The organism is Pseudonocardia sp. GCM10023141, assembly GCF_042653605.1.
Genome location: NZ_JBHSIR010000055.1, coordinates 425,631 through 480,626 on the forward strand (window position 1 = coordinate 425,631; position 54,996 = coordinate 480,626).

At 72.0% G+C, this 54,996-nt stretch carries 56 protein-coding genes and 2 pseudogenes (1 of these 58 cut by a window edge); 35 read left to right on the forward strand and 23 right to left on the reverse strand.

What is annotated here, in order from left to right; all coding sequences use genetic code 11:
* Both ACFPFQ_RS31015 and ACFPFQ_RS31020 read left to right on the forward strand, forming a co-directional pair.
* Positions 1-205, forward strand: partial view of a hypothetical protein gene (locus ACFPFQ_RS31015; RefSeq protein ID WP_379625176.1) — the final stretch only. It extends 233 nt beyond the left edge of the window; the window shows 205 of its 438 coding nt (coding positions 234-438); its start codon lies beyond the left edge, outside the window; the stop codon is at positions 203-205.
* A gap of 95 nt (positions 206-300) precedes the next feature.
* Positions 301-663, forward strand: a pseudogene (locus tag ACFPFQ_RS31020) (NAD(P)/FAD-dependent oxidoreductase); the annotation flags it as partial.
* Positions 664-672: 9 nt separating this feature from the next.
* Here the strand turns inward: ACFPFQ_RS31020 and ACFPFQ_RS31025 are convergent.
* The 3 genes from ACFPFQ_RS31025 to ACFPFQ_RS31035 are packed head-to-tail and all read right to left on the reverse strand — an operon-like array spanning position 673 to position 3,111.
* Positions 673-840 (reverse strand): hypothetical protein, encoded by a 168-nt coding sequence (locus ACFPFQ_RS31025; protein ID WP_379625178.1) that lies wholly within the window; start codon positions 838-840, stop codon positions 673-675.
* A gap of 38 nt (positions 841-878) precedes the next feature.
* Positions 879-1,919 carry a lactonase family protein gene (locus tag ACFPFQ_RS31030; protein WP_379625180.1) on the reverse strand — a complete coding sequence of 347 codons (1,041 nt, stop codon included), beginning with the start codon at positions 1,917-1,919 and terminating at the stop codon, positions 879-881.
* Between the two features lie 40 nt (positions 1,920-1,959).
* Complete coding sequence (locus ACFPFQ_RS31035; protein WP_379625496.1) at positions 1,960-3,111, reverse strand: acyl-CoA dehydrogenase family protein; 1,152 nt, start codon at positions 3,109-3,111, stop codon at positions 1,960-1,962.
* A 172-nt stretch (positions 3,112-3,283) separates the two neighbouring features.
* Here ACFPFQ_RS31035 and ACFPFQ_RS31040 point away from each other — a divergent pair, with 172 nt between their 5' ends.
* From ACFPFQ_RS31040 to ACFPFQ_RS31055, 4 genes are all read left to right on the forward strand, one after another.
* Entirely contained in the window at positions 3,284-3,997 is a 714-nt protein-coding gene (locus ACFPFQ_RS31040; protein WP_379625182.1) for a GntR family transcriptional regulator, read from the forward strand.
* Positions 3,998-4,117: 120 nt separating this feature from the next.
* The gene (locus ACFPFQ_RS31045) at positions 4,118-4,936 is read left to right on the forward strand and encodes an N-acyl homoserine lactonase family protein (protein WP_379625184.1); all 819 of its coding nucleotides are present in this window, start codon (positions 4,118-4,120) and stop codon (positions 4,934-4,936) included.
* A gap of 113 nt (positions 4,937-5,049) precedes the next feature.
* Positions 5,050-5,496, forward strand: a complete 447-nt coding sequence (locus ACFPFQ_RS31050) for an FmdB family zinc ribbon protein (RefSeq protein WP_379625186.1) — start codon at positions 5,050-5,052, stop codon at positions 5,494-5,496.
* The gene (locus ACFPFQ_RS31055) at positions 5,493-6,602 is read left to right on the forward strand and encodes a Zn-dependent alcohol dehydrogenase (protein ID WP_379625188.1); all 1,110 of its coding nucleotides are present in this window, start codon (positions 5,493-5,495) and stop codon (positions 6,600-6,602) included. The genes ACFPFQ_RS31050 and ACFPFQ_RS31055 overlap by 4 nt, the downstream gene beginning before the upstream one ends.
* 7 nt (positions 6,603-6,609) lie before the next feature.
* Here the strand turns inward: ACFPFQ_RS31055 and ACFPFQ_RS31060 are convergent, their stop codons facing one another.
* Complete coding sequence (locus ACFPFQ_RS31060; protein WP_379625190.1) at positions 6,610-7,086, reverse strand: MarR family winged helix-turn-helix transcriptional regulator; 477 nt, start codon at positions 7,084-7,086, stop codon at positions 6,610-6,612.
* A gap of 49 nt (positions 7,087-7,135) precedes the next feature.
* On the opposite strand from ACFPFQ_RS31060, the gene ACFPFQ_RS31065 reads away from it, so the two are divergent.
* Positions 7,136-7,519: a DUF5313 family protein gene (locus ACFPFQ_RS31065; protein ID WP_379625192.1), complete on the forward strand. Its 384-nt coding sequence runs from the start codon at positions 7,136-7,138 to the stop codon at positions 7,517-7,519.
* 51 nt (positions 7,520-7,570) lie between these two features.
* Here the strand turns inward: ACFPFQ_RS31065 and ACFPFQ_RS31070 are convergent, their stop codons facing one another.
* A complete protein-coding gene (locus ACFPFQ_RS31070) occupies positions 7,571-9,211 on the reverse strand; it encodes an AMP-binding protein (RefSeq protein ID WP_379625194.1) in 1,641 nt (546 codons plus the stop codon).
* A 120-nt stretch (positions 9,212-9,331) separates the two neighbouring features.
* Positions 9,332-9,688, reverse strand: a complete 357-nt coding sequence (locus tag ACFPFQ_RS31075) for a 14-3-3 family protein (RefSeq protein ID WP_379625196.1) — start codon at positions 9,686-9,688, stop codon at positions 9,332-9,334.
* 122 nt (positions 9,689-9,810) lie between these two features.
* Between ACFPFQ_RS31075 and ACFPFQ_RS31080 the strand changes: the two genes are divergently transcribed.
* Both ACFPFQ_RS31080 and ACFPFQ_RS31085 read left to right on the forward strand, forming a co-directional pair.
* A complete protein-coding gene (locus ACFPFQ_RS31080) occupies positions 9,811-10,092 on the forward strand; it encodes a hypothetical protein (protein ID WP_379625198.1) in 282 nt (93 codons plus the stop codon).
* A gap of 74 nt (positions 10,093-10,166) precedes the next feature.
* Positions 10,167-11,351, forward strand: coding sequence for an NYN domain-containing protein (locus ACFPFQ_RS31085; RefSeq protein ID WP_379625199.1), 1,185 nt, complete (start codon positions 10,167-10,169; stop codon positions 11,349-11,351).
* Positions 11,352-11,363: 12 nt separating this feature from the next.
* Here the strand turns inward: ACFPFQ_RS31085 and ACFPFQ_RS31090 are convergent, their stop codons facing one another.
* Both ACFPFQ_RS31090 and ACFPFQ_RS31095 read right to left on the reverse strand, forming a co-directional pair.
* A complete protein-coding gene (locus ACFPFQ_RS31090; RefSeq protein ID WP_379625201.1) occupies positions 11,364-12,824 on the reverse strand; it encodes a DHA2 family efflux MFS transporter permease subunit in 1,461 nt (486 codons plus the stop codon).
* 159 nt (positions 12,825-12,983) lie between these two features.
* Complete coding sequence (locus ACFPFQ_RS31095; protein ID WP_379625203.1) at positions 12,984-13,754, reverse strand: helix-turn-helix domain-containing protein; 771 nt, start codon at positions 13,752-13,754, stop codon at positions 12,984-12,986.
* Between the two features lie 122 nt (positions 13,755-13,876).
* Here ACFPFQ_RS31095 and ACFPFQ_RS31100 point away from each other — a divergent pair, with 122 nt between their 5' ends.
* The gene (locus ACFPFQ_RS31100) at positions 13,877-14,743 is read left to right on the forward strand and encodes a phytanoyl-CoA dioxygenase family protein (protein WP_379625205.1); all 867 of its coding nucleotides are present in this window, start codon (positions 13,877-13,879) and stop codon (positions 14,741-14,743) included.
* Complete coding sequence (locus tag ACFPFQ_RS31105; protein ID WP_379625207.1) at positions 14,740-15,066, forward strand: hypothetical protein; 327 nt, start codon at positions 14,740-14,742, stop codon at positions 15,064-15,066. The genes ACFPFQ_RS31100 and ACFPFQ_RS31105 overlap by 4 nt, the downstream gene beginning before the upstream one ends.
* A 73-nt stretch (positions 15,067-15,139) precedes the next feature.
* Here ACFPFQ_RS31105 and ACFPFQ_RS31110 read toward each other — a convergent pair whose 3' ends face one another.
* The 4 genes from ACFPFQ_RS31110 to ACFPFQ_RS31125 form a co-directional block, all read right to left on the reverse strand.
* Entirely contained in the window at positions 15,140-15,295 is a 156-nt protein-coding gene (locus tag ACFPFQ_RS31110; RefSeq protein ID WP_379625209.1) for a DUF6131 family protein, read from the reverse strand.
* Between the two features lie 62 nt (positions 15,296-15,357).
* Positions 15,358-15,537 carry a CsbD family protein gene (locus tag ACFPFQ_RS31115; protein ID WP_379625498.1) on the reverse strand — a complete coding sequence of 60 codons (180 nt, stop codon included), beginning with the start codon at positions 15,535-15,537 and terminating at the stop codon, positions 15,358-15,360.
* A gap of 217 nt (positions 15,538-15,754) precedes the next feature.
* Positions 15,755-16,957, reverse strand: coding sequence for a cytochrome P450 family protein (locus ACFPFQ_RS31120; RefSeq protein WP_379625211.1), 1,203 nt, complete (start codon positions 16,955-16,957; stop codon positions 15,755-15,757).
* 92 nt (positions 16,958-17,049) lie between these two features.
* Complete coding sequence (locus ACFPFQ_RS31125; RefSeq protein WP_379625213.1) at positions 17,050-17,838, reverse strand: MerR family transcriptional regulator; 789 nt, start codon at positions 17,836-17,838, stop codon at positions 17,050-17,052.
* Positions 17,839-17,901: 63 nt separating this feature from the next.
* Between ACFPFQ_RS31125 and ACFPFQ_RS31130 the strand changes: the two genes are divergently transcribed.
* From ACFPFQ_RS31130 to ACFPFQ_RS31140, 3 genes are read left to right on the forward strand one after another with little or no spacing between them, the layout of a single operon-like run.
* Positions 17,902-18,957, forward strand: coding sequence for a ferredoxin reductase (locus ACFPFQ_RS31130; RefSeq protein ID WP_379625215.1), 1,056 nt, complete (start codon positions 17,902-17,904; stop codon positions 18,955-18,957).
* A gap of 9 nt (positions 18,958-18,966) precedes the next feature.
* Positions 18,967-20,109, forward strand: a complete 1,143-nt coding sequence (locus ACFPFQ_RS31135; protein WP_379625216.1) for a fatty acid desaturase family protein — start codon at positions 18,967-18,969, stop codon at positions 20,107-20,109.
* Between the two features lie 53 nt (positions 20,110-20,162).
* The gene (locus tag ACFPFQ_RS31140; RefSeq protein ID WP_379625218.1) at positions 20,163-21,035 is read left to right on the forward strand and encodes a DMT family transporter; all 873 of its coding nucleotides are present in this window, start codon (positions 20,163-20,165) and stop codon (positions 21,033-21,035) included.
* A gap of 8 nt (positions 21,036-21,043) precedes the next feature.
* Here ACFPFQ_RS31140 and ACFPFQ_RS31145 read toward each other — a convergent pair whose 3' ends face one another.
* From ACFPFQ_RS31145 to ribA, 4 genes are all read right to left on the reverse strand, one after another.
* The gene (locus ACFPFQ_RS31145; protein WP_379625220.1) at positions 21,044-21,712 is read right to left on the reverse strand and encodes a VOC family protein; all 669 of its coding nucleotides are present in this window, start codon (positions 21,710-21,712) and stop codon (positions 21,044-21,046) included.
* A gap of 98 nt (positions 21,713-21,810) precedes the next feature.
* On the reverse strand, positions 21,811-22,560 hold the full coding sequence (locus ACFPFQ_RS31150) for a hypothetical protein (RefSeq protein WP_379625222.1): 750 nt from the start codon (positions 22,558-22,560) through the stop codon (positions 21,811-21,813).
* Between the two features lie 41 nt (positions 22,561-22,601).
* On the reverse strand, positions 22,602-23,174 hold the full coding sequence (locus tag ACFPFQ_RS31155) for a PadR family transcriptional regulator (protein WP_379625500.1): 573 nt from the start codon (positions 23,172-23,174) through the stop codon (positions 22,602-22,604).
* A 77-nt stretch (positions 23,175-23,251) separates the two neighbouring features.
* On the reverse strand, positions 23,252-23,962 hold the full coding sequence (gene ribA / locus ACFPFQ_RS31160) for a GTP cyclohydrolase II (RefSeq protein WP_379625224.1): 711 nt from the start codon (positions 23,960-23,962) through the stop codon (positions 23,252-23,254).
* A gap of 91 nt (positions 23,963-24,053) precedes the next feature.
* On the opposite strand from ribA, the gene ACFPFQ_RS31165 reads away from it, so the two are divergent.
* Positions 24,054-24,737, forward strand: coding sequence for a creatininase family protein (locus ACFPFQ_RS31165; protein WP_379625502.1), 684 nt, complete (start codon positions 24,054-24,056; stop codon positions 24,735-24,737).
* A 100-nt stretch (positions 24,738-24,837) separates the two neighbouring features.
* On the opposite strand, the pseudogene ACFPFQ_RS31170 reads toward ACFPFQ_RS31165, so the two are convergent.
* The 5 genes and pseudogenes from ACFPFQ_RS31170 to ACFPFQ_RS31190 form a co-directional block, all read right to left on the reverse strand.
* A pseudogene (locus tag ACFPFQ_RS31170) lies at positions 24,838-25,716 on the reverse strand (lysylphosphatidylglycerol synthase transmembrane domain-containing protein); the annotation flags it as partial.
* Positions 25,698-26,573, reverse strand: coding sequence for an SAM-dependent methyltransferase (locus ACFPFQ_RS31175; RefSeq protein ID WP_379625226.1), 876 nt, complete (start codon positions 26,571-26,573; stop codon positions 25,698-25,700). The pseudogene ACFPFQ_RS31170 and the gene ACFPFQ_RS31175, both read right to left, overlap by 19 nt.
* Positions 26,567-27,634, reverse strand: a complete 1,068-nt coding sequence (locus ACFPFQ_RS31180; protein WP_379625228.1) for a glycosyltransferase family 4 protein — start codon at positions 27,632-27,634, stop codon at positions 26,567-26,569. Before ACFPFQ_RS31180 ends, ACFPFQ_RS31175 begins: the two co-directional genes overlap by 7 nt.
* Positions 27,631-28,029 carry a 6-pyruvoyl trahydropterin synthase family protein gene (locus ACFPFQ_RS31185; RefSeq protein ID WP_379625230.1) on the reverse strand — a complete coding sequence of 133 codons (399 nt, stop codon included), beginning with the start codon at positions 28,027-28,029 and terminating at the stop codon, positions 27,631-27,633. Before ACFPFQ_RS31185 ends, ACFPFQ_RS31180 begins: the two co-directional genes overlap by 4 nt.
* A gap of 37 nt (positions 28,030-28,066) precedes the next feature.
* The gene (locus ACFPFQ_RS31190; protein ID WP_379625232.1) at positions 28,067-29,050 is read right to left on the reverse strand and encodes a zinc-dependent alcohol dehydrogenase; all 984 of its coding nucleotides are present in this window, start codon (positions 29,048-29,050) and stop codon (positions 28,067-28,069) included.
* An 80-nt stretch (positions 29,051-29,130) separates the two neighbouring features.
* On the opposite strand from ACFPFQ_RS31190, the gene ACFPFQ_RS31195 reads away from it, so the two are divergent.
* From ACFPFQ_RS31195 to ACFPFQ_RS31220, 6 genes are all read left to right on the forward strand, one after another.
* Positions 29,131-29,868 carry a CDP-alcohol phosphatidyltransferase family protein gene (locus ACFPFQ_RS31195; protein ID WP_379625234.1) on the forward strand — a complete coding sequence of 246 codons (738 nt, stop codon included), beginning with the start codon at positions 29,131-29,133 and terminating at the stop codon, positions 29,866-29,868.
* A 37-nt stretch (positions 29,869-29,905) separates the two neighbouring features.
* Positions 29,906-30,895: a LacI family DNA-binding transcriptional regulator gene (locus ACFPFQ_RS31200; RefSeq protein ID WP_379625236.1), complete on the forward strand. Its 990-nt coding sequence runs from the start codon at positions 29,906-29,908 to the stop codon at positions 30,893-30,895.
* A gap of 472 nt (positions 30,896-31,367) precedes the next feature.
* Entirely contained in the window at positions 31,368-32,045 is a 678-nt protein-coding gene (locus ACFPFQ_RS31205) for an extracellular solute-binding protein (protein WP_379625238.1), read from the forward strand.
* Positions 32,046-32,201: 156 nt separating this feature from the next.
* Entirely contained in the window at positions 32,202-32,639 is a 438-nt protein-coding gene (locus tag ACFPFQ_RS31210) for a carbohydrate ABC transporter permease (RefSeq protein ID WP_379625504.1), read from the forward strand.
* A 13-nt stretch (positions 32,640-32,652) separates the two neighbouring features.
* Positions 32,653-35,442 carry a glycoside hydrolase family 2 TIM barrel-domain containing protein gene (locus ACFPFQ_RS31215; RefSeq protein ID WP_379625240.1) on the forward strand — a complete coding sequence of 930 codons (2,790 nt, stop codon included), beginning with the start codon at positions 32,653-32,655 and terminating at the stop codon, positions 35,440-35,442.
* Between the two features lie 268 nt (positions 35,443-35,710).
* Positions 35,711-36,994, forward strand: a complete 1,284-nt coding sequence (locus ACFPFQ_RS31220) for an acyltransferase family protein (RefSeq protein WP_379625241.1) — start codon at positions 35,711-35,713, stop codon at positions 36,992-36,994.
* On the opposite strand, the gene ACFPFQ_RS31225 is transcribed toward ACFPFQ_RS31220, so the two are convergent.
* On the reverse strand, positions 36,961-38,334 hold the full coding sequence (locus tag ACFPFQ_RS31225) for an MFS transporter (RefSeq protein ID WP_379625243.1): 1,374 nt from the start codon (positions 38,332-38,334) through the stop codon (positions 36,961-36,963). The genes ACFPFQ_RS31220 and ACFPFQ_RS31225 overlap by 34 nt on opposite strands.
* Positions 38,335-38,432: 98 nt before the next feature.
* Between ACFPFQ_RS31225 and ACFPFQ_RS31230 the strand changes: the two genes are divergently transcribed.
* The 4 genes from ACFPFQ_RS31230 to ACFPFQ_RS31245 all read left to right on the forward strand — a co-directional run bounded on the left by ACFPFQ_RS31230 (position 38,433) and on the right by ACFPFQ_RS31245 (position 42,072).
* Complete coding sequence (locus ACFPFQ_RS31230; protein ID WP_379625245.1) at positions 38,433-39,305, forward strand: LysR family transcriptional regulator; 873 nt, start codon at positions 38,433-38,435, stop codon at positions 39,303-39,305.
* A 19-nt stretch (positions 39,306-39,324) separates the two neighbouring features.
* On the forward strand, positions 39,325-39,960 hold the full coding sequence (locus ACFPFQ_RS31235; RefSeq protein ID WP_379625246.1) for a GNAT family N-acetyltransferase: 636 nt from the start codon (positions 39,325-39,327) through the stop codon (positions 39,958-39,960).
* On the forward strand, positions 39,932-40,798 hold the full coding sequence (locus tag ACFPFQ_RS31240; protein ID WP_379625247.1) for an alpha/beta fold hydrolase: 867 nt from the start codon (positions 39,932-39,934) through the stop codon (positions 40,796-40,798). The genes ACFPFQ_RS31235 and ACFPFQ_RS31240 overlap by 29 nt, the downstream gene beginning before the upstream one ends.
* Positions 40,799-40,956: 158 nt before the next feature.
* Positions 40,957-42,072, forward strand: a complete 1,116-nt coding sequence (locus tag ACFPFQ_RS31245) for a M20/M25/M40 family metallo-hydrolase (protein ID WP_379625249.1) — start codon at positions 40,957-40,959, stop codon at positions 42,070-42,072.
* Here the strand turns inward: ACFPFQ_RS31245 and ACFPFQ_RS31250 are convergent.
* Complete coding sequence (locus ACFPFQ_RS31250; RefSeq protein ID WP_379625251.1) at positions 42,025-42,792, reverse strand: TetR/AcrR family transcriptional regulator; 768 nt, start codon at positions 42,790-42,792, stop codon at positions 42,025-42,027. The genes ACFPFQ_RS31245 and ACFPFQ_RS31250 overlap by 48 nt on opposite strands.
* A 209-nt stretch (positions 42,793-43,001) precedes the next feature.
* Between ACFPFQ_RS31250 and ACFPFQ_RS31255 the strand changes: the two genes are divergently transcribed.
* From ACFPFQ_RS31255 to ACFPFQ_RS31300, 10 genes are all read left to right on the forward strand, one after another.
* Positions 43,002-44,690, forward strand: coding sequence for a peptide ABC transporter substrate-binding protein (locus ACFPFQ_RS31255; RefSeq protein WP_379625253.1), 1,689 nt, complete (start codon positions 43,002-43,004; stop codon positions 44,688-44,690).
* Between the two features lie 22 nt (positions 44,691-44,712).
* A complete protein-coding gene (locus ACFPFQ_RS31260; RefSeq protein WP_379625255.1) occupies positions 44,713-45,663 on the forward strand; it encodes an ABC transporter permease in 951 nt (316 codons plus the stop codon).
* Positions 45,663-46,559 carry an ABC transporter permease gene (locus ACFPFQ_RS31265; RefSeq protein WP_379625257.1) on the forward strand — a complete coding sequence of 299 codons (897 nt, stop codon included), beginning with the start codon at positions 45,663-45,665 and terminating at the stop codon, positions 46,557-46,559. The genes ACFPFQ_RS31260 and ACFPFQ_RS31265 overlap by 1 nt, the downstream gene beginning before the upstream one ends.
* On the forward strand, positions 46,556-47,542 hold the full coding sequence (locus ACFPFQ_RS31270; RefSeq protein WP_379625259.1) for an ABC transporter ATP-binding protein: 987 nt from the start codon (positions 46,556-46,558) through the stop codon (positions 47,540-47,542). The genes ACFPFQ_RS31265 and ACFPFQ_RS31270 overlap by 4 nt, the downstream gene beginning before the upstream one ends.
* Positions 47,539-48,534 carry an ABC transporter ATP-binding protein gene (locus ACFPFQ_RS31275; RefSeq protein WP_379625261.1) on the forward strand — a complete coding sequence of 332 codons (996 nt, stop codon included), beginning with the start codon at positions 47,539-47,541 and terminating at the stop codon, positions 48,532-48,534. The genes ACFPFQ_RS31270 and ACFPFQ_RS31275 overlap by 4 nt, the downstream gene beginning before the upstream one ends.
* On the forward strand, positions 48,524-50,356 hold the full coding sequence (locus ACFPFQ_RS31280; protein ID WP_379625263.1) for a prolyl oligopeptidase family serine peptidase: 1,833 nt from the start codon (positions 48,524-48,526) through the stop codon (positions 50,354-50,356). Before ACFPFQ_RS31275 ends, ACFPFQ_RS31280 begins: the two co-directional genes overlap by 11 nt.
* A gap of 13 nt (positions 50,357-50,369) precedes the next feature.
* Entirely contained in the window at positions 50,370-51,251 is an 882-nt protein-coding gene (locus ACFPFQ_RS31285) for a LysR family transcriptional regulator (protein WP_379625265.1), read from the forward strand.
* A gap of 132 nt (positions 51,252-51,383) precedes the next feature.
* Positions 51,384-52,442: a tartrate dehydrogenase gene (locus ACFPFQ_RS31290; protein WP_379625267.1), complete on the forward strand. Its 1,059-nt coding sequence runs from the start codon at positions 51,384-51,386 to the stop codon at positions 52,440-52,442.
* Positions 52,439-53,338 carry an alpha/beta fold hydrolase gene (locus ACFPFQ_RS31295; RefSeq protein ID WP_379625269.1) on the forward strand — a complete coding sequence of 300 codons (900 nt, stop codon included), beginning with the start codon at positions 52,439-52,441 and terminating at the stop codon, positions 53,336-53,338. The genes ACFPFQ_RS31290 and ACFPFQ_RS31295 overlap by 4 nt, the downstream gene beginning before the upstream one ends.
* Positions 53,339-53,365: 27 nt before the next feature.
* A complete protein-coding gene (locus ACFPFQ_RS31300) occupies positions 53,366-54,958 on the forward strand; it encodes an FMN-binding glutamate synthase family protein (protein WP_379625271.1) in 1,593 nt (530 codons plus the stop codon).
* Positions 54,959-54,996: the final 38 nt, after the last annotated feature.

Consider the following 54,996-nt stretch of genomic DNA (forward strand, 5'->3'; position numbering starts at 1 on the left):
CTTCGTCATGCGGCTCGGTGTCGTGCTCCTGGTCCTAGGCGCCGCCTACGGGATATCGATGCTGGTGCTGATCCGGGTCCGCGAGCGGCGCCGCAGCGACGAGATCGCCGAAGCCGTGCAGGAGCGCCGCGCGGGCATCAACGCGCCGCCGCCCGACGGCAGCCCTCGGGTCACGACCCGACCGGCATCGCCCCCGCAGCCCTGAGGGTGCCCGCGTCATGATGAAGCTGCCCCACGGATATGAACACGAACACCGCTGACAACGGAGGCAGCCCTGCGGAACCGACCTGCAGCTCCGGCCTCGACCTGGACGCGCAGCAGGGCCTGGTGGTGGACGAGTACCCGCAGGTGCCCGGCCACCCGGAGGTGTTCGCCTGCGGTGACGCGGCGGCCGTCCCGGATCTGACCCGCCCCGGCGAGGTCACCGGCATGACGGCCCAGCACGCGCAGCGTCAGGGCGAGCGCGCGGGCGAGAACGTCACCGCCTCGCTCGGCATCGGCACCCGCAGCTACGACCTGATGGCCATGCCGGGGAACCGGGCACGCACCGCGGTGGACTGGGCTGCCGACGCCGTGCTCCCCCGCCAGAACGCCCAGCTGGGGTTGGTGCGCGCCGCGGCCGTCCCGCTGGACACGGCGGCACCGGAGAAGCCGGCGCGCTGACGGTCGTTCCTACCGCGGCCGGGGCTCCGACGGCGCCGCGTCGTCGTCGGAGCCCTCGCCTGCCTCGTCGCGCCGCTCCCGGACACGGTCTGGATCCTCGGTCTCCATGTCGTCGTGGGTCTCCCCGGCCGGCCGGGTCGACGGGCCGTCAGCGCGCTGGTCCTCTGGATCTCCCATGCCTCGGAGTACCCCGCATCAGCGGTGGCCCAACGCCCTTACGGAACGAGGGCCGGCAATACGCAGGCGGGTGCGGGGTGGGGATGGCGCCCGACCAGCTCGCCCTGACCGGAGTCCCGATCCATGCGCAGCACCGCGAGATCCGACGAGTACTGGTCGGCCACGACCACGAGATCACCGATGACGGCGAAGTGGCGCGGCCACCGCCCGCCGGTGGCGGTGTCGGCCAGGTGCGTGAGCACCGGCCCGTCGGGCGCCTGCTCGACGGCGAACGTCGCGAGCACGTCGGCACCGCGCACCGCGACGTGCAGGCGCGTGCCGGTGGCGTCGAGCGCGATGTGGGACGGGTAGTTCCGGCCGCCGCCGCGAGCAGGCGTCACCGATGCGTCGTGGCGCGCGAGCAACCGCACCGGCTCCCCCGCCGTGCCCGGCACGAGCACGGACACGCCGGAGTCCAGCTCGGTGGCCACGAGCACGGCGTCATCGAGGGTCACGAAGTGGCGCGGCCCCGATCCGGCGGGCAGGACGGCCCCGACCCCGGTCGCCACCACCCCCGAGCCGTCGGCCCGGTAGCGGCGCAGCTCGTCGGTGCCGAGGTCGGCCACCCACACCTCGTCGCCGACGGCGCCGGAGAAGTGCGCGTGCGACCCGTCCTGACGCTCGGCGTCGGGCCCGGTTCCGCGCCACGCGTGCGCCACCGGATCGCCGGTCACCGCACCGTCGGCGCCCAACGCGATCGTGGTGAACGTGCCGCTGGTGTAGTTCGCGACACGCAGCGCGTCGCGGGTCGCGACCACATGGCAGGGATGCGCGCCCAGCGTCGAACGGGTGCCACGCGGCGCCAACTCGTCGACCGCGAACGCGCTCACCGTGCCGTCGGGCACCTCCGCTACGGCGTAGATCGTGTGGCCGTCGGGGTGCAGGGCGAGGAACGTCGGCGCCGGCGTCGCGACGGCGAACACGGGCTCCGACAGCGTGCCGGTCACGGTGTCGAGGGTGCTGCGCCAGATGCCCTCACCGGTGCCGGCCGCCTCCCCCTCCGGGTAGCCGCCGATCCACAACCGCACGTCATCGCCCATGCCGGGGACCCTACGCCCCGCCGATCTTGCCCCGTTCCGGTCACGTGTTGCCGAGCCCACCCCGCTTGACGAGCTGCGCGGCGATCACGTTGCGCTGGATCTCGTTGGTGCCCTCGCCCACGATCATCAGTGGGGCGTCGCGGAAGTAGCGCTCCACGTCGAACTCGGTGGAGTAGCCGTAGCCGCCGTGGATCCGGACCGCGTCGAGCGCGATCTCCATCGCCGCCTCCGAGGCGAACAGCTTCGCCATCCCGGCCTCCATGTCGCAGCGCTGCCCGGACTCGTAGCGCTCGGCGGCGTGCAGGATCAGCTGGCGGGCCGCGGTGAGCTTGGTGGCCATGTTCGCGAGGTAGTTGCCGATCGACTGGTGCTGCCAGATCGGCTTGCCGAACGACTCGCGCTCCTGCGCGTAGCGCAGCGCGTCGTCGAAGGCGGCCCGACCGACCCCCAGCGCGCGCGACGCCACCTGGATCCGGCCGGTCTCCAGGCCCTTCATCATCTGCCCGAAGCCCTTGCCCTCCTCGCCGCCGAGCAGGTTGGACACGGACGTGCGGTGGTCGTCGAAGGTGAGCTCGCAGCTCTCGACGCCCTTGTAGCCGAGCTTGGGCAGATCGCGCGACACCGTCAGGCCGGGCCCGTGCTCCACCAGCAGGATCGAGATGCCGCGATGGCGCGGCTCGGCCTTCTGGTCGGTCTTGCACAGCAGGGCGATCAGCCCGGAGCGGCGCGAGTTGGTGATCCACGTCTTCGCCCCGTTGACGACGTACTCGTCGCCGTCGCGCCGCGCGACGGTGGTCATGGCCTGCAGGTCGGAGCCGCCGCCGGGCTCGGTGAGCGCCATCGTGGCCCGGATCTCGCCGGTGGCCATCCGCGGCAGGTAGCGGTCCTGCTGCTCTCGCGTACCGAACGCCACCAGCAGCTTCGCCACCACCGTGTGCCCACCCATCGCACCGGCGAGGCTCATCCAGCCGCGTGCCAGCTCGGCGGTGACCAGCGCGTAGCAGGGCATCGACACCGGGGCCTCACCCCACGGCTCCGGCACCGCGAGACCGAAGATCCCCAGCTCCTTCATCTGCTCGATGAGGGCCTCCGGGTAGGTGTTCGCGTGTTCCAGCTCCCGCACGACCGGGCGGATCTCCCGGTCCACGAACGCCGCGACCGTCTCGACGACGGCCCGTTCCTCGACACTCAGCTCGGCCACCGGGACAGCCTCCCACATTCTATATTATCCGCGAAAGTTGTACGCTGCGTATTCGGCATCACACGGAGGGCCCTGCCGGTCGAGCGGGCACTGCCGGGCCGCACGATATTCTGCACACCAGGTCCGGGCTCCTGATCCGGCTTCGCGAGAACGGACGAACCCGATGACCGATCCCCCGCGGTCGGCACCGATCCTGCGCGAGTTCGACAAGAAGCAACTCTCGGAGACCGTCGCCGCCTACGTCCGAGAGGCGATCATGGTCGGCGAGCTGCGGCCGTCGGCCTACATCCGCACCGAGCACCTCGCGACGCAGCTGGGCGTCAGCGCCACCCCGGTACGGGAAGCACTGATGATCCTGCAGAGCGAGGGCACCGTGCGCTGGGAGCCCCGGCGTGGGTTCCGCGTGGTGCCGATGAGCCGCGGCGATGTCGTCGACCTGTTCGAGGTGCAGGCGTTCATCGCAGGTGAGCTGGCCGCGCGCAGTGCCACGCTGCTGCCCGCCGCCGAGATCACCCGGCTGCGCACCGTGCAGGCCGACCTGGAGGCCGCCGCCCGGGCGGGTGACACCGTCCGCGTCGACACGCTCAACCACGAGATCCACCGCACCATCAACCGCGCCCCCGAGGCGGGCCGGTTGACCTCGATGCTGCTGATGACCGTGCACTACGTGCCGCACAGCTACTTCGGGCGCGTCCGCGGCTGGGCCGAGGCGTCGGCGCACGACCACGACGCGATCTTCGTCGCACTGGAGAACCGCGATGCCGACGGTGCGCGCCTCGCCATGCAGGGCCACATCCGCCACATCGGGCAGCTGCTCGCCGACCACCTGGCCGCCGGTGGGGCGTTCACGCAGCGGCACACCGGGTCGGCGTCGTAGGCATCGCCGGGAGATCACCCTCTCCACTCGGGCAGGAGTTCACCCGACTACCTGTTGCAAGATTCTATAGAACGCGACACGGTCGGCTCAGTGGTTCCTCACTCGACGACGAGGAGAACGATGTCTGACGCCGACAAGATCAAGGTGACGATCCTCCCCACCGGGGCGATGCACGCCGACCTCACCTGGCTGCTGATCAGCCCGATGAACATGGCCACGCGGGATCAGCCGGTCAAGCAGAAGGACTGGGTCGAGGTCCCGACCCACGCCGTCCTCATCGAGCATCCGTCGGGCAAGAAGCTGCTCTGGGACTCGGGCGTGCCGCGGGACTGGGAGACCCGCTGGGCGGAGTCCGGGCTGGGCCAGTTCTTCCCCGTCGATGCGGCCACCGAGGAGATGTGGCTCGACTCGCGGCTCAAGCAGCTCAAGCTCGAGCCCAGCGACATCGACTACCTGCTGCTCTCGCACCTGCACCTCGACCACGCCGCCAACGCCAAGATGTTCATGGACAGCGGCACGAAGATCATCGTTGACGAGAAGGAGAAGGAGGGCGCGTTCTCCTTCGACGGGCACAACCTGGGTGCCCACATCAAGTCCGACTACGACGGGCTGACGCTCGACACGATCAACGAGGACACCGAGATCCTTCCCGGCGTGACGCTGCTGCGCACACCGGGCCACACCTGGGGCACGCTGAGCCTGCAGGTGGACCTCAAGGACACCGGCACGATGATCTTCACGTCCGACTCGCTGTACCTCAAGGAGTCCTATGGACCACCGCCGATCGCGGCGGGCATCGTCTACGACACCGTGGCGTGGTTCAAGTCGGTGGAGAAGATCCGGGCCATCGAGGAGAAGACGAACGCCACCGTGGTGTTCGGCCACTCCGCCGACCAGATCCACGAGCTGCGGACGGGCCCCGGCAACTCCTACACCTGACGTCCCGATCCTCCAGCGGGGTGACATCGCTGACGTCCGGCGGCAGCGATGTCACCCCGCTGGAACCCGACATCTGGTTCGCTCAGTAGAGGTCACCAGCGTGGAGGTCACCGATGCCCGTCTATGACTACGCCTGCGCCTGCGGTGCGCGCTTCGAGCTGCTGGTGCCGTCCTGGCGCAGCCCCGCGCCCGACTGCCCGACGTGCGGTGCCGAGACCGTGCGCCGCCCGCCGTCGCCCGCGATGCACGGATCGGCCGCGCCGCCGCCGGCGATGTCGTCGGCACCGCAGTCCTGGGAGGGGGTGCAGCGCGGCGACCGGGAGTACGTCACGAAGTGGCGCCGAGCGCTCGACGCCCGACAGGAGTTCGAGTCGCGCAACCCCGAGCACGCCGAGAAGCGCGATGCCGTGGCGGCGCACGAGGGTGCGTTCGAGCGCAAGCCGCTCACGTACAAGGAGCTCGCCGCCCGCGCCGCCACCACGAACAACGCCACGCAGGCCGCCGCCGAGGCCAGCCGCGAGCGCAGCACGCCCACTCCCCCCGCCGCAGGAGCCACGTGAAGTCCACCGCCGCCGTCCTGCACGAGGCCGGCAAGCCGCTCGAGATCGAGGAGATCGAGCTCGACGGGCCCGGCCCGGGTGAGGTGCTCGTCCGGTTCACCCACGCCGGGCTCTGCCACTCCGACCTGCACGTCATGCACGGGCAGATCGAGGGCTGGCTCCCGATGGTGCTGGGCCACGAGGGCGCCGGCATCGTCGAGGACGTCGGGCCCGGTGTCACCCGGGTGGCCCCCGGTGACCACATCGTCTGCTCGTTCATCCCCAGCTGCGGGCACTGCCACTGGTGCGCCACCGGCCAGCAGGCCATCTGCGACACCGGCGCCAACATCATGCGCGGGTTCCTGCCGGGCGAGCACTGGCCGATCAGCGGGTCGCGCGGGCGCTACGGCGCGATGTGCATGCTCGGCACGTTCAGCCGCTACGGCGTCATCCACCAGACCTCGGCGGTGCGGATCGACGCCGACCTGCCACTGGACAAGGCCGCGCTCGTCGGCTGCGGCGTGCCCACCGGTTGGGGCTCGGCCGTCAACGCCGCCGACGTGCGCCCCGGCGACACCGTGATCGTCTACGGCATCGGCGGGATCGGGATGAACGCGGTGCAGGGCGCTCGCTACGCCGGCGCCCAGAACGTCATCGCCGTGGATCCGCACGGCCACAAGCTCGAGGTCGCCATGCAGGTGGGGGCCACCCACGCCGCCACCACCTCCGCCGACGCCCACCGGCTGGCCCAGGAGCTGACCCGCGGGGTGGGCGCCGACAAGGCGATCCTGACCGTCGACATCATGACGGCCGAGGTCGTCGGCGAGGCGTTCGACGCGATCGGCAAGGCCGGCACCGTGGTGTTGACGGCGATGGCGGGCTTCACCGACCGCACGATCTCGCTGCCCGGGACCGTCGCCACGCTCTTCAAGAAGACGATCAGGGGCAGCCTTTTCGGCGACTGCAACCCCACCACCGACATCCCGCGGCTGCTGGGGCTCTACCGCAGCGGCGACCTCAAGCTCGACGAGCTGATCACCCGCACCTACACCCTCGAGCAGGTCAACGAGGGCTACGACGACCTGCTGGCGGGGAAGAACGTGCGCGGGGTGATCGTGCACGAGTAGCGCGCTGCTACGCGCTCTCCAAGGCCGTCCGGGAGGCGGCGATGACCGTGGTGAGCGAGGCGTGCATCTCCTCCAGCTCGGAGAGCTCCATCCCCAGCCGCGCGATGATCGTGGGCGGCACGTTCAGCGCCTGTTCCCGCAGCTCGCGACCGGCGTCGGTGAGCGTGACGGCCAGCAGCCGCTCGTCGGCGCGATCGCGCCCCCTGGTGACGAGCCCGGCCGCCTCCAGCCGCTTGAGCAGCGGGGACAGGGTGCCCGGGTCGAGCGCGAGCGCCGCGCTGAGGTCCTTGACCGACCGCGGTGAGCGTTCCCAGAGCGCCAGCATGACCAGGTACTGCGGGTGGGTCAGGCCCATCGGTTCGAGGACAGGCCGGTAGAGGGCGACGACGTTGCGGGCGGCCACGGCGAGCGCGAAGCACACCTGGCGGTCGAGCCTGAGCAGGTCGCCGACGTCCGTTGCGTCACCTGTGGTTTCCAGCTTCACGGATCCAGTGTAGCTTGGTGTCATGATGATTGGTGCACCAAGCGTTGGCGTGCAGCGTCCGAACCCGCTCCAGTGGGTGCTCTACGCGTTCGGCGCCGGACTCCCCGCATCGAAGCGCGACTGGGTGCTGCGCGACGTCACCGCGCGCACCTGGGTGCTGCGCCACTTCGCCCGCACGACCGTCCAGCTCGCGCCGATCGCGGTGGTGCTGTTCGTGCTCATCCCCGGGCCGGTCTGGGTGCGGGCGTGCGCCGTGCTCGCCGGGCTGTGCATCGGGTTCTTCTACTCGTTCGCCTACATGTACGAGACCACCGAGCACCGGGCCATGAAGGCGGGCTTCCCCCGCGGCACCGTGGCGGAGGTCCGGGGCGAGTCCACGGCCGTCGAACGGGCCGAAGCCGAGGAGCGCTACAACGAGCGCTGGCGCAGCTAGCGTCGGCGCCCCGTTGCGGCCGCGCCGAAGGTGGACTACCGGCGGGACCTCTCAGGCCGTCGGCCCCACCCCGCTGAGGCCGAACTCCTCGATCGAGGCCTCCCGCATCGCGATCTTGCGGATCTTGCCCGTGATCGTCATCGGGAACTCGTCGGCCAGATGTACGTAGCGCGGGATCTTGTAGTGCGCCAGCTTGCCCGTGCAGTACGCGCGCAGCGACTCCGCGGTGATCGCCGGGCGCCCCTCCCGCATCCGGATCCAGGCGCACAGCTCCTCGCCGTACCGGGCGTCGGGAACGCCGACGACCTGCACGTCGGCGATGTCGGGGTGGGAGTAGAGGAACTCCTCGATCTCCCGCGGGTACACGTTCTCGCCGCCCCGGATCACCATGTCCTTGAGGCGCCCGACGATGTTGAGGTAGTCCTCGTCGTCCATCGTCGCGAGATCGCCGGTGTGCATCCAGCCGGCCTCGTCGATCACCTCGGCCGTGCGCTCCGGCTGCTCCCAGTACCCGCGCATCACCAGGTACCCGCGGGCGCACAGCTCGCCGGTCTCGCCACGCGGCACCGTCAGACCCGTCTCGGGGTCCACCACCTTGATCTCGACGTGGGGCTGCGGCGTGCCCACCGTCGAGGTCCGCCGCTCCAGCGAGGCGTCGACGCGCGTGTGCGTGGACACCGGTGACGTCTCGGTCATGCCGTAGCTGATCGTGATCTCGTCCATGTGCATCTCGGCGACGACGCGCTTCATGTACTCCACAGGACACGGAGAGCCGGACATGATCCCCGTGCGCAGGCTCGACAGGTCGGCCGCGGCGAAGTCGGGGTGCTCGAGGATGCCGATGAACATCGTCGGCACGCCGTAGAGCGCCGTGCACCGCTCCTGCTGCAGCGCCCGCAGCGTGGCGCCGGCCTCGAACGACGGCGCCGGGATCACCACGCACGAGCCGTGGGCCATCGACCCGAGGTTGCCCATCACCATGCCGAAGCAGTGGTAGAAGGGCACCTGGACGCAGAGCCGCTCGGACTCGGTGAAGCGCTGCACCTCCGTGACCAGGAACCCGTTGTTGAGGATGTTGTGGTGCGAGAGCGTGGCGCCCTTGGGGAACCCGGTGGTGCCCGAGGTGTACTGGATGTTGATCGGGTCGTCGCGGTCCAGCGTGGCCATCCGCTGGGCCACGGCGGCGGCGTCGGCCGGGGTGGCGGCCAGCGCGTCCCACTCCGGCGAGCCCAGCAGCACGACGGTGCGCAGCGCGGGTGCGTCCGCGCGAACCTCGTCGATCATCGCGGCGTAGTCGGACGACTTGAACTCCCGTGCCGACACCAGCACCGAGACGCCCGCCTGGTTGAGCACGTAGCCCAGCTCGTGGCTGCGGTAGGCCGGGTTGATGTTGACGAGGATCGCGCCGATCTTCGCCGTGGCGTACTGCACCAGCACCCATTCGGGCACGTTCGGCGCCCAGATCCCGACCCGGTCGCCCTTGGCGATCCCGAGGCCGAGCAGCCCGGTGGCCAGCGCGTCGACGGCATCGTTGAGCGCGGTGTAGGTCCATCGGCGACCGCTGGGCACGTCGACGAGCGCGTCGCGATCGCCGAAGGCCGCGGTGGTGCGCTCCAGTTGCCCGCCGATCGTCGACCCGATCAACGGTGTCTCCGACGGACCGCTGGCATAGCTCAACGCCGTGGTTCTCATCCCCCGCGCCTCCCCGTCGGCCTTCCCCGTCAGCACTGACAGAATCCTCAATCTACAAACTGCGACGAGGGGCCTGCCATTGCTGCCCGCACCGAACCCAACCGGATGGTGAGGGCGCTCTCAGGAGCTCATCCGGAAGGCCCAGAACGTCATCTGGTCGCGCAGGTCCGACAGGAGCCGAACGGCCTCGCCGTACTGCTCCTGGGGTGCGTCGTCGATCGCGAAGACCGCGGCGTCGTAGGCGGCCTGCCCGATCTCCCAGGCCCGCTCCGCATCGTTCCAGTGCTCGAACCACGCGTCGGCGTGGGCACCGGCGACGGCGAGCCGCACCGGATCAGCGGGGGGAAGCACCTCGCACGCGAGCCGCGTCGCTTCGGCGAAGGTGGCCTTGGCCGCGTCGACGCGCCCGGCCGCCAGCGCGCTCGCCGCCGCTGCCTGGAGTTCGTACACGTGCTCCTGATCCGTTGTCCGGCCCATCGCGCACCTCCTCAGCACCTCCCAGTGTCGAGGACATCGGCCCCTGGTGGAAGTACCCGAACCCTCCCGGGCGAGCCGTGGAGCACTCCCGGAACCCGCCGTCGAACCGCTACCGTGCGCGCATGCGCAGCGACGACGTCGATGTCCTCGAGATCCTGGAGAAGGTCCAGCAGCTCGGTGAAGCCCAGATCTGGGAGATCGCCAAGCGCTGCCGGATCTACCGCGCACGTCCCGACGGCGCCGACCAGACCGTCGAGCTCGAGATGAGCGTCGACACCGCCGGCCGATGGCTGGTCATCGCCCGGGACGAGGAGCGCGGGCTGCTCGCCCAGGGCGTCCCGATGCCGGGCCTGAACGGGGCGGTCCACATGGTGCCCTGGTACATGCTCGACGGGGACGCCTAGCGGTCCGCGTCCGACACCCCCACTAGGCTCCCGGCCAATCGGCCAGGGGAGCGCACGACCATGATCGACGAAGCATGATCAACGACGACGAACGCATCGCCCTGTTCCTCGACTACGAGAACCTCGCGATCGGGGCCCGTGACGGGTTGGGGGTCTCACCGTTCGACTTCGGCCCGGTCGCCGACGCGCTCGCCGAGCGGGGCCGGGTCGTCGCCCGGCGCGCCTACGCCGACTGGTCGTACTTCGACGAGGACCGCAGGCTGCTCGCGCGGGCGCAGGTCGAGCTGATCGAGATCCCGCAACGGATCGGTGGGTCCCGCAAGAACGCCGCCGACATCAAGATGGCCGTGGACGCCATCGAGATGGCCTACGAGCGCGGGTTCATCACCACGTTCGCGATCGGCACGGGCGACTCCGACTTCACGCCACTCGTGCACAAGCTGCGCGAGCTGGACAAGCGCGTGATCGGCATCGGTGTGCAGTCCTCCACCTCGGCGCTGCTGCCACCGGCGTGTGACGAGTTCCTCTTCTACGACCGGCTGCCCGGCGTCGAGGCCTCCCCCACCGCACGCCATGCGCGGGGTCGGGGTCGTCCGGCCGCGGCGTCCACCCCGAAGCCCACCACGGCGCCGGTCGTCACCACGCCGCCGGCTCCGGCCGCTGAGACGCGGGCGGCTGAGGGTCGCGCCCCGACGCCGGCACCGGTGCAGATCGCGCCCGAGGAACCGGCACTCGAGGAGACGGCACCGGAGGAGACGGCCACCTCGGGCGCCGACAGCGACGTCGGCCCGCTCGTGGTGCGCACGCTGGCGGGGCTGCAGCGCCACGCCGACGGCCCGGTGCTCGCCTCGCGCCTCAAGCGCGCGATCCTGCGCAAGGACCCCACGTTCGACGAGGCCGACCACGGCTTCCGCGGCTTCCGGGAACTGTTGCGCCACCTCGAGTCCGAGCACGTCATCGATCTGCGCGCCGGGGCGGCGCAGGGTGATCCAGAGGTCACGTTCGCGCAGGGCGAGTCGGCCGAGGACGCCGCGTTCCGGCTGCTCGTCGACGTGGTCGGGCAGTTGCAGTCGCCCGGGGTGCGACCGCAGCTCAGCGGGCTCAAGGACAAGATCCGCAAGCGCGAGCCGGGGTTCAGCGAGAAGCGCTACGGGTTCAACACGTTCCTGTCGTTCGCCAAGGCGGCCAGGGCCCGCACCCTGATCACCATGGACTGGGACGAGGACACCGGCGACTACCTGCTCGGGCTGCCCGCCTGAACCCCAGACCGCTCAGTCGCCCGCGACGACCTGCGCGGTCGGCTTCGCGACCGCGCCGCGCCCGACCAGCAGCGACAGCGCCACCACCACGAGCGAGATGATCGCGGCGATGAGGAACGCCAGGTGCGTGCCGGCGGCGTCGATCGCCCCGCCCGGAGCGGCCGACCCGAGCGTCATCACGGTGATGAACACGGCCGTACCGGCGGCCCCGGCCACCTGCTGCAGCGTGGTGACGATCGCGCTGCCGTGGGAGTACAGGTTGGCAGGCAGCGAGCCGAGCGCGTCGGTCATCAGCGGGGTGAACATCAGGGCGAGCCCGACGCTCAGCACCACGTGCACCGTGACCACCAGCCACAGCGGCGTCTCCGCGCCCAGCAGCGTGAACATCCACAGGGCGACGCTGAGCACCACCGCACCGGGCAGCACGAGAGGGCGAGCACCCAGCTTGTCGAACAGGCGCCCGACGACGGGGCCGAGCAGGCCCATGACCAGGCCGCCGGGCAGCAGCAGCAAGCCGGTGACGAGCGTGCTCACGTGCAGCACGCCCTGCAGGTAGAGCGGCAGCAGGATCAGGGCGCCGAACAGCGCCATCATGCTCAGGCACACCAGTATCACCGCGACGGCGTAGGGCCGGTGCGAGAACGGGCGCAGGTCCAGCAGCGCGCGGTCGGAGCGCTGCAGGCGCAGCTGCCGCAGCACGAACACCACCAGCGCCGCGGCGCCGATCAGCACCGGGATCCACGGCGAGAGCGTGGCCGTGCCGTGGATCGCGTCGCCCATGCTGCTCAGGCCGTAGATCAAACCGCTGAAGGCCACCGCCGACACGATCGCCGAGATCACGTCGAGGGGAACCTTGCGGGTCTCGGCCGGGATCCGCAGCAGGACAGCGCCCAGCACGAGCGCGAGCACGGCGATCGGCAGCACGATCCAGAACATCCAGCGCCAGCCGAGCGCGCCCAGGATCAGCCCCGACAGGGTGGGACCGACGGCCGGTGCCACGGCGATCACGATGCTGATGGTGCCCATCGTGGAACCGCGGCGGTCGGCGGGGATCAGGGTGAGCACCGACGTCATCAGCAGCGGCACCATCACGGCGGTGCCCGAGGCCTGCACCACCCGCGCGAGCAGCAGCACCGGGAAGCCGGGGGCGATGGCGGCGATCAGGATGCCGGCGCTGAACAGCGTCATCGCCGCGAGGAAGATCGTGCGCGGGCGGAAGCGCTGCAGCAAGAAACCGGTGGTGGGGATGACCACGGCCATCGTGAGCATGTAGCCGCTGGTGAGCCACTGCGCCGTGCTCGCACCGATCGCGAGGTCGCCCATCAGGGCCGGCAGGGCGACGCTCATGATCGTCTCGTTGAGGATCATGACGAAGGCCGAGCCCACGAGCAGCGCGATCACCACCCCGGCACTCGATGCGCGTGGCCCGGGGCCCACCGCCTCATCCAGGTGGTCGGTCGTGGGGCCCGCCATCACACGCTCCTGTCGTTCTGCGGTGTCCTGATCATGCCGTTTCGACATGCCGGTTCCGATAGGTCCGGGCAGCACAGGTGATCGTGCCCGACCGCCGGCCGTCAAGCCGTTTCGCCCCTGGGCGCACCGTTGACCTGGCGGCCGTCGCCCCAGCCGGCCTCAGCCGGACCGGGCCCGCACCGCTCGCGGCGATCCACCCAGCTCGCGGCGGCACAGCTTGTTGAAGGCCTGCAGGTCCGTGATGCCCACCGTCGCGGCAACGGCCGGGATCGACAGCGTCGAGGACGTGAGCAGGTGGCGCGCCCTGGCCATCCGGCGCGAGCGCACGTACGCCACCACCGTCAGCCCCGTCTCGGCGCGGAAGAGCCGGATGAGGTGGTTGTGCGACACCCCCGCGACACGGGCCAGGTCCGGGACCGCCAGCGGCAGGGCGAGGTTGGCCTCGACATGGGCGGCGGCGATCGCCACGGCACCCGGTCCCCGACCGTCGGCGGCGTCCGGGTGCTCGGCGAGCTGCGCGACCCGCCACAGGACGGCCCAGACCTCGGCGGTGACCAGCGCCGAGCCGCCGGGGAACGCCGCGACGGCGTGGCGCATCAGATCACCGAGCAGCCCCGCCGCCGCCCCCGCGTCCTGCAGGACCGGGACGCGGGCGGGGCGCCCGACCGGCACGGTGCGGAAGTGGGCGAACAGGTGCTCGGACCGGCCGCGGTAGTCGAACCGCACCTGCACGCCCGGCGGCACGAAGCTGACGGCCCCGGGCCGGATCCGGTGCGTCTCGCCGAGCAGCGTCAGCTCGCCGTGGTAGCCGTACACGTGGAACTGCCACAGGTCGGGCAGCCGGAAGACGTCGTGCGGCCCGCGCACGCCGTGCACCCCCACCCCGACGTTCACGATCTCGGGTGGCTGCGCGAGATGCAGGTCGAGCACGCGCCGAACCCTATCCCCGTAGTGAGAATCGACCAGCACTGGTGATCTCAGCCCACGCCCTGGGCCGCCGGGCGTGCCTAGCGTGGTGGAGTACGGACCACTCCTGCCCCGCAGAGGGAGACATGAGCTCACACCCGCACCGCAAGCACCTGATGACCTCGGTGCAGATGGCGCACTTCGTGGCGAACGGATCGCTGCGGATCGACGCCGTCGTGCCCGCCGAGATGAACGCCGAGGCCATCGCCGTGCTCGACGCCGGCATCCCGGCCGTGCCCTACGGCACTCCGCTCACCGAGACGTTCGACGACGGCTCGTTCGCGCAGCGGCTCGTGCAGCTCCCGGCCATCGCCGGCGCCGTGCACAGCCTCGTCGGCCCGGACCCGACCGTGGACCACCACGCCGTCCACATCCGCAGGGCCCGCGAGGGTGAGGCGCAGAACCTGCACGCCGACGCGATCATCGACGTGCGGCCGGACGCGTTCGACGTCCAGCTCATGTACTACCCGCAGGACGTGACGCTGGAGATGGGCGGCACGCTGAGCGTGCCCGGCAGCCACCTGCGCCGCACCAACGAGTCCGACACCGGCCGTTACCAGAACCTGCGCGGCCAGACCCGGCTCACCTGCCCGGCGGGCACGGTGGTGTTCCTCCACCACGGGATCTGGCACGGCGGCAGGCGCAACGACAGCGACATCGACCGCTACATGTTCAAGATCCGGTTCAACCCCACCGTCCGGCAGGTCCGGCTCTGGAACACCGACGACCTCCACGACGAGCGCGTCGCGGCGGAGCTGAACACCCGGTTCGACTGGTACGAGAACGCCACCGGACGGCTGGAGATCTACAACCGCGTGAAGCTCTGGCAGGCGCTGACCGGCGACGACACGGCCGATCCGGACTACTGGGTCACGCGCGTGTCCAACCGGCCCCGCCGGGTCGTCGCGCAGCGCAGCCTCAACCCGCACGCCGCGAAGAAGGAGCCGGCATGATCCCCGCCGCCACCCCCACCCCCACACCCGCCCCCGGCACGCAGCCGCGGGTGGATGTGCGCCAGCAGGTGCTGGTGCTCTACCTCGCCTCCTCCGCGCTGGACTCCCGCGTGGTCGGCTGGTCGGTCTACGACGGCACCGGCGCGACGTCGCCCACCACCGGCGACAGCGACGTGCCGCCCTACGAGAGCGGGCTCGACGCGCTCCTGGACGGCTGGCGGCTGTTCCAGGCGGCGCAGTTGCTGCCGCCGCAGCCGGGTCACGAGTACGACGTGTCGTTCCTCAAGCACGAGTTCTTCTTCGAGAAGCTGGTCACGATGTAGGAGCACGCAGACAGACCGGTGGCCCCGGCCGACGTCCGTCGGTCGGGGCCACCGGTGTCCGTGGCGCCGGGGGTCAGTAGAAGTGCCGCCTACCGCCGATCGCGCGGCCGGTGCTGCCCAGAATCAGGAAGACGACACCGACGACCAGGAGCAATCCACCCAGGAAGTACAGGATCTGCAGACCCAGGAAATAGCCGAGTACGAGCAGGATGAGCCCGAGGATGATCACGATGCCTCCGAATGCAGATGAACGGGGATGGGACTACCACGCGCCTTTCGAGATCGTGCGGACTACTTCTTGAAGACGTTCTTCACCGCGTCCTTGGCCTTCTCGCCGGCCTGCTTCAGGTTGCCCGAAGCCTGGTCGGCCCTGCCCTCGGCCTCGAGCTCGTGGTCGTCGGTGGCCTTGCCGGCGCCTTCCTTGACCTGACCCTTGAGCTCTTCGGCCTTGTTCTCGATCTTGTCGTCCAAACCCATGATGATGGCTCCTTCTTCCGGCGAGGCAGTGGCTGCGCGGGTGCCGGTAAGGGGTTCCGTCGCAGCGTCGTGACGCAGGAATGCCCGCCTTCATCGAGGTTCAACCATCGATCATTCGGCGGTTCGGGTGAAGCCTTCCGGAAGGGACCGCCGAATCGTCGGGAACGCTGGGCCGAGCGGCGTAAGGGACCCGAGCAGCCGGCGCTACGACTCAGCCGAGGACCACCGGCAGCGTCACGAGCCGCCAGGTGCCCGGGTCGGGCGCCCGCTCGGGAGCAGCGGCCGCCGCGAGGCGCGGATAGCGCCGCAACAGTGCGGTGAACGCCACCTCGCACTCCACCTTCGCCAGCGCGGCGCCCAGGCAGTAGTGCGGGCCGTGGCCGAATCCCAGCTGCGCCCCGGCGGGCCGGGTGACGTCGAGCCGCTCCGGGTCGGGGAACACCGCCTCGTCGCGGTTGGCGCCCGCGATCGACGCCGTGACCGGCTGCCCCGCCGCCACCACGACCCCCTCGATCTCGACGTCGGTGGCCGCGAAGCGCGGCACGGCCATCAGCTGGGGGCCGCACCAGCGCAGCAGCTCCTCGACCGCGCCCGGCATCAGTGCCGGGTCGGCCCGCAGCGCGGCGAGCTGGTCGGGGTGCGCCAGCAGCGCCGCCACCCCGTTGGCGAGCGCGTTGGTCGGGGTCTGGCCCGCGATCACGAGGTGCCAGACGAGCGTGACCAGCTCGACCTCGCCCAGTCCGTCGGTGCCCGATCGGTCGCCGTCGTCGGCCTGCAGCCGCACCAGCTCGGCCAGCACGTCGTCCCCGTCGGGATCCTCGCGCCGGCTCGCGACCGCGGCCTGCGCGCCGTCCATGATCCCGGGGAGGGCGGCGAGGAACGCCGGCCCGTACCCGGTCATCACCGCCGCGCCGTACTCCCGCCATCGCGCCCGGTCGGCGTCGGGGATGCCCACCAGCTCGCAGATCACGTCCATGGGCAACGGGCGGGCGAAGTGCGGCACGAGGTCCACGACACCGCCCTCGACGTGGCGGTCCAGGTCGTCGAGCAGGGATTCGACGATCCGCTCGATCCGAGGTCGGAACGCGGCCGCGCTGCGCGGGGTGAACGCGGGTGACACCAGCCGGCGCAGGCGCTGGTGTTCCGGCCCGTCCATCTCCGACATCGTGCGCAGGTAGGCCCGGCAGTGCTCCGGGATGCCGGGCAGCTGCTGGAAGCTGCCCGAGTTGATCACGAACCGCGGGTCGCTCAGCAGCCGCTTCGCCCCGTCGTGGCGCGTCGTGGCCCAGAACGGCCCGAAGCCCGGCGACGAGATCTGAGCGAGCGGTGCCTGCTCGCGGGCGCGCCCGTGGGCACCGAACGGATCCGCGATCACCGTGGGGTCGGTCAGGTCGATCTCCGGGATCCCGGGCATGTCACCCTCCAGATACGTACGTCTAACATTCCGATGTTGACGGTATCTGGATTGCAGTGACACGGCAATGCGCCCCCTTCAGGCGCCCGAGTTCAGGGCCCCGCCGGGTCCCCCTCGGGTTCGACAGGCGGCTTGCTGCTCGTGCGGACGTTGCGCGCGATGTCGCGCCCGAACGTGACGTCGAGCCGCTCGGACACGGCCAGCTCCAGCACGGCGAGCATGGCGTCGCCGGAGATCCGCCGCAGCTGCTCGATCGTCTCGTAGACCCGCGGCCACTGCTCCGACGGGCGACCCTCGGCGTCGAAGGGCTGCCAGACCTCGCCGAGGAACAGGTCGACGTAGATCCTCGCGATCCCGTCGGCATGGCGGCGCAGTTGCTCCACCACGTCGAGCGAGCGGCCGATCGGGATGCCCAGCCCCACGAGGTCGTGCGCCACGTCCATCAGGCGCGGGCTGACCTCCTCGTACTGGCCCTCGTCGACCTCGACGAGCAGGCCCATCTTCTGCGCACGCCGCAGCACCGCGAGGTCGGTGTCGGCGAAGCGCTCGATCAGCTCGGAGACGTGCACGATCTGGCGTTGCTCGGCGGCGAAGAGCTGGCGGATGGTGCGGATGAAGTGCACCACCTGCTCGGTGGATCCACCGGTGGTGTCGAGCAGCTTCTTGATCGTGTCCAGCTTGACGCCCTCCCCCTGCAGCTCCTTGATCAGCTCCAGGCGGGCCTCGTGTCCCGGCCCGTAGAAGCCCGTACGGGCCCTGACCTGCGGCGGCGGGAGCAGGCCGCGGGCCTGGTAGGCGCGGATGTTGCGCACCGTGACACCGCTGACCCCGGCGAGGTCATCGATGGTCCGCCATTGGACATCGCCATCTTCCATCGACATGTGACATAGGTTATCAGGACAACTCGATTGCTATGTGACATCGCCCTGTGGTTTCCTGATGTCATGTTCCGAGTCGCACCCCGCAGGCTGCTCGCCGCGGCCACCGCGCTCACCACGCCCCTGCTTCCCGAGGACTACCTCGGACTGCTCGACCCCCTCTGGTCCACCACCGTGCTGCGCGGTCGCGTCGTCGCCGTCCGGCGCGAGACCGCACGCGCCACCACGCTGACGATCCGCCCCGGCCGCATGTGGGAGGGCCACCGCGCCGGCCAGTACGTGCGGATCGGCGTCGACATCGACGGCGTGCGGCACTGGCGCACGTACTCCCTGACCAGCGCCGAGTCCGCCGATCACCTGACGATCACCGTGCACGCGCTCGCCGAGGGGCTGGTCTCGCGCCACCTCGCGCACGCCACGCCGGTCGGCACGATCCTGCAGCTGGAGGCCGCGACGGGGGTCTTCGTGCTCCCCACCCCGACCCCCGCCGCACTGCTGCTGGTCACCGCCGGCAGCGGTGTCACGCCCGTCATGGGGATCCTGCGCACGCTCGCCGCGCAGGGGGAACTGCGCGACGTCGTGCTGGTGCACAGCGCACCGACCGCGGCCGAGGTGATCTTCGGTGCCGAGCTGCGCCACCTCGCCGACACCCATCCCGGGCTGCGCCTCGTCGTGCGCCACACGGCCACCGAGGGGCGCCTCGATCTCGCCGACCTCGACGCGCTCGTACCCGACCGGCGCGACCGCGAGACCTACGTCTGCGGGCCCGACGCCCTGCTCACCGCGGCCGAGGAGCTGTGGGCCGACCACGGCGACCGCCTGCACCTCGAACGCTTCACCCCGCCCGTGCGCAGCGCAGGCGGCACCGGCGGCACCGTCCGCTACGGCGACACGACCGTCGACGTCGACGCCTCCGCGAGCCTGCTCGAGGCCGGGGAGGACGCCGGCGTGCTCATGCCCAGCGGCTGCCGCATGGGGATCTGCTTCGGCTGCGTGCTGCCGCTGCGCGACGGCCAGGTGCGCGACCTGCGCACGGGTCGGGTCCACGGCGAGCCCGGCGACCTCGTGCAGACCTGCATCTCCGGCGCCAGCGGCACCGCCCACCTCGCCACCACCAGCTGAGGAGCCCCGATGACCACCACCCTGCCCGGTCCCGCACCCATCTTGCCCACGACCCTGCCGGCCGTCCGCACCGTGCCCTCCACCCCCGCACCCGAGGCCGCCGGGCTGACCCCGGCCCAGGTCGAGGAGCTGGGACGGCGCCTCGACGCGATCCGCGACCGTGTGCTCGCCGAGCGCGGCGCGTCCGACGCCGCCTACATCCGCAAGGTCATCACCAGCCAACGTGCGCTGGAGATCGGTGGCCGCGCGCTGCTGTTCGCCGGCGTCCTGCCGCCCGCGTGGCTCGCGGGCACCGCCATGCTCTCGGCGTCGAAGATCCTCGAGAACATGGAGATCGGCCACAACGTCATGCACGGCCAGTGGGACTGGATGCGCGACCCGAAGATCCACTCCTCGACCTGGGAGTGGGACAACCACTCCACCGCCGAGGGCTGGAAGTTCAGCCACAACTACATGCACCACACGTACACCAACGTCGTCGGCAAGGACCGCGACGTTGGGTACGGCATCCTGCGCATCTCCGATGAGCAGCCGTGGCGGCCCTACTACCTGGGCAACCCGCTCTACAACCTGCTGCTGTCGATCTTCTTCCAATGGGGCGTCGCCCTGCACGACGTGGAGGCCGAGAAGCTCGCGTCGGGTGAGAAGTCCTGGAAGCAGGCCTGGCCGCAGATCAAGGCGATCGGCCGCAAGGTGCGCAAGCAGTTCGCCAAGGACTACGTCGTGTTCCCCGCGCTCGCCGGACCGTTGTTCGCCCCGGTGCTGCTGGGCAACCTCACGGCCAACTTCGTGCGCAACGTGTGGTCGCACGCGGTGATCTTCTGCGGGCACTTCCCCGACGGCGCGGTGCAGTTCGAGGAGGAGCAGCTCGAGGGCGAGACCCGCGGCCAGTGGTACCTGCGCCAGATGCTCGGTTCCGCGAACCTCGACGGCGGCGCGTTCTTCCACCTCATGACGGGCAACCTGAGCTTCCAGATCGAGCACCACCTGTTCCCCGACCTGCCCAGCAACCGCTACGCGGAGATCGCCCCGCAGGTGCGCGCGCTGTGCGCCGAGTACGGCCTCGAGTACACCTCCGGACCGCTGCGGAAGCAGTACCTGCAGGTGCTGCGCCGGATCAACCGGTTGGCACTGCCGCCGCGCGCTGCCTGAGCCCGCGGTACCCGTCCGTTCTCCCGGCACGCAGGTGACCCTAGGCTCGTGGGGTGGCGATACTCGTCGCTCTTCTGAGCACCAGCTGTTATGCGCTGGCCGCCGTCCTGCAACAGCAGGAGGCGGCCCGCCAGGACGTGGTGGGCCTGACGCTGCTGCACCGGCTGATCCGCAGGCCCCGGTGGTGGCTCGCGGTCACCGCCACGATCACCGGCGCGCTGCTGCACGTGTTCGCGCTGCGGTTCGGCCCCTTGACGCTCATCCAGCCGCTCGGGGTGTCGGCGCTGGTGCTCGCGCTGCCGCTCGGCGCGGCGATGGCCAAGCGCTCGGTGCTCCGGTCGGAGTGGGGCGCGGCCGTCGCGGTCGTCGTCGGGCTGATCCTCGTGCTCTCGGTGGTGCCGCACCACGTCCGCCCGCCCGAGGTGACGGCGGTTCAGCTGCTCATGGCCGTTGGCGGCGCCGCGCTGCTGGTGCTGCTGCTCGTCGGCCTGAGCGCGGCGCTCGCCGCCCGCAACCCGGACCATCGCGGCGCTCCCGTCGTCCGCGCGGCCAGTGCCGCCATCTGCTTCGGGTTCGCCTCGGCGATGGCCCGGCTGCTGGTGGCGGGCTCCGGTCCGCTGCTGCTGGCAGCAGCGCTGTGCGGAACGGCGGCGGTGGTCGGGTTCGCGCTCGTGCAGACCGCCTACCGCAACGGCGGGCTCGGCGCGCCGCTGGCCACCTGCACGCTGATCGACCCGATCTCGGCGGTGACCGTGGGCGTCGTGCTGCTGGGCGAGACGATCCCGCTCGCACCATGGGACGTGACGGTGGGGCTGGCCGGGCTGGCCGCGACCGCTCTCGGCATCACCGTGCTGGCCCGCACGGCCCACCCGGCCCCGGCGCCCGAGCCCGCCGTCCCGGTGGCCGTTGAGGACACGCTGCCGTAGTTGCGCGCTCAGCGCGCGAACGCGCAGAACTCGTTGCCGTCGGGGTCGGTCAACACCGTCCAGCCGATGGTGTCGTCGGGCTCGCGCTGCACGACGGCCCCGGCGGCCACCAGCTCGGCCGCGTCGGCCACCACGTCCCAGTGCCACCGGTTCTTGACCACGCGCTCGTCGTCGACGCCCACGAACTTCCAGATCAGGTCGCCGAGCCCGGCACCGCCGGTGAGGTAGCGCGGGGCACCGTCCGGGCCGGATGCCGCGGTGGCACCGAGCAGCGGCGCCCACCAGGCGGCCGCCGCGACCGGGTCGGCGCTGTCGGTGCACAGCGCGTAGAGCTGAGCCGGCGCCGCGAGCGGCCCCGGTGCCGGGAAGGCGCAGAACTCGTTGCCCTCCGGGTCGGTGAGCACCCGGAAGGCGTCGTGGTCGTGCTGCAGCGCGGCGCCGAGCTCGAGCAGCGGGGCGATCGAGGAGACCCACAGGTCCGGGTGCACCCGGTTCTTCACGGACTTCCCCTCGGGCACGCCGTTGACCCACATCACCGCGACACCGCCGGGCCCGCGCAGCACCGCGTCGCCGTTCTCCTGCTCCTCCATCGCGAGCCCGAGCGCCGCCGCCCAGAACCGCGCCACCCGGACGGGCTCCGCGGCGTCGATGCAGAGGTCCTTGAACCGGGCGATCATGGGGTCAGACCAACGAGTACTCCGGCTGTCGCTCGTGATGTCCCTGCCTGGGGCCGCCGGCATGCCTAGCGAGGGCCCAGCAGCCCGAACGGGAAGGCTCACGGGCTGTCGAGGAGGACGGCCTCCAGGTCGTCCAGGCCGGCCAGGGCCTCGACGAGCCGCTCGCGCTCGGCTGCGGAGAGGGTGAGCGCACGGGCCCGGGCGAGGACGTCACGGGCGGCGGTGGTGTCCTCGGCACGCAGTGCGAGCTCGCCGCGATAGGCGAGCGCTTCCATCAGGTCGGTGACCGGCGCCGACCCGCCGTGCCTGGTCAGCGCGCTGTCCAGGATCCGGGCGGCCTGGCGGGTGTCGCCCTTGGAGTCGCCCAGCACGACCGCGTTCCGCATGGCCTTCGCCAGGTGGCCGGCCGGCTCGTCGGTGTTGTCGCCTGCGGCGGCCGTGTCGTTGCCCGCCGCGGCGGTGTTGTGGAAGATCCGGATCCAGTTGCCGCCGGGGTCGACGATCGAGAAGCCGGCGACGTCACCGACGTTCTTCCGCTTGCGTGGCCTGGTCATCCGCGGGATGCCGGAGACCAGTACCTTGCCGTGGGCCTTGCGCATGCCGGCCGCGAACGCGTCGAACAGCGCCCCGGTGTCGGACACGAGCACCACGCAACTGCCGTAGGAGTCCTCGGGACGGAAGTCCGGCATGCCGAAGAACTGCAGCTGGAGGTCCTCTCGCTGCAGGCCCACGCACGGGTACGGGCGGAGCTGGTAGTAGGTCCGGTCGAAGCCCAGCATGGTGTAGAACTCGACGATCTCGTCGATCGACCGGCACGGGAGCAGTGGCACGGTGATCTCGTTGGCCATCGTCGTCTCCTTCGACACGGCGGGTTGAGTCGTGCGGCGGGTCACTGTTCGATCGGTGCGGGGAACTCGCCTGCCATCGTGAACGCGCCTTCTTCGAGGCGGCGGATCAGCCGATGGGTCCATGTGGCGCCGTAGTCGGCGGTGGTCAACCACAGCGTCAGGACCTCACCGACCGGACCCCAGGTGTCCAGGTCGGTGCCCGCGGGCACGTGCATGGTGACGCTCGCGCGCCACTCGTCCATCGCTCTCGCACGCTCGCGCAACATCTGCAGAGCCTGATCGCGGGGCAGATCCTCGATCAGGCCGACGGCGGCGCCCAGCACGTCCAAGCTCGGTTGGCGGTCCGACAGCGCCTGGCGCAGCAGGGCGAAGTACTCCTCGTCACCCTTCCCGGACAGCCGGTACTCGATTCGCGGCGGGCCCCCGGCCTCCGAAGGGCCCGTCTCGTGCGCCACCAGCAAGCCCTGCCCGGCCATGCTCTTGAGCGCGTGGTACACCGAGCCCGAGGTGGCGGTGGACCACTCGTGCGCACCCCACGCTTCCAGGTCGGCGCGAACCTGGTAGCCGTGTGCGCGTCCGCGGCGGCGCAATGCGCCGAGCACGAGCAGCCGCACGGGCTTCAACGGATTCCCCTTCGCTGCTGCCGGCCGAGGTCGGCCAGGTTCCTGGGACCGTACGTCAGGCCTCCGCACTAGTCAAATTTGGCTAGTTCGCCCGCGATCGTGGTCCCCTCGTCGAGCTGGGTCAGGGTGTGGCCGAGACGGTCGCGCTTCGCGGTGAGGTAGCGGACGTTGTGCTCGTTGACCTGCGCCAGCAGCGGCACCCGGGAGCTGACGGTGATGCCGTGGCTCTCGAGCGCCCGGATCTTGTCGCCGTTGTTGGACAGCAGCCGGACCGACGCGACCCCGAGGTAGCGCAGCACCCGGGCGGCCGCCCCGAAGTCGCGGACGTCGACCGGGAGGCCCAGCGCGGTGGCGGAGTCGACGGTGTCGAGTCCCTGCTCGTCCTGCAGCACCTGGGTCCGGGTCTTCGCGACGAGGCCGATGCCGCGGCCCTCGTGGCCGCGCAGGTAGACGAGCACGCCGGTGCCCTCGCGCACGATCATGTCCAGCGAGGTGTTGAGCTGGTCGCCGCATTCGCAGCGCATCGCGCCGAAGATGTCGCCGGTCATGCACTCGGAGTGCACGCGGACCAGCACGTCGCGGTGCAGCGCCGGGTCGCCGCGCACCACCGCGAGGTGTTCCTGGTGGTCCTGGGGATCGCGGAACGCCACGGCCCGGAAGGTGCCGCGCCGCGTCACCAGGGTGGACTCCGCGATCTCGACCAGCCCTGTGCCCTGGTCGGATCCCGTTCGCCGGTCGGATCCCGTCCGTTGTTCGATACCGAACACCCGCTCACGCATCTCGTGCCCTTTCGTCGCCCACGCGAACTGTGGGAATGTCCCGTTCATGACCGGCGCCGCCGACAACGACCTGATCAGCTGCCTGCTCCCGATGAGCAGCGCGGCCGAGCAGATCGCCGGGGGCGCCACCGTGGCCGTGCTGCCCATCGGCAGCTTCGAGCAGCACGGCCCCTACCTGCCGCTGGCCACCGACACCGTCATCGCCGCCACGCTGGCCAGGGAGATCGCCGCGGCCTACGCCGTGCAGCGGCTCCCGCCGATCACGATCTCGTGCTCGCACGAGCACGCGGCCTGGCCGGCGACCGTGAGCATCTCGGCCACCACGCTCTACGCGATGGTCCGCGACGTCAGCGACTCGTTGCACCACTCCGGCATCTCCACGCTGGTGCTCGTCAACGGCCACGGCGGCAACTACGTGCTCGGCAACGCGGTGCAGGAGGCCGGGCTCCGCGGGCGCCGGCTCGCGCTGTTCCCCGGTGAGGCCGACTGGGCGGCGGCCCGTGCGGCGGCCGGGCTGGAGTCTGCGGCCGTCACCGACATGCACGCCGGTGAGCTGGAGACCTCGATCCTTCTGCATGCGCATCCCGACCTCGTCAGGCCGGGGTACGCAGCGGGTGACGAGCGGGCCGACGACCGGCGCCACCTGCTGACCCGGGGGCTGGCCGGGTACACCACGTCAGGAGTGGTCGGCCAACCGTCGCTGGCGTCGGCGCGGAAGGGTCGCGACGTGCTGGCGAGCCTGGTCGCGTCGTTCGCGGAGTACGCGCACCTCTGACGGCCCGCGAGCGCAGCAGGAGCACCGCGGCGCCGGGCAGGCAGGCGATCAGGCTCAGCACGCCGTAGACCACGGCCACGGTGAGCCCCTGCGCCGCACCGAGCCCCGCGGCGCCGAACGCGACGGCGGTGATGGCCTCGCGGGGCCCCCAGCCGCCGATGTTGATCGGCAGCGCCATCGCGAGCAGTGCCAGCATGAGCATCGGCAGCAGCACCGGTACGGGGGCCTGGGACCCGGCGACCCGCGCGGACACCACGAACAGCGCCAGGTAGCCGGCCAGCGGGCCCGCCGACAGCAGCACCACCCCGGCCCAGGTGCCGCGGGCGAACAGGCCGACACGCGCATCGGCGATGCCGGCCCGCAGCGCCCGCAGCACCTTGGACGCGCGCCGCTCGCGCGCCAGCCAGATCGCGAGCCCGACCAGAGCGACCACGAGGCACGGCATCGCCACGACGGTGACGGCGATGCCCGGCACCAGCTCGGCGACCACGGCCGGGACCAGCGCGGGCCGGGTGAGCAGCACGCCGACCCCGAGCACGACGATCACCAGCTGGCTCGCCCCGCGCTCCAGCACGACCGCCCGCACGCCCCGTCCGACGTCGCCGGTCTCGCGGCCGTGGCTGACCGCGCGGTGCACGTCGCCGAGCACGCCCGCGGGCAGGACCGAGTTGAGGAACAGGGCCCGGTAGCAGTCGGCGACCGCGGACGGCAACGACAACGTGAGCCCGAGCCGCCGCGCCACGAGGCACCAGCGCCCGGCGTTGAGCACGGTGGTGACCGCGCCGATGGCGAGGGCGAGCAGCGCGGTCGGCAGGTCGATCGCCCGCAGGCCTGCGAGGAACGCGTCGGAGCCCAGCCGGCAGCCGAGCACGGCGAGCACCACGACACCGACCAGCACCTTCGCCCACGCCAGCCCGGTGGCCCGGGACCGGAGCCCAGCCCTACGCATGACAGGGCGGCTCATGACGGCGCTGCACATGACGGCTTCCCACCCGGCAGGGCCAGCACATCGACGTGACCGACCACCACCTGCAGGTCCCCGGCCCGGCAGGCCGCGATGCGCCGCTGCAGGTACGCCACGACGACCTCGTCCAGCTCGGGACGCTGCGCGCAGGCAGCGGACACCCAGCCGCACAGCCACTCCTCGGCCAGCTCGGCCTGCTGCGGTCCGAGCCGCCACGGCGTCGGTCGCACGTGCACGGCGTAGCCGCGGCGGGTGAACGCGGCCGCTGCGGCGGCCGCCGCGGCCGGTCCGAGCAGGCCGTCGCGGCGCTGGTGGGCGTCGAACGCGGCGGCCAGCTCGGCGTCGAGCGGCTCCGCGGGCGCCAGCGTGACCTCGCCGACCACCGACAACGCCAGCAGGACCGGGCAGCAGGCTGTGACGCAGCCGTCGACCAGACGTTCCAGCTCGGCCGCGGTGAGCATGTCCAACAGTGCGGACGCCGCAACGAGCGACGTCCCGGCGAGAGCGGACCCGTCGAGGTCACCGAGCTCGCCGCAGGCTGTCGCCACCGTGACCGCGCTGCCGTCCGCGGCCACGGCCGGCAGCCCGATGGCGGCGCGGCGCAGCAGGGCGGGGTCGCGGTCGTGCAGGACCCAGTGCTGCGGCCCGGGCAGGCGCGGCGCCAGCCAGCGTCCCATGGACCCGGTGCCGCAGCCGAGATCGCGCACCACGATCGGGCCGGCTTCCCCGAGGTGATCGTGGCGGCGAAGACCGAGCCCGATCCGGGCACCCGCGAGCGCGGCCAGCTCGGCGGAGCGGGCCGCGGCGTCGGCGGGTTCCCGCAGCGTCAGCCACTCCGGCGGGCAGACCGGTGACCCGGTCTCGGTCAGCACGACACGGGCCGCCGCTGCTGCAGCACCTGGGCGAGCACGCCGGCCGTCACCTCCCACCCCGGGAAGCTGCCGCGGCGCGACCGGGCGCCGCGGCGCAGGTCGTCGCGCAGCGCGGCGTCGAGGAGCCAGCGCCGCAACGCGGCGGCCAGCGCGGGGACGTCGGCGGGGGGCACGAGCAGCGCAGCGTCCTGGGACCCGCAGGCGTGGGACCCCACGGTCTCGGGCACCCCACCCACCGCGGCGGCCAGCACCGGGATCCCGCGGGCGAGCGCCTCGGTCACGACCATGCCGAACGACTCGACCCGCGAGGGCAGCACCAGCAGGTCGGCACCGGCGAACGTGTCGGCGATGCGCTCCCGGCTCTGCGGTCCGGTGATCCACAGCCGGTGCGCCAGCCCGTGCTGCGCGATCCGGCGCCGCAGGCCCGCCACGAATACAGGGGCGCGGCGCAGCGGACCGACGAGGTCGCACGTCCACTCCAGGTCGGCGACGGCCGCCAGCGCCTCGACCAGCACGTCCTGGCCCTTGGTGGCCGACAGTGAGCCGATGCAGACCAGGTGCCGGCCGCGCGCGCTGCCGGTGGCGAGCGGGGCCGGGTCGGTGCCGGGCGTCGCCACCTGCACCCGGTCGGCAGCCAGGCCGTGGCGGTGCACGAGCCGCCGCGCCGTCCACGGGCTGGTGGCGACCACCGTGTCCACCGCGAGGAGGGTCGCGCGCTCGGCGGCGGCCAGCTCCGGGTCCTCCTCACCGAGCGGCAGGTGCACGAGCACGACGACCCGCAGCCGGTGCGCCTCCGGGGCGATGATCTCGGGGACGCCGCAGGCCACGAGCCCGTCGATCAGCACGACGCCGCCCGACGGCACCCGCGCGAGCGTCGCGGCGAGCCGCACCCGGGCGGCGGAGCCGGGCCGCGGCCACTCCCCCGCCAGCGGGTGCTCGCGGACGTCGAGACCCCGTGCCGCGAGCCCGGAACAGACCCGCCGGTCGTAGGTGTTGCCGCCGCTGGGCAGCGTCGGGTCGTCGACGTCGCCGGTGAGGACGACGTGCACCACCCCGCTCACAGCCCACGCTCGTAGCTCGCCCACGCCACGTGCGACTCGTGCAGTGCCACGGTGATGCCGGCGAGCCCGCGCGCACCCTCGCCGAGCGCGCCGGCGTGCACCTTCGCGGCGAGCCGGTCGGCGATCACCTTCGCCAGGAACTCCGTGGAGGTGTTGGTGCCGGCGAACTCGGGCAGGTCGTCGAGGTTGCGGTAGTTCAGGTCCGCGAGCGCCGCACCCAGCTCCTGGGTGGCCAGCCCGATGTCGACCACGATGTTGTCGGCGTCGAGCTCGGCGCGCCGGAACGTCGCGTCCACCACGAAGGTGGCGCCGTGCAGCTGCTGGGCAGGCCCGAAGACCGCGCCACGAAAGCTGTGCGCGACCATGACGTGATCCCGGACGGTGATGCTGAACACGACGTGCCCCTCCCGTGACGGGGACCGTCGCTGTGAACTAAGTCCCTCCGTAGGTCAGACGGACGCAGAGCGCGGAAGGTTCACCGGACGCGAGACGCGTGAGCACCGCGGGCAGCTCCTCGAACGGCGCCTCGGCCGTCACCAGCGCATCGAACCGGTCCTGCGCGAGCAGCCGCAGCGCCAGTTCCATGCGGTCGGCGTAGCTGCGCCGCGCCCGCCGGGCCGGGGCGACCGCGCCGACCTGGCTGCTGCGGATCGTGAGCCGCCGCGAGTGGAAGTTCTCCCCCAGCGCCACGGTGATGCGCCGGTCGCCGTACCAGCTCAGCTCGACGACCTCACCCTCGTTGCCGAGCAGCTCCAGCGAGCGCGCCAGCCCGGCCTCGGTGGCACTCGCGTGGATCACCAGGTCGCAGTCGCCCGTCGCGTCCGACGGGGCGGCGTGGGAGACGCCCAGCGCCGCGGCCACCGCGGCCCGCGACGGCTCGGGGTCCACCAGCTGCACCCGGGCCCCGGGCAGGCCGGCGAGCACGGCGGCGACACCGGATCCGATCATCCCGCCACCGACCACCGCGATCCGGTCGCCCACCAGCGGCGCCGCGTCCCACAGCGCGTTGACCGCGGTCTCCACGGTGCCCGCGAGCACGGCCCGACCGGGCGGCACGTCGTCGGGCACGACCGTGACGGCCGCGGCGGGCACCACGTAGCGCGTCTGGTGCGGGTAGAGGCAGAACACCGTGCGCCCGAGCAGCGCGGGCGGCCCGTGCTCCACCTCGCCGACGTTGAGGTAGCCGTACTTCACCGGCGCCGGGAAGTCGCCGTCCTGGAACGGCGCCCGCATCGCCGCGTGCTGGTTGGGCGGCACGCCGCCCCGGAACACCAGCGTCTCGGTGCCGCGGCTCACCCCCGAGAACAGGGTGCGCACCACCACGTCGTCCGGGCCCGGATCCGGCAGCGCGACGTCGCGGATCTCGCCCTCCCCGGGGGCGCGCAACCAGAACGCGCGGGCGGTGTCGTGCGTCATGTCGCCTCCGCTCTCGCCATCTCCGGTGAACCGGGTGCGCCCCGGAGCCGTCTGCACAGTAGGCGAAGGAGACAACCACCATGATCACGCTCGATCGACGGACCGGACCGGCAGCGGCGCTCGACCTCGGCATCGGGGCCTGCGCGCAGGTCGCGCTGCTGGGTGCCCTCGGGGCCGGCACCGGGGTCGGCACCGTGGGCCTGCTCGCCGGGCTCGGCTACCTGGTCGGGCTGGTGATGGTGCTGGTCGGGGCCCTGCACCGGGCCCGAACCCGGGCACTCGGCCCGGCCGACCGGGTGACGCTGGCCCGCGCGGTGCTCGTCGGGGCCGTCACCGCACTCGTCGCCGGCTACGCGCCCGCGCACGCCCCGCTGCTGGTCGTCATCGCGGCGGTCGCGCTCGCGCTCGACGGCGTGGACGGGCAGGTGGCGCGGCGCACCGGCACCGTGTCCGACCTCGGTGCGCGCTTCGACATGGAGGTCGACGCCGTCCTCATCCTGGTGCTGAGCGCGCACGTCGCCGGACAGCTCGGGCCGTGGGTGCTGGCGATCGGCCTGATGCGCTACGCGTTCGTGCTGGCCGGGCGCGCGCTGCCGTGGCTGCGGGGCTCGCTGCCGCCGAGCTACGCCGCCAAGACGGTGGCGGCCGTGCAGGGGATCGTGCTCATCGTGGCCTCGGCACAGGTGCTGCCGCACGCGGTGGCCGTGGCGCTCGTCGCGCTCGCGCTGGCGGCGCTGTGCTGGTCGTTCGGCCGCAGTGTGATCCTGCTGGGGGCCCGGCGCGGGGCGACGCGGACGCCCCAGCACGCCGCGCCATGATCGGTCGGCGGCGCGGCGGCTGCTAGCGTCCGCCGCCGTGGGTACCGGACCGGTGGCGGGCAAGCGGGTGACGATCCGCGACGTCGCCCGCTCGGCCGGGGTCTCCTACCAGACCGTCTCACGGGCGTTGAACGACAAGCCCGAGATCGACGCCACCACCAAGCAGCGCGTCCTGGACGCGGCGCGCGAGCTGGGCTTCCGGCCGAGCCGCTTCGCCCGTGGGCTGGTCCGCCAGGACACCACCTCGATCGGGCTGGTGATCCCGGACCTGCTCAACCCGTTCTTCACCGAGGTCGCCTCCGCCGCGCTGGAGGCGGCGCGCCGGCGCGGCTGGCACGTCGTGGTCTACGACACCGCTGATGACCCCGAGCAGGAGCTGAGCACGCTCCGCGTGATCGGGTCCCAGGTCGACGCCATCGTCGGCTACCTGAGCGGGCCCGCCGACACCATCGACACGCACACGAGCGGCATCCCGGTGGTCCACATCGGGCGCACGCGGCCCGGTTCCGGCCACGGCGCCATCGTCGTGGACGGGGAGCAGGCCGTGCACGCGGCGATCGACCACCTCGTCGGCACCGGCCGCGGCATGATCGGGATGCTGGACCACGACCGTCCCGGCGAGCCGAGCGTGCGGCAGGGCTGGTTCCACGACGCGCTGCGCGCCCACGGCCGCACCGGCCCGGTGGTGGGTGCGGCGCAGTCCGTCGACGGCGGGCAGCGGGGGCTGGCCGCGCTGCTCGCGGTGCAGCCGCGCCTCGACGGGCTCTTCACCTACAACGACGTGATCGGCATCGGCGCGCTGCGGGAGGCCCGGCGCCGTGGCCTCGACGTGCCCGGCGAGCTCGCGGTGATCGGGTTCGACGGCCTGGAGATCGGCACGATCGTGGAGCCGCCGCTGTCGAGCGTCCGCATCGACACCCGGCGGCTCGGCACCATGGCCGTGGAGCAGGTGGCCGCGATGCTCGCGGGCGAGCCGGCCGCCACCACCGTCATCGTGGGTGAGCTGCTGCTGCGCGGATCTTCCTGACCCGCTCCGGCACAGCGCTCCGCGGCCTTTGTCTTGACAACACCACCGTTCGGTTGTTCACTCGCCGTGAACGGTCACGTGACCGTTCACGGCCGGGGACCGGTCGGGGTGCACGGCATCGGGGCCGGGGGCGGTATGGCGGGATTGACGCGACGGCGGTTCCTCGCCGGAGCAGGCGCGACGGGGTTGGGACTGGCGCTGGCCGGGTGCACCGGCCCGACGACGTCGAGTCCGGGAGAGCTGACGGACTGGTACTGGACGGGCGGGCTGTCCCCCGCCGTGCTGGCGGAGGCGAGGACGCGGTTCGCCGGGTCCCGGTTCCACCCCTCCGATGTTGGCCACGACCTCAAGCACAAGCTGTCGGCCACGATGGCGGGCGGCGCCTACCTGCCCGACATGACGATGCTCAACGACGACATCGCCGGCTACTTCGACAACGCCGACCAGTTCGTCGAACGACGTCGCCCGCGCGGTGTCGACGTGGGAGGACTACTTCGCGTTCGGCGTCGAGCTGCAGAAGGCGATCCCGAACGGCTACCTGATCACCGATGCGAAGACGGTGTTCACGTACTCGATGGCCCAGGAGCCGCGCAAGTACCTCGACCGGCAGGGTCACTTCATCGGCGACGATGAGCAGGTGCAGCGGGCCTGGGACCGCGCGCTCACCGCGGTCCGCATGAAGCTCACCGCGGGCTACTTCGACAACGGGCAGAGCTCCGGTTCGGTCGACCGGCACGCGGCCTGGAACAACGGCACGGAGCTGAGCCTCGTCAACGCGTCGTGGATCACCGCGGAGCTCAAGGAGGCCGCGCCCGGCACGGCCGGCACGTGGCGGATCTGCCGCAACCCCGGCGGGCCCGGCAACCAGGGCGGCTCGTTCGTCGCGATCACACGCTACTGCCCGCAGCCCCAGGCCGCCTTCGACATCATCAGCTGGCTGCTCTCGCCCGCCAACCAGGCCCGCAACTACGTCGACGCCGGCCTGTTCCCGGTTCAAGGGCCTGTACCGGATCGCCTACTTCCTGCCGAACGTGACGTCGATCGTCGCCATGGCGATCGTGTTCAGCTCGGTGTTCTCCACCCAGCACCGACGAGTTCAGCCCCACCGCGACCAGCAGCGCCAGCACCGTCATCGGTACCGTCGACATGACCCAGATGATCAGGGTGTTGGCGATCGAGTTCCAGAACTCGCCGTCGGTGAGCAGCAGCCGGAAGTTCTCGAGCCCGACCCAGTGCGCAGGACCGGCGCCGTCCCAGCGCTGCAGCGCTGAAGTACGCGGGCTGGGAGATCTTCGTCATCGTCCTGATCTTCGCGATCGTCAACTGGCGCCTCGGCGGGCTGCTGCTCGCCGTCGGCGCCGTCATCACGGTCTTCTGGATGCGCCAGTACTGCGCGGGCGCGCTGCCCGACGAGCTGCTCGAAGCGGCGAGGATGGACGGGTGCGGCTTCTTCCGCACCTACTGGTCCATCGCGCTGCCGGTGCTGCGGCCCGCGCTCGCGTTCCTGGGGATCTTCACGTTCGTCACCGCCTGGAACGACTACCTCTGGCCGCTGATCATCATGGTGGACGCCGACAACGTGCCGCTTCAGGTGTCGTTGACGCAGCTCAACGGCCTCTACGGCACCGACTACAGCCTCGTCATGGCGGGCACCCTGATGGCCGTCATCCCGCTGCTCGTCGTGTTCCTGATCGGCGCCCGGCACTTCATCCGCAACATCGCCGCAGGCGCGGTCAAGGGTTAGGGAGATCCCACGCATGTCCTACGTCGACGACGTCAACCCCGGTGCGGGGGCACTGCCCGCACGGGCCTGGTTCCGCTCGGACGCCCCCCGCATCGACCTCAACGGCGACTGGCGGTTCCGGCTGTCCCCCGGCCTCGCCGCCGCGCCGGACGGCGTCGAGCGCGACGACTTCGACGACTCGGCGTGGGACCTGCTGCCCGTGCCGTCGAACTGGCAGCTGCACGGGCACGGGCGGCCCGCCTACACCAACGTCGTCTACCCGTTCCCGGTCGAGCCGCCGCACGTGCCGTCGGAGAACCCGACCGGGGATCACCGGCGCGCGTTCGACGTGCCGCAGTCCTGGGCAGGCGAGCGTGCGGTGTTGCGGTTCGACGGCGTCGACTCCTGCGGCCGGGTCTGGCTCAACGGCGTCGAGCTGGGCGTCACCCGCGGCAGCAGGCTGGCGACCGAGTTCGACGTGACCGGGGTGCTGCGCACCGGCCCCAACCTGCTGGTGGTGCGCGTGCACCAGTGGTCGTCGGGGAGCTACCTCGAGGACCAGGACATGTGGTGGCTCTCGGGGATCTTCCGCGACGTGACGCTGCTGGCCCGCCCGGCGGGTGGCATCGACGACTTCTGGCTGCGCGCCGACTACGACCACACCACGGGTCACGGGCGGATCGGCATCGAGACCGACGCACCCGGCGTCCGGCTCTCGGTACCCGAGCTCGCGATCCTCGACGCCGCGCCCGGCGCGATCGACGCCGGTCCCGTGCAGCCCTGGACGGCCGAGACCCCACGCCTGTACGACGGTGTGCTCGCCACCGACACCGAGCGCGTACCCGTCCGGATCGGCTTCCGCACGGTCGCGATCGCCGACGGCCTGCTCACCGTGAACGGCTCGCCGATCCTGTTCAAGGGCGTCAACCGCCACGAGCACCACCCCGACCTGGGCCGGGCCGTTCCGCACGAGACCGCGCGCGCCGACGTCCTGCTCATGAAGCAGCACAACATCAACGCCGTGCGCACCAGCCACTACCCGCCCCACCCGGCGTTCCTCGAGCTGTGCGACGAGCTCGGGCTCTGGGTGATCGACGAGTGCGACCTGGAGACCCATGGCTTCAACGTCCTCGACTGGGCCCGCAACCCGAGCGACGACCCGCAGTGGCTGCCCGCCTACCTCGACCGCATCACCCGCACCGTCGAACGTGACAAGAACCGGCCCAGCGTCATCCTCTGGTCGCTGGGCAACGAGTCGCACACCGGCGCGAACCTCGCCGCGATGTCGGCGTGGGTGCGCGAGCGCGACCCGGGCCGGCCGGTGCACTACGAGGGCGACCGCGCGTGCGACTACGTCGATGTCCACAGCCGGATGTACGCGAGCCACGCCGAGGTCGCCGAGATCGGCCGCGAGCAGGCCGGCATCCCGTTCCTGCAGTGCGAGTACGCCCACGCCATGGGCAACGGTCCGGGCGGGCTGCTGGAGTACCGGGAGCTCTACGAGCGCTACCCGCACTGCCAGGGCGGGTTCGTCTGGGAGTGGCTCGACCACGGCATCCGCCGGCACGACACGCAGGGGCGGGAGTTCTTCGCCTACGGCGGCGACTTCGGCGAGACGATCCACGACGGCAACTTCGTCATCGACGGGCTGCTGTTCCCCGACCGCACCCCGTCGCCGGGTCTCGTCGAGTTCGCGAAGATCAGCGAGCCGGTCCGGATCACGCCGTCGAGCGGCGGCCTCACCGTGGCCAACCACCACGACTTCGCGACGCTCGAGCACCTGACGTTCCCGTGGACGCTGGAGCGCGACGGCGTCGAGGTCGCCGCCGGGACGCTCGCGGTGCCGCCGGTCGCGGCCGGGCGGTCCGTCGAGCTCGCGCTCCCGCCGCTGCCCGCGACGTCGGGTGAGGCGTGGCTGACGGTGCGCGCGGAGCTGGCGACGGACACGGCATGGGCACCGGCGGGCCACGTCGTGGGGTGGGGCCAGCTCGCCGTGTCGGCGGCGCCGCCGCCCGTTGCACCGCGTGGCGGGGCACCCACGTCGGGCACGTTCGACCCCGTCGACGGGACGCTGCGCGCGCTGGCCGGCATCGCCGTGACCGGGCCCCGGCTGGACCTGTGGCGAGCACCCACCGACAACGACCGGCCCGTCGACGAGGCCACCTGGCGCGCGCTCGGGCTGCAGCGGCTGCAGCACCGCGTCCTCGACGTGGAGCACAGGCCGGACGCGCTCGTGGTGCGGACGCGGGTGGCCCCGCCTGCGTTCGCGTTCGGGATGCACGTGACCTACCGCTGGACCGGCGATTCTGACGCACTGCACCTGCACGTCGACGTCGAGCCCGACGGGGTCTGGACGTGCCCGCTGCCGCGGTTGGGCCTGCGGATGGCGCTGCCCGGCACGCTCGACCGTGTCACGTGGTTCGGCCTCGGCCCGGGCGAGGCCTACGCCGACAGCCGCCAGGCCGCCCGGGTCGGGCGGTTCACGGCAACGGTCGACGAGCTGCAGACCCCCTACGTCCTGCCGCAGGAGAACGGCAACCGCGCGGCCGTCCGGTGGGCGACGCTGACCGGCGCCGACGGGGCCGGGATCCGCGTGGAGGGGGCGTTCGACCTCACGGCCCGGCGCTTGACCAGCGAGGACCTCGACGCCGCCCGCCACACCGTCGACCTGGTGCCCGGCGAGCTCATCCACCTCAACCTGGATCTCGCCCAGCAGGGACTCGGGACCGCGTCCTGCGGGCCGGGGGTGCTCCCCCAGCACCGGCTCGGGGCGTCGGCGGCCTCGTTCGATCTCACGTTCCGGCCGGTCCCGGCCGTTTCCTGAGGGAGGAGCCGTGCGGTGACCGGGGCCGATCCGGTCGCCGTGCGGCTCGTCGGAACGGCCACTCCCTTCACCGCCCGTGTTCATCCCTTCACAGAGCGATCACTACCGTTCGGCTCTCACGTTCGCGGCATTCGCCGATCACTCGGCACAGTGGATTCAACACAGTGGGTCACGCAGTCCCCCGTCCACCCGCTCCCCCGAGGTCGCACGAGTGGCAATCCACACGCTTTCCCGTGATGCTGTCGTCACTGCCCGTTATGAGCAGTCGATGCTCGCCGCGCCGCCCGGGCGCGCCGGTCGGCACAGCAGGCACGCCCAGCCGGTACCGGCCACGGCGTCTGCCAGCCGTCTCCGATCGCTCGACGGGCTGCGCGGGATCGCCGCGGTCGTGGTGCTCGTCCACCACTCGTTCCTCACGCGCCCGGCGCTGGCCGAGCCGTACCGCGCTCCGGGAAGCGGCGCGATCGGCACCGCCGACTGGTGGCTGACGTTCACCCCCGCCCACCTGATCTGGGCCGGTACCGAGGCGGTGTTCGTCTTCTTCGTGCTCAGCGGGCTGGTGCTCGGCCTGTCGGCCAAGCCCGGATGGCGCCCGCTCTGGTCCTACTACCCGTCGCGGGTGCTGCGGCTGTTCCTGCCCGTGTGGGCGGCTGTCGCGTTCGCCGTCGTGCTCGCGCTGGCCGTGCCGCCGGTGTGGGGTGCCGCCGACAGCTGGTGGATGGCCGCCAACACCCAGCTGCCGAGCGTGGCGGGGGTGCTCCGCGACCTCGGGCTGCTGGTGGCGCCGGGCGCCACCAACCACGTGCTGTGGTCGCTGCAGTGGGAGATGGTGTTCTCCCTCGCGCTGCCGCTGTTCGTGCTGGCAGCCCGGCTGCGGTGGCTGTCGTGGGCGGCCAAGGTGGCGCTGGTCGTCGCGGCGATCGCGGTGGCGTCGGAGGTCGGGAGCATCGCGCTGTCGTCGCTGGCCCTGTTCGCGCTCGGCACGCTGATGGCCACCGGGCGCGAGCGGCTCGAGGGGTGGGCCGCGCGGATCGAGGCGCAGCCCCGCTCCGCCGCCCTGTGGGCCGTCGTCATGGCGGTCGCCGCGGTGCTGATCACGTCGTACTGGCTGCTGTACGCCCCCGGTCTCCCGGTGAGCGCGCACGCGGTCGCCGCGACGCGGGCGCTGCAGGCCGTCGGGGCGTGCCTCGCGGTCGGCGTCGCCTGGCACTGCCCCGGGGCCCGCCGCCTGCTGCTGACCCGGCCGGTGCAGTGGCTGGGCGTGCGCTCGTTCAGCCTCTACCTGCTGCACCTGCCGGTGGTCACCACGGTCGCCCTGCTGCTCGGCGGGGCGCCGCCACTGCCGGTCACGCTCATGATCGCCGTGCCGGTCGCGCTCGGGCTCACCGTCGCGTTCCACCGCTACGTCGAGCGGCCGAGCCATCGGCTCGCCCGTCGGATCGGCGCGGCGGCGGCAGCGCTGGCGCCGCGGCTCGAGAGCGCGCCGGCCACCGGCGTGGCGCTCCACCGGCACCGGGGTCAGGCGATGCGGTCCGACTTCGCGGCGGGCTGAGACGCGCAGCCCCGCTGCACCACGGTACGAACGGCACGTTCGTCCACCTCTGCTGCACGAACGCGCCGTTCGTTCGGAGCCGCCGGCGCCCGCCACCACATCAGCGCCGCGATCCCGGCCGCGGCGAGCACGGGCACCGCGCCGCACACCGCCATCCCGACGCGCGGACCTGCGGTCGCGGTGATCCAGCCGATCAGCGGCGCGCCGAACGGCGTGCCACCCACGAACGAGAGCATGTAGAGACCCATCACGCGGCCCCGCATGTCCGGTGCCACCCACAGCTGCACCGACGAGTTGGCCATCGCCTGGAACGCCAGGTTGACCACGCCCATCACCGCCAGCGCCGCGAGGAACACCGGCAGCGTCGGCGAGAACGCCGCCCCGACCTGCACCAGCCCGAACGCCGCACCCGCGAGCACCAGCAGGCGCAGCCGGGGGTGCACCCGCCGGCCCGCGATCAGTGCCCCCGCCGCCGACCCGACGGCGAGCACCACGTTGAACAGCCCGTAGAGGTCGGCACCGCCCCGGAACGTGGAGTCGGCCATGGCGGTGAGCACCACCGGGAAGTTGAGCCCGAACATCCCCACGACACCGACCAGCACGATCGTCCACGCGACGTGCGGGCGGGCGGCGATGTGGTGCAGCGCCGAGCGGAGCTGGCCCGGCTCCCGCCGCACCTGCGGCGCGGGCATCAGCGCAGCGGTGCGGATCATCATCAGCCCGACCAGCGGGCCCGCGTAGCACAGGGCGTTGGCCGCGAAGGCCCACCCGATCCCGATCGTGCCGATCAGGACCGCGGCCACCGCGGGTCCGAGCAGCCGGGTGGTCTGGAAGACCGCCGCGTTGAGCGCGATCGCGTTGCGCAGGTGCCGCGTCGGCACCACCTCGTTGACGAACACCTGACGCGTCGGGTTGTCGACGGCGAACACGATCCCGGCCAGCAGCGCGAACGCGTAGACGTGCTCGACACGCACCGCACCACTGAGCGTGAGCACGGCGAGCGTGGACGCGAGCACCGCATTCACGGACTGGGTGATCATGAGGATCGTGCGCTTCGGGAACCGGTCGGCGAGCATGCCGCCGTACATGCCCAGCAGGAGCATCGGGAGGAACTGCAGGGCCATCGTGATGCCGACGGCCGACGCGCTGCCGGTGAGCTCGAGCACCAGCCAGTCCTGGGCGATGCTCTGCATCCATGCGCCGGTGTTGGCGACGCTCTGACCAGCGACGTAGATACGGAAGTTCGGGACGCGCAACGCCGCGAAGGTGCTGCGCCCGGGATCGGTGTGCGAGGTGGTGGGAGGAGAGAGGGTGGTGCTGCCGGCCGCCGCCGTGGTCACTGCGAACCCTTCGTCGAGATCAAGACGGGTTCCAGTCTCACGATCGGCAACGCTATTCTGAACCCCGATCAGACGACTTACTGTTATCGCGAGGTGTGATGAGCGAGCTCTACGAGCCGGCCCAGCTGCGCACGTTCCTCGCCGTGGCGCAGACCCGCAGCTTCACCCAGGCCGCCGCGCGCCTCGGGATCCGCCAGCCCACCGTGAGCCAGCACGTCCGCAAGCTCGAGCAGGCCACCGGCCGCACGCTGGTGCAGCGCGACACCCACACCGTCACGATCACGGCCGAGGGCGAGGCCATGATCGGTTTCGCCCGGGCCATCCTGTCGGCCCACGAGGACGCCGCCGGCTACTTCAGCGGTGAGCGCCCCCGCGGCCGGCTGCGCATCGGCATGTCCGACGACCTCGCGCTCACCCGCCTGCCCCAGATCCTGCGCGACTTCCGGCGCGACCACCCCCGCGTCGACCTCGACCTCACCGTCGACCAGAGCGGCACCCTGCACCGGCGGCTGGAGAACGACCGGCTCGACCTGTTCGTCGGCAAGCGCCCCCGCGGGGAGGACCGCGGCACGCTCGTGAAGCGCGACCGGCTCGTCTGGGTCGGCAACGCCGCCACCCGGCTCGACCGCTCCCGACCGCTGCCGCTGGTGGGCTACCCGCTCCCGAGCCTGAGCCGCACCGCGATGCAGAGCGCGCTGGAACGCGCCGACACGGCCTACCGCAGCGCGTGCATCTGCCGCGGCGTCAACGGTCTGATCGCCGCCGTCGCGGCGGGCATCGGCATCTCGGTGCTCGCCCAGAGCCTCGTCCCGGTGCAGCTCACCGCGCTCGGACCGCAACACCGCCTGCCCGAGGCGGGCCACATCGACCTGGTGCTGCTCACCAACCCGCGCACCGAGCACCGGCCCGCCACCCGGGCGCTCGCGGCCGCCGTGCTGGCCAGCGGGCCCTCGACGCTCGCGCCACCGTGAACCCCACCGAAGGAGCGCCGTGCTCAGCCACCCCCTCACCCCGACCGCCGAACTGCGCGCGCTGGAGCCGTGGAACGCCACCGAGTTCGCCGCCCACGTCGACGCGCACCGCGACTACCTCGGGGTCTGGCTGAACTGGGACGAGATCATCACCGACACCGCCACCGCGGCGGCGTACCTGCAGAGCTACGCCGACAGGACGGCCACCGACACCGGCCGGATCTACGGCATCTGGCTCACCGACGACACCGGTCCCGCCACCCTCGTGGGCGGCGCCCTGTTCCGCACGTTCGACGTCCGCAGCGGCACCTGCGAGGTCGGCGTCTGGATCGCCCCCGACGCCGCCGGTCGCGGGCTGGTCACCCACGCCGTCCGGTTCATGATCGACTGGGCGGTGCGCGTGCGCGGCCTGAGCCGCGTCGAGTGGGTGTGCGAACCCGGCAACGTCCGCAGCGTCGCCGCGGCGAAGCGGCTCGGCATGGTCTCCGAGGGCATCCGCCGTTCGGTGTACGAGCGGAAGGGAACCCGGCGCGACCTGGAGACCTTCGCGGTTCTCGCCGACGACTGGGCCGATCACCGGGCCGACGACCGGGCCACCGCCGGACCGCCGGTGGCAGTATCGGGGAATGCCCCGCGCACACTCGAACGGCCTTGAGCTGGAATACGACACCTTCGGCGATGCCGCCGACCCGACGCTGTTGCTGGTGATGGGCCTCGGCGCCCAGATGATCACCTGGCCGGTGGGCTTCTGCGAGCTGCTGGCCGCACAGGGCTACCACGCCGTGCGCTACGACAACCGCGACATCGGGCTCTCCACCCACCTCGACGATCTCGGACTCCCCGACACGGCCGCGATCATGGGCGGTGACACCTCGACGGCGCCGTACCTGCTGGCCGACCTCGCCGACGACGCCGCCGGCCTGCTCGACACGCTGGGCGTCGCGAAGGCCCACGTCGTCGGCGCCTCCATGGGCGGGATGATCGCGCAGCAGTTCGCGATCGACCACCCGGACCGGCTGCTGAGCCTGTGCTCGATCATGTCCACCACCGGTGACCGCAGCGTCGGCGCGTCGAGCCCCGCGGCGATGGCCGCGCTCACCCGGCCGCCGGGCACCACCCGCGAGGAGATCATCGAGGGCGGCCTGGTCGCGCAGCGCGTCATCGGCTCCCCCGGCTACCCGCCGTCGGACGAGTACCTGCGCGAGCGCGGCGCCGAGTCCTACGACCGCTCGTTCCACCCGGCCGGCTTCGCCCGCCAGTTCGCCGCGATACTGGCGTCCCCCGATCGCACCGAGGGCCTGCACGGCGTCACCGCCGCGACGCTGGTCGTGCACGGCGAGGCCGATCCGCTCGTCCACGTCAGCGGCGGCCGGGCCACCGCGGCGGCGATCCCCGGCGCCGAACTGCTGGTCCTGCCCGGCATGGGCCACGACCTGCCGACCGAGCTGTGGACCACGATCGTCGAGGCGATCGCCAAGAACGCGAAGGGCTGAGCCACCCTCGCACACACCGCAGCGCGCTCGCACACGCCTTCCACGGTGTGTGCGGGCACGCCAAGGTGGGTGCGAGCGACGGGCACGCCCCTAGCCCTTGTGCTAGTCAACGCTCGTGACTAGCTTCGTTGCGTACTCCGGCGACGAAGGGCTGCCCCATGCATCCACACCTCGGACAGCCCGACGCCGCCCGGATCCGGGAGCGACTGCAGCGGCTCGTTGCGGCCGAGTCCCCCTCCGGATACGTCGACGGGCTCGAACGCTGTCACGCGCTGCTGCAGGAGTGGGGCACTCCGCTGTTCGGCCGCCCGGCCGAGATCGTCGCTGACCAGGGCACCCCGCACCTGCTCTGGTCGGCCACCCGCGGGCCGGGCGTGCTGCTGCTGTGTCACGTCGACACGGTCTGGCCGTTGGGCACGATCGACGGCTGGCCGTTCACCGTCGACGGTCACCGCGCCACGGGTCCCGGGGTCTTCGACATGAAGGCCGGCATCGTCGCGGCACTGGAGGCGCTCGCGCTGTGCGCCGACCCGACGGCGGTGAGCCTGCTCGTGACCGGTGACGAGGAGATCGGCTCCCCCACCTCCCGCACCCTCATCGAGAAGGTGGCGGCCGGCTGCACCGCGGTGCTGGTGCTCGAGCCGAGCCTCGACGGCGCGGTCAAGACCGCACGCAAGGGTGGGTCGATCTACCGGGTCGACATCACCGGCCGCGCCGCCCACGCCGGCCTGGAGCCGCACCGCGGCGTCAACGCCCTGATCGAGCTGGCCACCCAGACGCTGACCATCGCCGGGCTGGGCGACGCCGAGCGCGAGACGACCGTGACGCCCACCGTGGCGTCGGCGGGTACCACCACCAACACCGTGCCCGCCGCGGCCAGCCTGCGGGTGGACGTCCGGGCGTGGGAGACGGCCGAGCTGGAGCGGGTGCACGCCAGCATGCACGCCCTCACCGCCACCGTCACGGGCGCCTCGCTCACGGTCGACGGCGCGATCAACCGGCCCCCGCTCGAACGCGCCGGCTCCCTCGACCTGCTCACGCTGGCCCGCCGGGTGGCAGGCGAGCGCGGGCTTCCCGACGTCACCGAGGCCGCGGTCGGCGGCGCGTCGGACGGCAACTTCACCGCAGCGCTGGGCATCCCCACGCTCGACGGGCTCGGGCCGCTCGGCGGTGGCCCGCACGCCCGCCACGAGTGGGCCGACCTGACGTCGCTGGCCGAGCGCTCCTCACTCGTCGCCGGGATGCTCGACGCTCTCGCCGCGGCGCGCCCGTGACCGTGCCGCCCGCATCTCGATCGCGTCGAGCATGAGCTCCAGGCCCACGTCGAAGGCCTCGGGGGCGCCCAGGCTGGGCAGCCGATCGGCCAGCTCGGCGATCGTGGGGTAGGTCTCGGGGTCGAGCTGGCGGTACTCGACCTGCCAGGCCAGCTCGTCGCGGCGACGCACGTCGGGCTCCAGCGCCAGCGTCGCGGCCTCCAGGCTCGCCACCGAGCGCACGAAGTTGCCCAAAGCGCGCTGCATGACGACCACCTCGTCGTCGTCGAGCCCGGCCCGGCGCAGCGCGTCGAGCGTGAACTCGACGTTGGCGAACTCCACCGGCCGCCGGGTGGTGCGCATGACCATCTCCTGCGCGAACGGTGCGTAGCGCACGTAGTGCTCACGCACCCGCTGGGAGATGGTGCGCATGTCGGCGCGCCAGTCGTCGGTGGCCGTGACGGTGCCGCCGTAGGACCGGGCGCGCAGCCCGTCGACCAGCTCGAGCACCAGCTCGTCCTTGTCGCGGAAGTGCCGGTACAGCGACGTCGGGTGGGCACCGAGCGCATCGCCGATCGCCTGGAACGTGAGCGCGTGCAGGCCGTCGCGCAGCGCGATCTCCTCGGCCGCGGCGAGGATCGTCTCCTGGCTCAGGCTGTCGCGCGGACGCCGGGCCCGCGGCGCGGTCTTGGGCCCGCCGGGCTTGGATCGCCGGTTGTTCGGCTGCCGCGCGACTGTCATCGGGGTCCTCCCGCTCGTCTGACCGGCGCCATCGAAGGGTGCATTGTCGCACCTCGTGTCGACACCGCTGGCAGCAGCGTAGTCATTGTTCCTGACTATGAACATGCCTAGACCCCTTGCGCGGGGTTTGACGTGCCCCTACGCTCCGTCCCAGCGCACCTCGGTGCCGGCACGTTCCGCCACTCGGGGGGCCGACGAAAGGCCGAAGAATGAGCATTCGGAACCGACATTCCCGGTGGGTGATCGCGGTCGGGCTCGCCACCGCACTGCTCACCGCCGCCTGCACGAGCGGGGGCGTCACCACGAAGGCGAACGCCCCCGCCGCCGACCTACCCGTCCGCCAGGGCGGCAGCATCGTGATCGGCGCCGAGGCCGAACCCGACTGCGCCGACTGGATCGCCAGCTGCGCGGGCAGCATCTGGGGCAGCTACACGATGATGATCCCGACCATCCCGCGGGCCTTCGAGTCCCGGAAGGTCAACGGCAACTGGGTGCCCGTCGCGTCCACCGCGATGGCGGGCGAACCGCAGGTCGTCGTCGACGGGACCGGCCAGAAGGTCACCTACCGGATCAACCCGGCCGCGGTCTGGTCCGACGGCCGGCCGATCACGTCCGAGGACATCAAGTACACCGCGCTGCAGATCCGCGACGGCCAGGACGTCTTCTCCAAGACCGGCTACGACCAGATCGCCGCGATCGACACGCCCGACCCCAAGACGGCCGTCGTCACGTTCACGAAGGTCTTCGCGAACTGGCGGTCGCTGTTCAGCGACACGTCCGGGATCCTGCCCAGCCACCTGCTCGCCGGCAAGGACCGCAGCGCGGTCATGAAGGACGGCTACACCTTCAGCGGCAGGCCCTGGAAGATCGAGTCGTGGGTCAAGGGCAGCGCCGTCACGCTGGTGCCGAACCCGAACTACTGGGGTGCCAAGCCCAAGCTCGACAAGGTGACGTTCCAGTTCACCTCCGACACGGCGGCCGCGTTCCAGGCGTTCAAGACCGGCCAGCTCGACGCGCTCTACCCCACGCCGCAGCTCGACGCGATCGACCAGATCAAGGCGGGCGTGCCCAACGCGCAGTCGGCCGTCGACGCGCAGTCGGGCAACCTCGAGGCGCTGTGGCTCAACAACGCCACCGCACCCTTCGACTCCACCGCGTTCCGCCAGGCCGTCTCGTACTCGCTCGACCGCAAGGCGATCGCCACCCGCCTCTACGGCGCGCTCGGGGTCACCGAGCCCGCGCAGAGCGTCCTCACCCCGATCATCGCCCAGTACGGTGGTAGCGACTTCGCCCAGTTCGTGCCGGACCCCGCCAAGGTCACGAGCCTCATGCAGGGCGACGGCTGGGCCAAGGACCCCGACGGGATCTGGGCGAAGAACGGCACCCGGGCCACGTTCAGCATCACCTCGCTGGCCGGCAACAAGCGCCGCGAGCTCACCGAGCAGATCCTGCAGCAGCAGCTCAGGTCGGCGGGGTTCGACGCGACCATCACGAACACGACCGCCGCCGACCTGTTCGGCAAGCGCGGACCGGCAGGTCAGTTCCAGATGGGTCTCTGGACGCTGATCACCACCTTCCCGGAGCCGACGCTGTCGGACTCCTTCAGCTCCACCGCGATCCCGTCGCCCGCCAACGGCAACTCGGGCATCAACTTCGCCCGGATCACGGTGCCCGGCATCGACGCCGTGCTCAGCAAGGCCGACTCGGTCACCGACGAGACGGCCCGCATCGCGGCCACCAAGGAGGCCGACCGCATGCTCGCGAACTCAGCGGCCGTGCTGCCGCTCGACGCCATCCCGAACGTGCTGCTGTGGAACAAGAAGATCGGCGGCCCGGTGACCATCAACCCGTCCCAGGGTCCGTTCTGGAACCTGGACCAGTGGGGCCTGACGAGCTGAGAGGCCTTCCATGCTCACCTTCGTGACGCGGCGGTTGCTGTACTCGGTACCCGTCGTGATCGTCGCGTCGTTCCTGCTGTTCTGGGCCGTGCGCGTCACGTTCGACCCGCTCGCGAAGCTGCGGACGGGGCCCGACCCCACCGCGCTGGCCCGCGAGACCGCCCGGCTCGGGCTCGACCGGCCGATCCCCGAGCAGTACTGGCTGTGGCTCAAGGCGTTCGCGGGCGGCGACTGGGGCACGAGCTCCCGCACCGCGGGCGCGGTGCGCGACATGATCTTCCCGGCACTGGGCACGACGCTGCAGCTGGTGGCGTGGGGAGCGCTGTTCGCGGCGCTCGCCGCGCTCGCGGTGGGGGTCTACTCGGCCGTGCGGCAGTACTCGGTGGGCGACTTCGCGCTCACCGGCCTGTCGTTCGTCGGGGTGGCGCTGCCGCCGTTCTGGCTGGGACTGATCCTCATCCAGCTGCTCGCCGCCTGGCCGCAGCAGCAGTTCGGCACCGACGACCCGCCGCTGTACTTCGTCGGGCTCCATTCGCCTGACGGTAGCGGGGTGTTCGACTACGTCCGCCACCTCGTGCTGCCGGTGCTGACGCTGACGGTCGGGCTGGTGGCCAGCTGGAGCCGGTTCACCCGCACGACGATGCTCGAGACGCTCTCGAGCGAGTACGTGCGCACGGCGCGGGCCAAGGGCGTGCCGCGCCGGCAGGTGATCGTGCGCCACGCGCTGCGCACGGCGCTCGGCCCCTTCGTCACGATCGCCGCGGTCGACGCGGGCCTGCTGTTCGGCGGGCTCGTCGTCACCGAACAGATCTTCGCGATCCAGGGCATGGGCCGGCTGTTCCTGGACTCGCTGCTCGCCGGGGACGTGTTCGTCCTCGTGCCGTGGATGCTGGTGATCGCGCTCGCGGTCATCGTGTTCAACCTGCTCGCCGACATCTCCAACGCGTTGCTGGACCCCAGGGTGAGGCTCTGATGACCGCCACCGTCCCTGCCGTGACCGTCCCGACGACCACACCCGCCGACCGCAGGCAGTGGCAGCTGATCAGCAGGCGCTTCCGGCGCCACCGCCTCGCCGTCGCCGCACTCGTCGTGCTGCTCGCGCTGCTCGTGTGCTGCTTCGGGGCCACCTGGATCGCCCCGTTCGCCCGCAACGCCCAGGACCTCGCGCTCGGACCCGTCGCCCCGTCGGCCGCGCACTGGCTCGGTACCGACGAGCTGGGCCGCGACTACCTCTCCGAGATCCTCTACGCGGGCCGGATCTCGCTCGCCATCGGCCTGTCGGTCGCGGTCCTGTCCACCACGGTCGGCACGGTGCTCGGCGCGGCAGCCGGCTACTTCGGCGGCTGGCTCGACGAGGTCGTCATGCGCGTCACCGACCTGTTCCTCGTGGTGCCCGGGATCGTCGTGCTGGCCGTGGCGCTGGAGGGGTTCGGCCACACCCCCACCACGATCGTCCCGGTGCTGGCCGCGCTCGGCTGGACGTCGGTTGCGCGCGTCGTGCGCGGGCAGGTGGTGTCGCTGCGGGAGAAGGAGTACGTCGCGGCGGCCGTCGTGCTCGGCGCCAACCACCGGCGGATCATCGCGCGCCACATCCTGCCCAACCTGACGGGCGTGATCGCGGTCAGCACGTCGCTCGGCGCCGCCACGGCGGTGATCATCGAGTCGACGCTGAGCTTCCTGGGCTACGGCGTGCAACCACCGGAGTCGAGCTGGGGCAACATGCTCAGCCAGGCGTCCGGGTTGATCGGCACCGACAAGGTGTACCTCCTGTACTTCCCCGGCCTGTTCATCCTGCTCACCGCGCTGTCGATCAACTTCCTCGGCGACGGGATGCGCGACGCGCTCGATCCGCAGGGGGGACGGTCATGAGCCTGCTCGAGGTTGCCGACCTCGGCGTCTCCTTCCCCACCGACGACGGCCCCGTCACGGCCGTGTCCGGGCTGTCGTTCACCGTCGATCCCGGCCAGACGCTGGGCATCGTCGGCGAGTCGGGCTCGGGCAAGAGCATCACGTCCATGGCGATCATGGGCATCCTGCCGCGGCGCGCCGCGATCACGGGGTCGATCCGGTTCCAGGGCCAGGAGCTGCTCGGACGCTCGGAGGACCAGCTGCGCGAGCTGCGCGGCAACCGGATCGCCATGATCTTCCAGGACGCGCTGGCCGCACTCACGCCGGTGCACACGGTCGGCGAGCAGATCGCGGAGGCGATCCACGTGCACGACCGCACCGTCGGCAGGGCGGCACTGCGTGACCGGGCCGTCGAGCTGCTCGACGTCGTCGGCATCCCGGCACCCGCCACACGGGCGGGTCAGTACCCGCACGAGCTCTCCGGCGGCATGCGCCAGCGCGTCATGATCGCCATGAGCATCGCCAACGAGCCCGACCTGCTCATCGCCGACGAGCCCACCACGGCGCTCGACGTCACGGTGCAGGCCCAGATCCTCGACGTCATCGAGCGCATCCAGGACCGCACCGACGCGGCGATCCTGCTGATCACCCACGACCTGGGCGTGGTCGCCGGGGTCGCCGACCGCGTGCTCGTCATGTACGCGGGCACCAAGGTCGAGGAGGGCCCGATCGAGCCGATCTTCTACGAGACCGCCCATCCCTACACGCAGGGCCTGCTGGCCGCGCTGCCGCGCCTGGACGGGCGCCACGGCGAACGCCTCTACCGGATCCCGGGCCAGCCGCCGAGCCCGCTGAACCGGCCGTCGGGATGCGCGTTCCATCCGCGCTGCCGCCATGCCGTGGCCGGCCGCTGCGACGCGTCCACGCCGGTGCCCACCCCTGTCGGCGACGCGCATTCCGCGTCCTGCCTGCGACTCGACGAGCTGAAGGGGGCGACCGCGTGACCGCTCTTGATGTCGCGGCGATCGAGGTGACCGGCCTGGTCAAGGAGTACCCCATCCGGTCGGGGCTGCTGCGCCGCCGTACCGGCACCGTCCAGGCCGTGTCGGGCGTCGACCTCCGCATCGCGCGCGGAACCACGCTCGGGCTGGTCGGTGAGACCGGCTGCGGCAAGAGCACGCTCGCGGCCTGCCTCGTCCGGCTGGTCGAGCCGACCGCGGGGCACGTGCAGCTGGGCGATGAGGACTTCACCTCCCTGTCCCCCGGCCGGCTGCGGGCGGCGCGGCGGCGGATCCAGATGGTGTTCCAGGACCCCTACGCGTCGCTCGACCCGCGGATGACGATCCGCTCGATCCTCACCGAGGCGCTCGACATCCACGGCCTGCACCGCGGCCACGAGCAGGAGCGGGTGCGGGAGCTGCTCGACCTCGTCGGGCTCGACCCGCAGCACGCCGGCCGGTTCCCGCACGAGTTCTCCGGCGGGCAGCGCCAGCGGATCGGGATCGCCCGCGCACTGGCCGTCGACCCGGACGTCATCGTGCTCGACGAGCCCGTCAGCGCACTCGATGTCAGCATCCAGGCGGGTGTGATCAACCTGCTCGAGGACCTGCAGGACCGCCTCGGCCTGACCTACCTGCTCATCGCCCACGACCTGTCGGTGGTGCGCCACGCCAGCGACGAGGTGGCGGTGATGTACCTCGGCCGGATCGTCGAGCAGGGGCCGTCGGCCCGCCTCTACGAGCAGCCGCACCACCCCTACACCCAGGCGCTGCTCTCGGCGGTGCCGCTGCCCGACCCGCGCGCCGAGCGCGCGCGCACCCGCATCGTCCTCACCGGCGACGTCCCGAGCCCGGCCGACCCGCCCTCGGGCTGCCGGTTCCGGACGCGCTGCTGGAAGGCCACCCAGACCTGCGCCGACCAGGTGCCCGCGCTCGTCGCCGATGAGCACGGCCACCAGGTCGCCTGTCACCACCCGGAGCTGATCGATGTCCTCTGACGTTTCCTGGCGCGAGCACTTCGCCACCCCCATCCGGTGCGGCACCTTCCGCTGCGCCGGTGCCGTCGATGCCGAGCTGGTGCTCTCCATCGGCGCGAAGGCGCAGGAGGTGGCGGTCTGGGATCCCGCCACCGGCACGCTCGTCGACGTGCCGAACCTGCCGCACAGCCTCGAGGGCCCGGTCCTGTCCGCCGACGCCCGCTCGGTCCTCGTCCTGAACGACCCGACCGGCACCGAGATCGGGCACCTGTGGTCGTTCCCGCTCGACGGCTCGCCCGCCACCGACCTGACCCCGGACATGGCGCCCTACACGATGCGCGGCGTCGACGTCGCCCGCGACGGCTCCGCGGTGGTGATCAACCCGGCCAACAGCGACGGGTTCGCGCTGTGGATCATCCGCGACGGGGTCCGTTGCCTCTACCGCAGCGACCACGAGGCCTGGAACAGCCTCGTCGCGGCCGACGCGGCGCTGGCGAGCATCGACACCACCGACCACAATCCCGGCATCCGGCGCTTCGCCGTCACGGTGGTGGACACCGCGAGCGGTGCCGTCGTCGGGGTGCTGTCGGACGGGCCGTTGGCACCGGTGCGGGGTGTGCGCTTCTCCCCCGTCGCGGGTGACCCGCGGATGCTGGTGAGCACCGAGCGCACCGGCTTCGCCCGGCCGGCGGTCTGGAACCCGCTCACCGGCGAGCGGGTCGACGTCGACGCCCCGGAGCTGGCGGGTGAGCTGGTGCCGCTGGACTGGTCCGACGACGGCGGCCGGCTCCTGCTCGTGCACGTCGACCGCGGGATCCACCGGGTGCACGAGTACGACCTGGGCTCCGGTGCGCTGACGCGGGTCGAGCATCCCGACGGCGCGTACTTCGAGCCGGACGTGGCGGCCGTACCCAGCAACATCTGGGCGTCGCACTACGGGCCGGGCGGCGAGATCCGGTTGCTGCGCCAGCGCACGGACCTGCCACTGGAGGTGCTGGCGCCCGGTGGGGACGGGCGGCGCAGCCTGCTCGCGCCCGAGAACGTGGTGCCCGGTGTCGCGCTGCGCTCGGAGGAGGTCGTGTCGCGCGACGGCACCCGGTTGCAGCTGTGGGTGGCGCGCCCGCCCGGCACCACCGGTCCCGTCCCGATGATCCTGCACCTGCACGGCGGCCCGAACCTGTGCTTCGTCGACCGCTACCACCCGGCGGCGCAGGCGTGGCTCGCCGAGGGATTCGGGTTCGCGTCGCTCAACTACCGCGGCTCGGTCACGTTCGGCCGCGAGTTCCGGGAGGGCTTCTGGGGCGCCGTCGGGGACCGCGAGCTGGAGGACGTCGAGGCCGCGTGGCAATGGCTGGTGGAGGGCGGCATCGCCGAACCGACCCAAACGTTCATCACCGGCTCCTCCTACGGCGGGTTCCTGACGCTGCTGAGCCTCGGAAGGCTCCCGGAGCTGTTCGCGGGCGGGCTCGCGTTCATCGCGATGGCCGACTGGGAACGGGCCTACGACGACATGAACCCGGCACTGCAGGCGGCGTGGCGCGGGTTCATCGGCGGCAGCCCCGAGACCGCGATCGAGAAGTTCCGCTACAGCTCGCCGCTCACCTACGTCGAGAACGTCCGGGCGCCGGTGCTGCTGAGCCAGGGCATCCACGACACCCGCACCCCGCCGGAGCAGGCGGCCGAGTACGCGCGCCGGCTCACCGCGGCGGGGGGCGACGCGCTGCTCGACTGGTTCGACGGCGGCCACGGCGCGAGCAGTACCGAGCGGATGGCTGACATGCTCGACGTCGAGCTGGACCTCGTGCGCAAGGCGCTGCGCGGCGAGCGGTGGTCCCCGGCGTAAGGATCGGAGCACGATGGACGCGCGGCAGCTGGAGTACTTCCTTGCGGTCGTCGACCACGGCGGGATCAACCGGGCGGCGCAGGCGCTGTTCCTGGCCCAGCCGTCGCTGTCGCAGGCCATCCGGACGCTGGAACGCGACCTCGGCACCGATCTGTTCCACCGCGTCGGGCGCCGGGTCGTGCTGACGCCCGCCGGTACGGCGCTGATCGAACCGGCGCGCCACGTCGTGCGGGGGCTCGCGACGGCACGGGCCAGCGTCGCGTCGACGACCGGGCTGGAGTCCGGGCGCGTCGACGTCGCGGCGACGCCGTCACAGAGCGTCGAGCCGCTCGGGTCGATGATCGCGCGGTTCACCGCACGCCATCCGGGGCTCGCGATCGCGATCCGGGCCGCGACGACCGCCGCCAGCGTGGTGGAGCTGGTGCGCACCGGCGTCGTCGAGGTCGGGTTGCTGGCCAGCAGCACCCCGGTGGTGGCGGCGGGCGTGCGCGTCGAGACCGTCGGGATGCAGCGGTTCGTGCTGGTCACGCCGCCCGACGGGCGGTTCCCGGCGGGCCGTCCGGTGCGCCGCGAGCAGCTGGCCGGGCAGCGCCTGATCGTCGGGCCGCACGGCTCGGGCATGCGCGCGCTGGTGGAGGAGTTCCGGGCCGCGGGCGTCGCGTTGACCGTCGTGGTGGAGTCCGAGCAGCGCGAGGCCATCCTGCCGCTGGTGCTCAGGGGCGTCGGGGTGGCGGTGCTGGCGGCGTCGTGGGCGGAGCTGGCACGCCGCGCCGGCGCCGTCGTCTTGGAGCTGGAACCGGCGGCGCACCTGCACCTGGCGCTGGTGAGCCGGGCCGACGCCAGCCCCGCGGCGGCCGCGTTCCGCGCCGCGGCCCTGACCGCGCCCACCCCGTAGCCACCGCGCCGACTCCCACGACATCGGCGCCGTGGCCACCAGGTTGGCGCGGTCGATCGATAGGCGGCGCCTATACCCGGGGCCGGGTTCTCGTCTTGGACGGGGCGGGGCGCCGCGGGGTGGACTGGAACCATGACGACGCATCGGATCGCCCTCATCCCCGGCGACGGCATCGGCCAGGAGGTGCTGCCCGCCGCCTGCGCGGTGCTCGACGCCGTCGGGAAGCGCCACGCCATCCGGTTCGACTACGACGCGTTCGACTGGTCGTGCGCCCGCTACCTCAGCGAGGGCGCGATGATGCCCGCCGACGGGCTCGACCAGGTCCGGGGGCACGACGCGATCCTGCTCGGTGCCGTCGGAGCGCCGGGGGTGCCCGACCACGTGTCGCTGTGGGGGCTGCTCATCCCGTTCCGCCGCTCGTTCCGCCAGTACGTCAACCTGCGCCCGATCCGCGTGTTCGACGGCGTCGAGAGCCCGGTGCGGCGGGCGGTCGCGGGTGAGGTCGACCTCGTGGTGGTTCGCGAGAACGTCGAGGGCGAGTACGGCGAGATCGGCGGCAGGCTCAACCGAGGCTTCCCCGAGGAGACGGCCATCCAAGAGTCGATCTTCACCCGGGCCGGCATCACGCGCATCGCCGACTTCGCCTTCGCGCTGGCCGCGCGGAGGAACGGGCGGCTGACCTCGGCCACCAAGTCCAACGGCATCATCCACACCATGCCGTTCTGGGACGAGGTGGTGGCCGAGCGCGCCGCGCTGCACCCGGAGGTCACCTGGGGCTCCGAGCACATCGACGCGCTGTGCGCCAAGCTCGTGCTCGACCCGGCCCGCTTCGACGTCATCGTCGGCTCCAACCTGTTCGGCGACATCCTCAGCGACCTGGCCGCCGCCATCGCCGGCAGCATCGGGATCGCGCCGTCGGCCAACATCAACCCCGAGCGCGACTTCCCGTCGATGTTCGAGCCGGTCCACGGTTCCGCCCCCGACATCGCCGGGAAGGGGGTCGCCAACCCGCTCGGCGCGATCTGGACGGCCGCGCTGATGCTCGAGCACCTCGGTCACGCCGACGCCGCCGCCGGGATCGAGACGGCGATGACCGCGGTGCTGGCGAAGACCCCCGTCCGGACGCCGGACCTGGGCGGCACCGCCACCACCACGGATTTCACCGGGGCCGTGCTGGAGTACCTGCCGTGAGCGTGCCGCTCCCGGCGGCGTTCCGGTACCGGACGATCGATGCGGGCGGTGTCGGTATCCGCTGCGCGGTGGCCGGGGACGGCCCGCCGGTGCTGCTGCTGCACGGCTACCCACAGACCCACCTGATCTGGCACCACGTCGCGCCGCTGCTCGCGACCGACCACACGGTGGTGCTCGCCGACCTGCGCGGCTACGGCGACAGCACCAAGCCCGCCCCCGGTCCCGGCGACGCCGCCTACAGCAAGCGCGCGCTGGCCCGCGACCAGGTGCTCCTCATGGGCGCGCTCGGGTTCGAGCGCTTCGCGGTGGTCGGGCACGACCGCGGCGCCCGCGTCGGGCACCGCCTCGCGCTGGACCATCCCGGCGCCGTCCGCGCGCTGGCCGTGCTCGACGTCGTGCCCACCCGCCACGCCTACGCGACGGCCGACGCGGCGTTCGCCCAGGGCTACTACCACTGGTTCTTCCTCACCGCGCCGAACGGGATCCCGGAGCGGCTCATCGGTGGCGACCCGGAGTTCTGGATCCGGGCCCGGATGACGGCGCGCCACGGTGGGGGCACCCCGTTCGACCCGGCCGCGATGGCCGAGTACGTGCGCTGCTTCGCCGACCCGGCCGCGATCGCAGCCTCGTGCGCCGACTACCGGGCCGCGGCCACGATCGATCTCGAGCACGACGACGCCGACGCCGGCCGCACCGTCGACGCGCCGGTGCTCGCGCTGTGGGGCGAGCACAGCTTCGTCGGGCGTCACTACGACGTCCTCGACGTCTGGCGCGGCTACGCCTCGGACCTGCGTGGCCGCAGCGTCGCGGCGGACCACTACCTGCCGGAGGAGGCGCCTGCCGAGACCGCCGCGCTGCTGCGGGACTTCCTCACCGGGTGCAGCGCTCGGCGGTGAGAACGCGGCCCGCGCTAGTTTCTCCCCGTGCTGCGCATCGTGATCCTCTGCGGGTTCGCGGCCCTCACCGCGCTGGCGGTGGCGGCCGCGCTGGCGTGGTCACCCGGCTGGTGGGTGCTCGCCGCCCCCGTCGCCGCGCTGCTCGCCGTCGGCATCCACGACGTGGTGCAGCCGCACAGCTCGATCGTGCGCAACTTCCCGGTGCTGGGCCACCTGCGGTTCCTGCTCGAGGCCGTGCGCCCGGAGCTGCAGCAGTACTTCATCGAGCGCAACTTCGACGGCAGGCCGTACGACCGCGACACCCGCAGCCTGATCTACCAGCGCGCCAAGGGGATCCAGGGCGAGAAGCCGTTCGGCACCGAACGTGACGTCAACGCCGTCGGGTACGAGTTCCTGCTGCACTCGACGGCTCCGGTCGCGCCGCCCGCCGCTCCGCACCGCGTGCTGGTCGGCGGCCCGGAGTGCACCCGGCCCTACGCGATGGCGCTGCTCAACGTCTCGGCGATGAGCTTCGGTGCGCTGTCGGCCAACGCGGTGCTGGCGATGAACAAGGGTGCCGCGCTGGGCGGGTTCGCGCAGGACACGGGCGAGGGCGGCCTCACCGAGTACCACCTGCGCCACGGCGCCGACCTGGTGTGGGAGCTGGGCAGCGGCTACTTCGGCGCCCGCACCGCCACCGGCGACTTCGATCCCGCCCTGTTCGCCGACAAGTCCGCCCACGACGCCGTGAAGTGCGTGGCGCTCAAGCTCAGCCAGGGCGCGAAGCCCGGGTTGGGCGGGGTGCTGCCCGGGGCGAAGGTGACCGCCGAGATCGCCCGGGCGCGCAACGTCACGATCGGTGAGACGTGCCTGAGCCCGGCCGCCCACCGCGTCTTCGCCACCCCGCGCGAGCTCGTGCTGTTCCTCGCCCGGATGCGGGAGCTCGCAGGCGGCAAGCCCACCGGGTTCAAGCTGTGCATCGGATCCCGCGCCGAGGCGCTCGCGATCTGCAAGGCGATGCTCGCCGAGGGCACCACACCGGACTTCATCGTGGTCGACGGCGCCGAGGGCGGCACCGGGGCGGCGCCGCCGGAGTACTCCGACCACGTCGGCACCCCGCTGACCGAGGGTCTGATGACGCTGCACAACGCGCTGGTGGGCGTCGGGTTGCGGGACCGGATCCGGGTCGGCGCGTCCGGCAAGGTCGCCAACGGCTCCGACATCGTCAAGCGGATCATCCAGGGTGCCGACTACACCAACGCCGCCCGCGCGATGATGATGGCCACCGGCTGCATCCAGGCGCAGCGCTGCCACACCAACAAGTGCCCGGTGGGTGTCGCCACCCAGGACCCGCGGCGGGCCCGCGCGCTCGACGTCGAGGACAAGGCACTGCGGGTGCAGCGCTTCCAGCAGGCCACCGTCGCCGAGGCGCAGCAGATCATGGCGTCGATGGGCGTGCACGGGCCCGCCGAGCTGCGCCCCGAGCAGCTGCGCCGCCGCATCGGGCACATGGACACCCACTCCTACGCCGACCTGTTCGACTGGCTCTCCCCCGGCGAGCTGCTCCACGACGCGCCGAAGGAGTGGGCGCAGGACTGGAAGCAGGCCGACCCCGACACCTTCCACCCCACCGCCGCATGACTGCTGCCGGGTGACGACTTCGCGACACGACGCCGGGT

What these genes read in the sequence shown, in the direction of transcription:
- ACFPFQ_RS31090 (WP_379625201.1), bottom strand. Translation starts at nt 12,824, where the DNA reads ATGGCGGGCCCCACGACCGACCACCTGGATGAGGCGGTGGGCCCCGGG.
- ACFPFQ_RS31230 (WP_379625245.1), top strand. Translation starts at nt 38,433, where the DNA reads ATGAGCGAGCTCTACGAGCCGGCCCAGCTGCGCACGTTCCTCGCCGTG.
- ACFPFQ_RS31130 (WP_379625215.1), top strand. Translation starts at nt 17,902, where the DNA reads ATGTTCCGAGTCGCACCCCGCAGGCTGCTCGCCGCGGCCACCGCGCTC.
- ACFPFQ_RS31105 (WP_379625207.1), top strand. Translation starts at nt 14,740, where the DNA reads ATGATCCCCGCCGCCACCCCCACCCCCACACCCGCCCCCGGCACGCAG.
- ACFPFQ_RS31100 (WP_379625205.1), top strand. Translation starts at nt 13,877, where the DNA reads ATGAGCTCACACCCGCACCGCAAGCACCTGATGACCTCGGTGCAGATG.
- ACFPFQ_RS31125 (WP_379625213.1), bottom strand. Translation starts at nt 17,838, where the DNA reads ATGTCGATGGAAGATGGCGATGTCCAATGGCGGACCATCGATGACCTC.
- ACFPFQ_RS31280 (WP_379625263.1), top strand. Translation starts at nt 48,524, where the DNA reads ATGTCCTCTGACGTTTCCTGGCGCGAGCACTTCGCCACCCCCATCCGG.
- ACFPFQ_RS31135 (WP_379625216.1), top strand. Translation starts at nt 18,967, where the DNA reads ATGACCACCACCCTGCCCGGTCCCGCACCCATCTTGCCCACGACCCTG.
- ACFPFQ_RS31070 (WP_379625194.1), bottom strand. Translation starts at nt 9,211, where the DNA reads ATGAGAACCACGGCGTTGAGCTATGCCAGCGGTCCGTCGGAGACACCG.
- ACFPFQ_RS31165 (WP_379625502.1), top strand. Translation starts at nt 24,054, where the DNA reads ATGAGCAGCGCGGCCGAGCAGATCGCCGGGGGCGCCACCGTGGCCGTG.
- ACFPFQ_RS31195 (WP_379625234.1), top strand. Translation starts at nt 29,131, where the DNA reads ATGATCACGCTCGATCGACGGACCGGACCGGCAGCGGCGCTCGACCTC.
- ribA (WP_379625224.1), bottom strand. Translation starts at nt 23,962, where the DNA reads ATGCGTGAGCGGGTGTTCGGTATCGAACAACGGACGGGATCCGACCGG.
- ACFPFQ_RS31285 (WP_379625265.1), top strand. Translation starts at nt 50,370, where the DNA reads ATGGACGCGCGGCAGCTGGAGTACTTCCTTGCGGTCGTCGACCACGGC.
- ACFPFQ_RS31120 (WP_379625211.1), bottom strand. Translation starts at nt 16,957, where the DNA reads ATGCCCGGGATCCCGGAGATCGACCTGACCGACCCCACGGTGATCGCG.
- ACFPFQ_RS31250 (WP_379625251.1), bottom strand. Translation starts at nt 42,792, where the DNA reads ATGACAGTCGCGCGGCAGCCGAACAACCGGCGATCCAAGCCCGGCGGG.
- ACFPFQ_RS31045 (WP_379625184.1), top strand. Translation starts at nt 4,118, where the DNA reads ATGTCTGACGCCGACAAGATCAAGGTGACGATCCTCCCCACCGGGGCG.
- ACFPFQ_RS31245 (WP_379625249.1), top strand. Translation starts at nt 40,957, where the DNA reads ATGCATCCACACCTCGGACAGCCCGACGCCGCCCGGATCCGGGAGCGA.
- ACFPFQ_RS31085 (WP_379625199.1), top strand. Translation starts at nt 10,167, where the DNA reads ATGATCAACGACGACGAACGCATCGCCCTGTTCCTCGACTACGAGAAC.
- ACFPFQ_RS31215 (WP_379625240.1), top strand. Translation starts at nt 32,653, where the DNA reads ATGTCCTACGTCGACGACGTCAACCCCGGTGCGGGGGCACTGCCCGCA.
- ACFPFQ_RS31145 (WP_379625220.1), bottom strand. Translation starts at nt 21,712, where the DNA reads ATGATCGCCCGGTTCAAGGACCTCTGCATCGACGCCGCGGAGCCCGTC.
- ACFPFQ_RS31075 (WP_379625196.1), bottom strand. Translation starts at nt 9,688, where the DNA reads ATGGGCCGGACAACGGATCAGGAGCACGTGTACGAACTCCAGGCAGCG.
- ACFPFQ_RS31255 (WP_379625253.1), top strand. Translation starts at nt 43,002, where the DNA reads ATGAGCATTCGGAACCGACATTCCCGGTGGGTGATCGCGGTCGGGCTC.
- ACFPFQ_RS31265 (WP_379625257.1), top strand. Translation starts at nt 45,663, where the DNA reads ATGACCGCCACCGTCCCTGCCGTGACCGTCCCGACGACCACACCCGCC.
- ACFPFQ_RS31270 (WP_379625259.1), top strand. Translation starts at nt 46,556, where the DNA reads ATGAGCCTGCTCGAGGTTGCCGACCTCGGCGTCTCCTTCCCCACCGAC.
- ACFPFQ_RS31220 (WP_379625241.1), top strand. Translation starts at nt 35,711, where the DNA reads ATGCTCGCCGCGCCGCCCGGGCGCGCCGGTCGGCACAGCAGGCACGCC.
- ACFPFQ_RS31080 (WP_379625198.1), top strand. Translation starts at nt 9,811, where the DNA reads ATGCGCAGCGACGACGTCGATGTCCTCGAGATCCTGGAGAAGGTCCAG.
- ACFPFQ_RS31290 (WP_379625267.1), top strand. Translation starts at nt 51,384, where the DNA reads ATGACGACGCATCGGATCGCCCTCATCCCCGGCGACGGCATCGGCCAG.
- ACFPFQ_RS31050 (WP_379625186.1), top strand. Translation starts at nt 5,050, where the DNA reads ATGCCCGTCTATGACTACGCCTGCGCCTGCGGTGCGCGCTTCGAGCTG.
- ACFPFQ_RS31190 (WP_379625232.1), bottom strand. Translation starts at nt 29,050, where the DNA reads ATGACGCACGACACCGCCCGCGCGTTCTGGTTGCGCGCCCCCGGGGAG.
- ACFPFQ_RS31240 (WP_379625247.1), top strand. Translation starts at nt 39,932, where the DNA reads ATGCCCCGCGCACACTCGAACGGCCTTGAGCTGGAATACGACACCTTC.
- ACFPFQ_RS31025 (WP_379625178.1), bottom strand. Translation starts at nt 840, where the DNA reads ATGGGAGATCCAGAGGACCAGCGCGCTGACGGCCCGTCGACCCGGCCG.
- ACFPFQ_RS31150 (WP_379625222.1), bottom strand. Translation starts at nt 22,560, where the DNA reads ATGGCCAACGAGATCACCGTGCCACTGCTCCCGTGCCGGTCGATCGAC.
- ACFPFQ_RS31030 (WP_379625180.1), bottom strand. Translation starts at nt 1,919, where the DNA reads ATGGGCGATGACGTGCGGTTGTGGATCGGCGGCTACCCGGAGGGGGAG.
- ACFPFQ_RS31040 (WP_379625182.1), top strand. Translation starts at nt 3,284, where the DNA reads ATGACCGATCCCCCGCGGTCGGCACCGATCCTGCGCGAGTTCGACAAG.